This is a genomic window from Phyllobacterium sp. LjRoot231 (genome assembly GCF_964253365.1).
GTDB lineage: Bacteria > Pseudomonadota > Alphaproteobacteria > Rhizobiales > Rhizobiaceae > Phyllobacterium.
Genome location: NZ_CAXUQT020000002.1, coordinates 1 through 56619, shown reverse-complemented (window position 1 = coordinate 56619; position 56619 = coordinate 1). Strand labels below are relative to the sequence as shown.

Here is a 56619-nt window from a genome sequence, read left to right as displayed (position 1 = left end):
TGACAGGCTGGTTCAGAAGCGGCTGGTCGAACACGTCCCCAATCGCGGTTACCACGTCTTCGAGCCCGATGGTCGCCAGGCGACGGAGGTGAGCGATATTCGCGTCATCCTTGAAACGGCGGTGGCGGACAAGATCGTTGCCAATGCCTCGGAGTTGACGACGAAAAAGCTCCGCGACCTTGCGCACCGTTTTGACGATCTCATCATGAACGGAACGATGATCGAGCTCTACGAAGCCAATCTCGCCTTTCACCGCGAATTGCTGGCGCTCTGTGGCAACAGCGAACTGGTAAATCTGGTCACGGAAATCCGACAAAGGACGTCGTCTGCACCCGTGTCTCAATGGAAAACACGTGCGCGCATCGAACAATCATCGCGCGAGCACCATCAGATGATCGACGCGCTGGCGGCTGGTGATATAGAAGAACTGAAGCGCGTGACTGTGATGCATATCAGGCAGCCCTGATCGGCGACCGATTGGAGAAGCTATCGATCAAGTGCCGGAAAACGCATCGATCATGGCCTCGCAAGTTTGCTTTAACCGCTGTTGCGGCCCTTCGATACCGATGCTCTGGCCACAAACGCGTGCGCCTTCGACCAAGAGTACAAGCGCCTGAGCAAGCTGCTCATATTGTTGAATGCCAGCCCTGCGGCAAAGCTCGACCAAATGCTGCACATGGGCTTTTTTTGCGTCCATAATGACTTTTTGCGCCGGATGGCCGGCTTCTTTTAATTCAACTGCGGCATTGGCGAGATCGCAGCCTCGCAAATCATTAAAGATGCGTTGGGCAGCTTCATCGACCCAACCCCGCAACTGCTTGGCTGGATCGTCGGGATAAGCGTTCTCCAGATCGGTCCAGATACGCTCCTTTTCACTCGACACCTGTTTTAGACACTCGCAAACCAGATCGTCCTTGCAACCAAAGTGGCGATAGAGCGTCATCTTGTTGGAGCCTGCGGCCTCCGCAATAGCATCGACACCGACACCTTTAATTCCATGTTGGCGGAAAAGCTCAATAGCGCTTTTCACGATCCGCTCACGCGGACGTGTAAGAACGTTCACAGGGTTGTCAGAATAATCGGATATTTTTGGCGAAAGGGTGCTTGACATAGATGTTACCGCTTAGTAACTATTGCGACGTTACTGACCGGTAACACACATTGAATGCCGAAGTCAATTCACTCGTTCGCCACCCTGCCCGTAACCCCCAACGCCGTAATTTTGATCCAATACAGTTTTACTGGTCATCGAAAAGGAGACCAATATGTCCCAGTTCTATTCCGACCTCACACAGTCACAAGTCCTTTCGGACCCGCTGATCAACGCTGTCATGCGTGCCGATCGCGTCAGCCGAAAAGAGCTCGAGCTCCTTATGACGACAGTAGCGACCAAGAATTTCAGTCATGAGACCGTCAGTGAGTGGCGCCGTCCGTTACCGACTTTTGTCACCGCGCAGCCGCTGAAAGGCAGCACGGACCTATTGAGCAAGGTGTGTCAAGGAGCCGCCTGCTAACGAGTGATTGAGTTATGATCGAAAACTGCGGTTCTTCTCCGGAAGGACCGCAGTTTTTCGTTTAAACTAGTCTACTGGCAGCTTGCGCGCAGGCCACTGGTTTCGTGGTACCGCGTTGCCAATCGCAAAACTGAAAGAAACGACCTCCATCGCTGCGGCATCGACCTGGCATTTGAAGTCCAGATTGTACCAGTTTGATCGGCTACGAAATGCCCCCTCCCTGGAATTGAATGTGCCATTCGAGATGGTTCCGCCAGACGGGCTGTAGGCCAGCAAGTCGGTGTCCGTCCTTTGATTGCGAACCTGTTCCATGGCCTCAATGCCGCACAGCTGCGTGATTCTCCTGTTTGTCGGGAGGTTGCCGATCGCCTGTCTCACCCTCGGATCAGACAATGCATTGGGTGAAAACAGTTTCTTCGCCTGGACGAGCTTGAGCGGCTTTTGCTTGCCACTCTTCGGCTCCGTTGGCTTTTGTTCAGGTGCCTTCTCGCTTTGCGCAGCTGCTTTTGCATCCGCTGCCTGTTGCGCGATGGGGACATCGTCCTTGCGCGGTACATCGCCCGTATCCGTCACCGGAAGATCAAGCTTTGGCAGGTCCGGCTTGGCGCCGGAGGGCACCTCGTCTGCAGCCGGCTCTGTCTCTGGCTTTGCCGGAGAAGCATCCTGAGGCGTTGAATCAGCGCTTTGAGGCGCGTCCTGTTCCGCTGGAGGCAGCTGGGGCTCGATTACCTTCTGGTCGGTTTTGGCTAGAGCGGACTCGAACGCCTGCGGCGATGGCGGAGATGGCGGCGGCGCTGGTTGCGCCGCGCTCTTGGCAGGCTTGCTTTGTGTCTTCTCTGGCGGCGTGGGTGGCGGCGGAGGCACAACCTCGACCTTGATATTCTCTTCCGGTGGTTTCGGCAGCGCTTCGGACAAGCGGAACAACAGTAGAAAAACCACTGACAGATGCAAGGCAACAGACGCTAGTGCGCCCCATCCCCTCCACGGCTTCTTGTACTGTTGCATTGCTCAAACGATAACGGACCGCATATGTGAAACCTAGGCGCTTGAGCAGTTCCCAACAAGAGGGAGGTACCCAATAGTTCAACTGCCGGTGGCGACAGACGCCGGCAGTTGATCACACTTGAGCATAGGCCAGGACCTCATTGGCTCCCCGATAGATCATATCGAGCGCTACGTAGAGAATAATCGCCAGGCCGATATAGGCAATCCAACGGTAGCGCTGAAGCAACCGCGCGATGAAGCTTGCGGCAATACCCATAAGGGCGATGGACAGAATAAGGCCGAAGACGAGTACTTCCAGGTGGTCACGCGCAGCACCGGCTACCGCCAGCACATTGTCGAGCGACATCGATACGTCGGCGATGACGATCTGCCATGCCGCTTGAGCGAAGGTCTTGCGCGGAGCACTCGCGGCAACTTGCCCGTCACCATTGATATCCCCACGCAAGAGAGCCTCATTCGCTTCAGTCTCTTCGGCATGGCTGGTGCGCAGTTCTCGCCACATTTTCCAGCAAACCCAAAGCAGAAGGATACCACCCGCAAACAAGAGACCGATGATCTGCAGTAGCTGGGTGGTAGCGACGGCAAAGATGATACGAAGCACCGTGGCGGCGATTATGCCAATAAGGATGGCTTTGTTGCGCTGTTCTTTCGGCAAACCGGCGGCCGCCAGGCCGATGACGATTGCGTTGTCGCCAGCCAGGACCAGATCCATCATGATGACCTGGAGCAGGGCTGAGAATGCGCCGGCAGTAAGAAGTTCGCTCATGTGCTACCCGATTTCCATAACAGGGGGCGCCCAAATTCCGTGAAATAGCCGAATTCACAAAGCTTTTGCAATCTGCACATCCGTACCGAATGCGGATTTTACTGTGAAGAAACTACGGTTGATTGAATTCCACGAACACCAGGCCATCCAAGTTGAACACTCAGTCCGACATCACAGTTCGCGAGAACTGCCAGAGGGGCCCGGCCTGATGCGTCATTCCTATTCGAAACTCGAACGCAACTCAAGGGGACAATATCAGGATACCAAATGGCAGCTTTCAGCTGGAAATACCGCGACCTGTAAATTAGCGGGCAGGATCGCGCATTATGGGCACGATCGATTGATGCAAGCGATGTCAAATGGATAGCCACCAGGTAATTGAAAAAAGACGTAACAGCTTGCAAATCAACAATGATTATGCCTATATTGAATGAACATTCAATAAATAAGAGCAAAATCATGCACGTTCAACAGCGCGACCTAACGATTCCAAACAATTGGGACCGGCGGGGATTGCCGGCCTGGAGTTACAGTAGCCCGGCACTGCTCGAACTTGAGAAGGAACACGTTTTCCGCAGCCATTGGCAAATTGCCGGACATGTCTGTGATGTGCCGAATGCCGGCGATTACGTCGCGCTTGACGTCGTGGGGGAGCGGGCATTGATCGTGCGCGGCAAGGACGGCGAAGTTCGAGCGTTTCACAATATTTGCCGCCATCGCGGCTCGCGCGTCGTCGCCGATAATAAAGGCACATGCAACAACGCGCTCGTCTGCCCGTTCCATGGCTGGGTCTATAATCTCGATGGCACTCTGAGAGGTGCGGCGCGGCCGCGTTCTTTCCCGGAGATGGACAAAAACGAGTTCGGTCTGATGCCGCTCGAACTCGAAATCTGGATGGGTTTGATCTTCATCCGCTTTCGCAAGAGCGGGCAGCGATCGATTGCCACTCTGATGAAACCGTTCGAAGCGGAGATTACGCATTATAAAATCGCAGATATGGTGCCGGCCGGATTCTGGACACAGAAATCGCCGGTCAACTGGAAGTCGGTTCGCGATGTGGACAATGAAGGCTACCACGTGGCGATGGCACACCCTGCCCTTCAAGATCTCTATGGCTCGACCTATTACGACGAGCCCTTCGTCGACGGTGTTTCGCGGTCCTTTGCCAGCTACAATCCTCATGCAGGACGGCGCTGGAGTGTCCGCAACTATATCAAGTTGGCTCCAGAACCGACACATCTGCCTGAGAATCTCCGCAAGGCATGGATCTACTACGGCCTGTTTCCAAACGCCGTGATCTCGGTTACGCCCGAAGGCGCGCAGTACTATCAGGAGTTTCCGCTTTCCACTGGAGAAACCCTGCTGCGCGGCGCTGTCTTCCGTTACAAGGATGAAACGCGTCAGCAGAGGGCCGCGCGGTATCTCGCCTCGCGCATCGATCGTGAGACGACGTCTGAAGACGTCCAGCTGACAAAATGGTCGAACGAGTCGATGCTGTCGAAATCATTCTCGGGATTCTATCTGTCAGACCTCGAATATGGCGTGCGCTCGCATCACGATCATCTGCGCAATGTGCTGCCGGTGCTGAAGGTCGAAAAGGCACCGGACGAGAGGGACGTATCATCGCTCAACGAACAACTCAGCGCACAAAGCTGAGTCCACCCACAAAACAAGCGATTGGCCCGGCAATGATGACATTGTCGGGCCAATTGTTTTCGCCCTATTCTACTGCTTAGCCCAGCCAGACACCCTCCGAGCGAAGATCGTCCATCGTCCGTGAAATGCCTTCGCGAAGTATCCCGACCATGTCGTCGATTTGCTCACGAGTAATGACAAGCGGCGGCGACATCACGCACATGTTGATGAGCGGGCGCACCAGCAGGCCGAGTTCGTGGCAGTGCGCATCGATGCGCATTCCCACATTCGTATCGAGTTGCAACGGGTTTCTGCTATCGCGGTCGGCAACGCATTCGACGCAGGTCATTAGACCGATGCCGCGAACCTCACCGACCAACGGCAGATCCTCAAGTGTTTTCAATTGCTGCTGGAAATAGGGAGCAACCGACTGCGCATGCACAAGGATGCCTTCTTCAAGCAGATCAAGATTGGCGAGGGCCACGGCGCAGCCGACAGGATGACTGGTATAGGTCAGGCCATGCGCGTACATCGCGGTCGGGTGATTTGAACGGCGCAATTCTTCGAGAAGGCGCTCGGAAACGATCATGCCACCCAAGGGGAAATAACCGGAGGTAACCCCCTTGGCGAATGTGATGATATCCGGATCGATACCGAAGACGTCCCCGGAAGCAAAGACATGGCCGAGCCGGCCAAAGGCGGTGACCACCTCGTCGGCGATGAAAAGGATCTCATTATCACGGCAGATTTTGCGAATTCTTGGTAGGTAGTTCTCCGGTGGCAGAATGACCCCGCCCGACGCCTGAACGGGTTCGCCGATAAAGGCGCCGATCTTGTCGGCACCCACATGGCCGACGGTTTGCTCGAATTCCGCAACGAGCATGTCCGAGAATGCGGAAATACTCATGCCCTCGGGCCGGCGGAATGCGTCTGGCGAAGACAATTTGACGACGAGTTCATCGGCGCCGTCCATCCAGTCACGATCGCGCGGGCGGCCATTCAACGACGCCGACAGATAGGTCGAGCCGTGGTAGGCGCCTCCCCGCGACAGAATCAGCTTCTTATCCGGCCTGCCGCGGGCATTGTTGAAGAACTGCATGAAACGCAGCGCACTCTCAACGGCGGTCGAGCCGCCCGTGGTGAAAAAGACATGATTGAGGTCGCCGGGTGCATAAGCAGCAATGCGCTCGGCGAGCACCGCCGATGGTTCGTTCATCGTATACCAGGGTGTATTGTAGGAAAGCTGCATGGCCTGGTCGTACATGACGCGCGCCAATTCCTCACGGCGATGACCGACGTTAACGCACCACATGCCGGCCGGGCCATCAATCAGACGCTTGCCCTCCCCGTCGGTAATGTAAATGCCCTCACCGCTGCGGATAAGGGACCGTGTCTCCGCGCCAATCTCTCCGGCATTGGGCCATGGCTGCATCAGGTGCCGTTTGGCGCGATCGATCGTTTCATGGTTTGCCAGTGTTGTTGTCTCACCCGCCGCCCATATTTGTTTCACCGCCGCCATTATTCCCTCGCCTTGTTGACCGGATAACCGGATCGCAATCATATTCAATTATCAGAAATAAATGAGATTTTTCTGCTATATTGAATGTTCGTTCAATCAATATGTCAGAAATAATACTTGATTTCAATCGGCAGTTCGGCGCATGATGCAAGAAAGATGGCACATAAGGGAACGTGCCGCGCCGATCAGACGAATGGGAAAGATATGCTAGCATACCCGATGGCAAGTCACTTGCATGGGCCGTCCGAATGACGGCGCCGGCAGAGCGGATCGCCGGACCGGTACTGGTCCGAAGCCAAAAAAATCCTGTTCTGCAATCGGAGGCCGCTCGCGGTCTAAGCCTCATCAGCCCCACCTTCATCTACGCTGTAATTTTTCTGGTTGTGCCTATACTCCTGGTCATCGCGAACAGCTTCTGGACGCAAAACTACCTGACGATCGACAGGACATTCACGCTCGAAAACTACCGCGTGGCGCTGACCGACCCCATCTATCGTGATCTGCTGATGCGCTCTCTATGGATTTCCTTGCTCGTCAGTTTCTTTACAGTCGTTCTTGCCTATCCGATCGCTTTCTTCATCTCGTTCCATGGTGGCCGGCACAAAGGCCTGTGGTTGTTCCTGATCACAATCCCGTTCTGGACCAGCTATCTGCTGCGGGTGATGTCATGGAAGGTCATCCTCGGCTATAACGGCGTTCTCAATGCAACATTGATGGGCCTGGGGCTGACCAACGGACCATCGGACGCGTTCCTTTACAATACAAGCGCAGTGGTCATCACTTTGACCCACGCCTGGGCAACGTTTGCCGTTTTGCCGATCTTCGTCTCGCTGGAAAAGATTGATCGACCGCTCGTCGAGGCCGCAACCGATCTTGGCGATGGCCCGCTCAGGCGCTTCCTTAGAATTACGCTGCCGCTCTCTGCCCCGGGGATCATTTCCGCGACCTTGATCGTCATGATTCCCACCGTCGGCGATTTCGTGACACCGCGTCTCGTCGGTGGAAAGGACGGTGTCATGATCGCCAATGCCATTCAGGCTCAGTTCGGCAAAGGCGCCAACTGGCCCTTGGGCGCTGCGCTGTCGGTGACAACGATGGCCGTCGTTACAGCAATGGCAGCTGCAGTTGTGCTGATCATTCGCACGGCAGCGAGGCGGATACGATGAAAACTCTGCAGAGCATTCTTCCTAGCTGGTTGAAGACCTACGCGTTTCTCTACATCGTCTTCCTTTATTTGCCCGTGATCTTCCTGCCCATCTTTTCGATCAACACCTCGGCAACACCAAAATTTCCGCTCAGCGGCTTCACGTTCAAATGGTACGGCGACCTCACGCGCACGCCGGCACTGACAGATGCGGCATGGAATAGCCTGCTCGTCGGCGTATCGGCCTCTCTTCTAAGCACAATATTCGGCATATGCGCCGCCCGCGCCATTACACGCTATCGCTTTCCCGGCAGGCGCAGCATCAATGGTCTCCTCATGGCGCCATTAGTCTTGCCGGAAATCATCGTCGCGGTGTCCATGTTGCTGGTCATGCTGCAACTCGGTCTCAACCTGTCACTAATCACCGTCGTGTTCGGCCATGTGCTCATCTGCATTCCCTATTCGCTCAGTGTACTGACCTCGGGATTCGAGGGGTTCGACCGGAGCCTGGAAGAAGCATCCGCCGATCTCGGCGAGAGCGCTTTCGGAACGTTCTGGCGGGTGACGCTGCCCATGGTTTCGCCAGCAATCATTTCAAGCTTGCTCGTCTCCTTCACCATCTCGCTGGATGAATTCATCATGGCATTCTTCCTGACTGGCACCGACGCAACCCTGCCCGTCTACATTTGGGGCCAGTTGCGGTTTGCCGCGAAACTCCCGGGCGTCCTCGCGCTCGGAACGTTGCTCCTGGTGGGCTCCATCGTCCTATTGATGATCGCAGAAATTGTGCGCCGCCGCGCGAGCCGCCGCACCCAGAACATGGGAGACCTGATTGCCTGAACGAACGATGATCGAGATTTCGCGTGTAACGCGAAGCTATGGCGCCTTCAAAGCGCTCGACGAGACCTCGCTGACGATCCGTGAGGGCGAGTTCTTCTCGTTGCTCGGCCCTTCCGGATGTGGAAAAACCACGCTGTTGCGCATGATTGCCGGTTTCGACACGCCGACAAGCGGATCGATCTCGGTCGATGGCCAGCCGATGGACGGGATACCCGCCAACCGGCGGCCAATCAATATGGTGTTTCAGAGCTACGCAATCTTTCCGCACCTCAATGTCGAACAGAACGTCTGCTATGGGCTGAAAAGGTTGCGCCTCGGAGCTGACGAAGAGAAGCGCCGCGTCGAGGAAGCCCTATCGCAAGTATCACTGACCGGGCTCGGAAAACGCGGTGCGACCGAATTGTCCGGCGGACAGCGCCAGCGTGTAGCCCTCGCCCGCGCGCTTGTCATGCGCCCAAAGGTTCTCCTCCTCGACGAGCCGCTTTCGGCGCTCGACAAGAAATTGCGCGAACAGATGCAGGTCGAATTGCGCCGGCTGCAACAGGCCGTCGGCATCACATTCATTCTCGTCACCCATGATCAATATGAAGCCCTGGCGATGTCCGATCGCATCGCCGTGATGTTCGGTGGGAAAATCGCGCAGGTCGCATCACCCAAGGAGATTTATCAGCGGCCAGTCAATTGCCAAGTGGCTGATTTCCTCGGCGGCATGAACTTCGTCAAGGCAGAGATCGTCGAGGAGAACGGCGTCTCGATGATATTGGACACGCCAGGTTTTGGACGCGTGAAGACCGACAAGCCGGCGGCCTTTGTGCGTAACGGCAAGGGGGCAACGCTCGGCATCAGGCCGGAACGTCTGCGGGTCTTATGGGACGATGCGACGGACAAATATGAAGTTGCGGGCAAGGTTGTCGACCGGCACTATTTCGGCGAAATCACCCATCTCGTCATCGAAATCCCGGGCTTTGAAAAACCGCTCTCGGTGACGGAGACCAATAATTTTGGTGCTGACGATATCCCGGTTGGCGCTGCTATTCGTCTGGCCTACGACCCGGATGCTCTGGTGGCGCTGGCCGACTGAAGACGCTTGATGGTGGCCTGCGCTGCCAAACGCCCGGCAACGATCGCCCCTTCGATATAGCCGGGAAACGATGTCGAGAGTTCTGACGAGGCAAAGGTGATGCCCGGAAGGCCACGACGCAGGATATTTTCTGCATCGGTTGCGTGCATCACCTCGACGATATCCGAATAGCCACCGCCGCTCCATCTGTCGCCGATCCAATCTCGCAAAAGGATATCCAGCGGATCGCCAGCGTCAGGTCCAAGTGCCACCACCAGTCTCGATACCAACTCCTGCTTGAGCGCCGCCTCCCCAAGGGCCGCCCACTCAACGGCGATTGGGCCGCCAACGAACACAACAAGGGCCGGGTGCTCGTCATCATGGCTTGCATCACACGCATAGAGGCCGCGCGGATCAACCCAGATGACGCTGCCGCTCAAGCCCGAAAACCGCCAGAACGGCTTGGCATAGCGTAGAAACAACTTGACCACGGTCCCGCTCTTCCAGGCAACGAGCGCGCGGTCTGTCACGGCAGGAAGCAAGGGCTGGAAACTGATTTCGTGCGCCATCACCGGTGGCACGGCAACGATGATTTCGCTCGCCGAAAAGACCGCTGATGGAGTGCGGACCACCATACCGGACGTGGTTGTCTCGATGCTTTCGACCGGTTCGCCCACCATAACCGAACTGCCAAGTGACCGCGCAATATCTGCTGCAAGCGAATGCATGGTTTCCTTGAGGAAGTACTGAAGCTCGGAAACCCTGTTGGTGATACGCCGGTCATTGTCGATTACGTACCAAAGCGGAACAAGCTCGGCCGGCCGGCACCACAACCCCTCGATCATCGAGAGAAACCTTTGTTTGACGGCTGGATTAGCCTGTTGGCTTTCAACCCAGGACTGCACCGTCAATCCCGATACTGCCGGATCATTCGGATCGGTATTTCGCAGGCGGTGGCGTAGCGCCATTGATCCGGCCGAGATTTGCGTGGCATCGTGCCTGCCGTGCGGGGGCGGCTGAGCTACGGTATCGCCGCGACTGGGCGTATCCACGAATGTCTTGCCATGGCTCCGTGCCAAAGCCATGACTTCGGGCATGTCATCGCAGAGGAACTGGCCCCCCATATCCAGCAGTTCGCCGAGGCCATTCGTGATCGCCTCGACACGTCCTCCTACCCTGTCTCGTGCCTCGAGCAGCACAAAGTCGATGTCGGCGCGTTGCAATTCGTCCGCCGCCGAGAGACCGGTAAAGCCTGCGCCGACGATGACAACTTGAGTGTGGTTGAACTTCTCTCTCAATACCCCGCCTTGATCTTCTCGAACTCGGCAATCATTTTGGCCTTCAATTCGTTGGGCAGCGGTGACTGGAATAAGGTATTTTCGTTGGATTTGTCGTCGTTGGCATAGCCCTTTACCGCCAGCAATTTCGGATCGACCGATGCCATGCCTTTGGCATTCGCCATACCGTATCCCCAATCGTTCACCATATAGGTTGCGATAGCCGGATCATTGACGGCATTGAGGAAATCATAGGCCTTTGCTTCGGAGCCCGGCGCATCCTTGAACCGTACATAGCCGCAAACCCAGGTTGAAATGCCTTCATCGGTGTCGGGTTTTCTGGCAGCGGGCGTGCCTGCAAGAGTGAGCTGTGTCGCTGCATCGTTCCATGCCCAGGCAAGATCGACTTCACCGCCGCCCATCGCCTGGACGATCTCGGTTGTATCGGTCCAGTAGAGCCGTACGTTCTTGTGCACCTGACGAAGGAAATCCGAGGCCTGCTTGAACTGCTCATCGGTCATCTTCGTCCAGTCCTTCAATCCTATCGCGAGGCTGGCCAGAGCATAAGCATCGTCGACATTGTCGCCGATCGACACACGGTCCTTGAACTTCGGATCGGCAAATGCCTTGAGCGATTGCACATCCTTCGCATCGACCTTGTCGGTGTTGTATGTGAGCGACGTATTTCCCCAGTCCCATGGCATGAACCAAGCCTTGCCATCCGCCGTCGTTGTCAGATCCTTCATCGCCATAATACTTGGCGACAGATCATTCCATCCGGTAATCTTTGTCGTATCTAGCGGCTCTAGCAAACCGGCTTCGCGCCACTTTTTCACACTCTGTGAGCAAGGATGACCGAGATCGGCCTTGAAGCCTGAACGGACCTTTTCAAAGGCTTCGTCCTCGTCTCCGAAGAAGGCGAACGTGGGCGAACCACCGTTCTTGGCGACATAGCCGGGGTGGAATGATGGCTCTTCATAACCTGCCCAGTCAAAAATGACGAGATCCTTGTCCGCGGCGATGGCGATTGTCGCCGCTGCAGCCGAAAGCGCGGCAGCTGCTCCAAGTATCATGCCAAGATGGCGGCCCGATTTATTCATCATTCGTTCCCCTTGTTGCTAACCGTTCATGCGGTTTTCTTCGCTGGCAAATTTTCTCTTGAGAAGTGTTTTGGAAATACGGACGCCAGGTAGTCGCAGGCGGCAAAATACGCCGTTTCCCGCGTGACCTCCTCGGTTCCCATCATTAGCCGCAACCAGAGGCCCTCGAGCATGGCGCTCAGCCCAAGGGCGGTCGCCGTGGCATCGAACGTATAGGCTCCGTCGTCCTTGAGCTTCTTGCAGATGTCGATGATCACATTTTGGTATGCCTCGTCCCGTGCTCCGCACAGAGCCTGATAGGTCGGCCGCGACTTCGCCTCGCCCCAAAAGGCGCACCACGCGGCGAGCTTTCTCTTGTTGCAAATGGCGCGGTCGAAGTCGGAAGCGACAACGCTGGCAAGTTGTCGGGCAGGATCGTCGCCGCCTTTCGCCAACGCATTACGCCAATGAACCGAATATTCTTCCGACATATATTGCAGCGTTGCGACGAGCAGCTTTTCCTTGCTCTCGAAATGAAAATTGACGATGCCCCGAGAGAGGCCAGCGCCATCCGCCACATCGGCCATGGTGGTCTCGGAGTAGCCGCGCTTGGCGAGCGAATCGATCGTCGCCTCGATGAGCTGAAGCTGCCGCGTTTCCTTCGAAGCCTTGCGACCGCGTTTTTCCGCGTCCTTCTCCTTAAGTGGTGTGACTTTCATGCTTGACCTCTTTTGCATTTTGCAGGGCTGCAACTCCCGCCCGGCATCTTCATGCCGATGAGTGAAGTGAAAGCCGTCATTGTCAAGCTCGGTCTGCATCGTTTCCAAGGCCGGATGCTCTCTGTTTCCGTCGAGGGCGTAATGTCCACAGTCTTCCCAAACAATAACGCACGTCGCTCAAAACGCAATAATATTTGTTGAACATTCATTCAATATCCGCTGGACAAGTCGTTATTTCTCGTGTGAATTATGGAGCAAGAACAAGGTGGAACGGGTAGCGAATGAAACGTTGGGACGCCATAGTCATCGGGGCGGGACATAATGGACTGGTCAATGCGTGCTATCTTCAGCGCGCCGGACTTGACGTGCTCGTGCTGGAGAAGAACGACTGGATTGGCGGTGCAGCCACCAGCAGATCGCTGACCCCCGGCTTCCTCTATTCGAACTGTTCGTATGTGTGCTCGCTGTTCCGGCCGGAGATCATGCGCGATCTGGAGCTGCCGCGCTTTGGTTTGCAGGTCATTTCGTATGAAGGCGGCGCCGTCTTCACCCAGGACGGCGACTATCTTGCCAATTATCGCGATCATCACTCGCATCGACGGGAATTCGCGCGCTTCTCGCCGCGCGATGCCGAAGCATATGATCGATATGCGCGCGACGTGACGAGGCAGTGCCGGTTCATACAGCCGTTGCTCATGCGCACCGCCGCGGATCCAACGAGCTTCCGGCCACGTGATATCTCGGAACTGATGTATCTCGGCAAGAAATTTGCCGGGCTCGGCGCCACGGAGATGGCAGACACCTTGCGCTTCTGGACGATGTCGATTTCGGATTTTCTCGATGAATATTTCGAAACCGACGTGATCAAGGCGAACTTCGCGCTGTCGGGCATCATCGGCACGGCGCTCGGGCCAATGTCACCCGGCACAGCATATGTGCTTTTGCATCACTACATGGGCGAGGTTGACGGGTCTGTTGGTGCGTGGGGTTACGCCCGCGGCGGCATGGGCGCGGTCACCAAGGCTCTCGCAGCCTCGTTCGAAGCTTCCGGCGGAACGATCCGCACCGGCGTCGAGGTTGATCACGTTCTCGTCAAAAACGGGTCCGCCAAGGGTGTTGTGCTCGTCGACGGTGAAGAAATACCTGGCAAGGTGGTCATCTCCAACGCCGACGTCAAAAGAACATTCCTGAAATTAGTAGAGGAAAAGGAACTGCCCGATATCTTCCTGCGGCGCGTCAAGAATTTCAAGATGCGCGGTTCATCGGGAAAGGTGAATATCGCGCTCGATGCCATGCCGGAATTTCCCGCTTTGCCGAAGGATTCCCCGGTCTACCGCGGCGACATGCATTTCACCGACAGCGTGGAGCGTATGGAGCGCGGGTACGACGACTGGAAAGCCGGACGCTGGTCAGCGGATCCTTTCCTCGACATGGTTATTCCAACGACGCTCGATCCGACAATGGCGCCGCCCGGGAAGCACTTTATGAGCTGCTTCGTGCAATATTGCCCGCCCAAGGTTGAAGGCCGCGAATGGACAGACGCCGACCGCGACGCATTCGGCGAAACCGTGGTATCACAGATCGCCGATTATTCGCCGGGTTTCCGCGACCGTATCGTCCATATGGAGGTCCGCACACCGCGCGAACTGGAGGCGGAAGTCGGCCTGACGGAAGGAAATATCTTCCAGGGCGAGTTGACCTTCGATCAGTTGCTGTTCAACCGCCCTGTCCCCGGATACGCACAATACCGTTCGCCGGTCGGTGGGCTATACATGTGCGGATCGTCGACCCATCCCGGCGGCGGCGTCATGGGTGCGCCCGGACGCAATGCCGCGGCTGAAATCCTGCGCGATCTCTCGCGCAGCACCAAACATATGAGCCCGGCCCATGATGTCATTTGATACGATCGTCATTGGCGGCGGCCACAACGGCCTGGTTGCGGCAGCAACGCTCGGTAAAACCGGGCGAAAAGTTCTGGTCCTTGAGGCCGACAGCCAGACTGGCGGCGCGGCGCGCACCGAGGAGTTCGCGCCGGGTTTCCGGGTGTCATCGGTTGCCCACCTGATCAACAGGCTGCACCCCGAAGTCGTCAAGACGCTGGAGCTGGAAAGACACGGCCTGAAGTTCGATCCAGCCAGTTTCATGCCGAGCACAGCGCTCTCCACAAAAGGCACACCGCTCACGCTTATCGGGGCCTACGGGGAAAGTCTGGTCGGCGCTTCCTCGCTGGAACAGTCCGCATGGAACGATTTACGCGCCCAGCTTTTCCGCTACGCCGGGATTCTTAAACCCCTGTTGGCTCGCCGGCCGCCTGATCTTGGCGGCATGTCGTTTGCAGAGACCGCGACATTGGCCATGACCGGCATCTCCTTACGCCGGCTCGGCAAGGAGGACATGCGTGACTTTCTGCGCATGCTGCTGATGAATGTTGCCGATGTCCTGGACGAACATCTCGTTGATGACCGATTGAAGGGCCTCCTGGCTTTTGACGCCACCCTCGGCAGCCATCTCGGGCCACGGTCGCCCACATCGCTGCTCGGGCTTTACTACCGGCTTGCGGGCGAAATCAACGGCCAGCCCGGTGCGCAGATGTACCCCGTCGGCGGAACGGGTGCTGTGGTCAACGCGATCCAGGGCGCTGCGGAGAAAGCCGGCGTCACCATCCGCTCGAATGTTCCTGTCGCCAGGATCCTTGTGGAGAATGGCCGGGCAGTCGGTGCCGTGCTGGAAGATGGCGAGGAAGTCCGGGCGAAAACCGTTGTATCGGCCATCAGCCCCCGCGCGACGTTCCTTGATTTAATAGGAACGCGTGAGATTGATACGGGTTTTGTCCGGCGCGTCAGCAATATCCGCGTCAACGGCGACGCGGCCAAACTGCATCTGGCGCTGGACGGGCTGCCGCAATTTCTCGGCCTGGGTGCGGCCGGACACCACGGGCGGCTGGTCATTGCGCCGTCGGTGAACCATGTCGAACGCTCCTTCAATCCGTCGAAGTATGGCGAATTCTCACCGGACCCGGTCATGGAAATTACTCTACCGAGCCTGATAGATCCATCATTCGCGCCTGACGGCGCCTGCACTCTCTCCGCTGTCGTCCAATATGCGCCCTATGCATTGAAAGAAGGCTGGAGCAGCGGCAAACCGAAATTTTTGAAGGCGATTCTCGCGCAGCTGGAGACCTATGCCCCAGGTATCGGCAAGTCGATCCGCCACGCCGAGCTTCTCACACCACTCGACATCGAACAGCGCTACCGCATGCCAGGCGGGCATTGGCACCATGGTGAGCTGCAGGCCGATCAGATGCTGATGTCGCGTCCCGTCTTCGGCGCAGAAGGTTACGATACACCGATCGACGGACTCTACCTCGCAAGTTCGGGCTCACATCCGGGCGGCGGTGTGTCGGGCGTTCCCGGGTTGAATGCGGCACGCCGTATAATTGCGATGAAAGGATGAGAGCATGAAGCACTGCGACCCAAAGAAGCTACTTCCGGCTCGTGCCGCTTTGCAGAGCCACTTCCGCACGCCTCTGGTTGCATCGCCATTTCAGCCGCGCATCGATGCCTTGGTGCGAACCGAAGAATGGTACGATTGGGCCGGCTACAAGGCCCCGCTGTCGCTTTGGGACGAGGAGCTCGAATATTTCGCAATTCGCAGCCAGTCCGCGCTCTTCGATATCTCTCCGATGGTGAAATATCGCATCGAAGGAACCGACGCAGAAGCATTCCTCAACCGGGTTACGCTTCGCGACGTCAGGAAACTGAAGCCCGGCAGAGTGCACTATACCGCCTGGTGCAACGACGAGGGACATGTGCTCGATGACGGAACTCTTTTCCGGCTGGCGAAAGACAGGTTCCGGCTGTGCTGCCAGGAGCGACATTTGCCATGGCTGCTCGACAGCGCCATCGGGTTCGATGTTAGCGTCGCCGAAGAAACTGAAGCCATCGCTGGTCTGGCTTTGCAGGGCCCCACATCCTTCGCCGTTCTGCGCGATGCCGGATTCGAAGGGATTGAAGGACTGAAAGTCTTCGATCTCGCTGATTTCCCGCACGAAAGCGGTATGGTCACCATTTCTCGCACGGGATTTACCGGCGATCTTGGCTATGAACTCTTCATCGACGGGAAACACGCGCTTAGCCTGTGGGATCGCCTTTGGCAGGCGGGAGAACGGCGCGGCTTACGCGCGATAGGCTATGCTGCGCTCAATCGCGCGCGGCTTGAGGCAGGACTGATCGTTGCCAATGCGGATTTCGTTACAGCCGAGCACGCTATTCGCGCTGACCGGGTGCGGATGCCGGATGAGATCGGCCTCGGCTTTTTGATTGATGTTGAAAAGCCTCATTTCAACGGACGCCGGGCAATCCAGCAAGCCCGAGCCAAAGGCACCATGCGGCATATTCTGGTGGGGCTTGAAATCGAAGGCAATATCCCCGCGGAGCACGCCATTGTCTACCATCAGGGCAAGCGCGAAATAGGGTTGGTCAGTGCCGCCATATGGTCGCCGATGGCCAAGCGGAACATCGCGCTCGCCAGTCTGGAAAGGCCCTACGGCGACACGATCACCGGCGATCTCTGGGTCGAGATTTACGCCATGCGCGAGCTTCGCTATCAGAAACTGATGAAGCGCGCCAAGGTCGTGCCAAGGCCTTTCATCAAGCTTGACCGGCGGACGGCCAATCCTCCTGCGGATTTCTGACATGTCCAGACCCGACGAGGATGAAGCCGAACAATGGGTTTTGATCAACACCCCGCTGGGACAGGAATGGTCAGGCCGAACCCGATACGCCGCAGCTATGTATTTCAACAGGCAGGGCGAGATGAGCGCCGAGACATTGGAAATCTATCGCATCTGTTCGCGGCTGGATTGGGAAGACCCGCTTGCCATTCTCAGGTCCCAGCATATCGGCAGCGAATGGCTGGCAAGGATCAACGGTTATCAACATGGGGAACAACAATGAATATCAAAAGCATTCTACTCGGCTCCGCTGCAGCTCTCATTGCAGTGTCAGGGGCACGCGCTGCGGATGCAGTCGTTGTTGCTGAACCGGAGCCCGTCGAATATGTGCGCATATGCGATGCTTATGGCGCTGGCTTCTTCTACATTCCGGGGACTGAGACCTGCCTGAAGATCGGCGGCTATGTTCGCTACGATGCTGCTGCGGGCGACAATCCATATGACGGTACGAATGTCGGCGCCAAGGGCAACGAGACCTGGTACAAGCTCACCCGTGCGGAGGTTCGCTTCGACGCCCGCTCCGAAACCGAACTTGGCACGCTACGCTCCTATGCCGAGACCCGCCTTGAATATGAGAATGGCGCCTCGACCGGCGGTACACTCTCGCAAGCCTGGATCGAACTCGGCGGTTTCCGCATTGGTACTGCCGACGAACTCTTTGGGTCGTTTGTCGGCTATGCCGGCAATATCCTCAACGACGACGTGATCAATTATCAGTCCGGCCAGAGCAATCAGGTCAGCTACACTTTCACAGGCGGCAATGGTTTCTCGGCCATGATCGGCGCGGAACAGGGCCAGGATGACGTCACCGGTCTCGGTGGGCAGTATGTCATCGAAGACTACATGCCTCACGTTCTTGCGGGGGCGAAATTTGAAAAGGATTGGGGCGGTATCTCCGGCGTCGCCGGCTACGACTCCAATATTGAGGAATTCGCCGGCAAGCTTCGCCTGGACGTCAAGATCAGCGAGAATTTCTCAGCCTTCATCATGGGAGGCTATCAGTCCGGTTATGACAATAACTTCGATCTGGCCACTGGTGAAGTCGACCAGTTCAACCGTAACTGGTTCGGTACCTGGGAAGGTGACTGGGCTGCATGGGGTGGATTCACCGCAAAGGTCGCCGAAAAGGCAACTCTCAACGGCCAGGCTGCATGGGAAGATGAAGGGACTTACGCCTTTGCCCTCAATGTGGAATACGAACTGGTTCCTGGTTTCGTAATCACGCCGGAGCTCAATTACACCAAGTTCGATGGGGCTCGGGAGGCTTTCTCGATTGCTTATGGCGGTGACGATGATGCGTTCGGCGGCACGATCCGCTTTCAGCGTAACTTCTAAGGACACTGACACGGCTTGAGATCAAGCCGTGTTCGCAGGCAGTATTTCGCGTTGGTGCGATGAGCGACTTTTCGTCTACTGGACCGGTCCGGATGATGCCGATAGGTTCTGCCCGCAATTGAGAGGGAAGCACATGACTGATATTTGGTTTCGTACGGGTGAAGCAACGGTTCTGGCTGCAGAGGGTCAGGTGACCGACGCCATGCCGGAGGTTGTGATCGGCTCGGTCAGGGGTCCGGTCGGGCAGGCATTTGCCTCGATGATGGGACAGGTCAAGGGTCACACACGCATGTTCGTGGTGCGGGACCTCAATCAGGCCGTGCGCCCAGCCACGATGATGACCACCAAGGTCACCATCAAGAACATGGCATATGCCGAGCTGCTGGGCGGTGTCGTGCAGGCGGCGATGGGCGATGCGATCGTCGACTGCCTGGTGGAGGATATTCTGCCGCGGGACCAGGCAGACGAACTCTGCATGATCATCACAGTCTGGCTCGATCCGCGTTGCGTCGACGATGAGAATCTCGACCGCAAGGATCTCTACCGCACCAATTACGAAGCCACGAAGCTTGCTATTTCTCGCGCCATGACTGGCAAGCCGACCGTTGACGAATTGATCGCCAACCGCAAGACCGTCAAGCACTACGCTTTGGATGGCGTGATCGATTATTGAGCCGATGATTCTCGTGGCGGGCAAACCTTGCAAGGTCTGCCCGCCAGAGTGGGGCTAGTAGGTCACCGTAACCACGATCGTATCGCTGTATGTTCCCGGGGTCGGCGTGTTCTGCGGCGGTACCCGTGCGTAGACCGGCAGGTTCTGGGTAATGCCCGACCCCGTGCCACCAAACGTATTCGTGCCGGAAGTGTCTCCCCACGGCAGGGTGCGCGCGGTGTCTCGGTAGAGACCATACGTAATGAATTCGGCGCCTTTGGTCATCCGTCTAGCTGTCGGTCCAGCATTGGCACCTCCCGGACCGAGCGCCACCACATAGGGCGTGCCAGGTGAACAGTTGACGGAGACCTGACCGTCCTGATCCAGATTGAAGCTCAGCACGCCACGATTGCCGAAGTCGATATTCTGCGCCGATACGAGGCAGTCTTTCGCGGTTTGCAGGCTGACGGTGAAGTTTGTGGTTCCGGATATCCCCGACGGATTGGCGCAGCCTGCCCCATCGTCGAACCGGTATCGAAATGTCGTTTGGGCTCCGGAAAATGTCGACGAATAACTTCCGACAGGCACCGTCGTCTGGTTCGGCAGGATCTGCCCGTACATTGATACCGTCGTTGAACCGGTTCCCAGAACGGCAGGTATGTCGACAAAGAACTCTGGAGGTCGCGTCGAAAAGGCCCAGGTCCATGAACCCCAGACCGTTTGCCGGGCCGAATCCTGGTAAAGTTGATAGCTGAGCGAAGCCGGGCCCGTCATCAACCGCGCCGCAGAGGTCGCGCCGCCGCTGCCCGCATTGAGATTGGGACAAATCAGGACGCGGCGGAACAGACCGATGAGTGCGGAACAGTTTGCGGTAAGGCTCGTCGTTCCATTGATTGCGGCGCCAGATAATGGGCTTCCGGAGAATACCATGTTGGACGTGCTGAATGTGCACGTCTGCGCGAAGGCTGCTGCTGGCAGCAAGTTCAGGCAGGTCAGAAGGAGCAACAGGTGGAGCGAACGGGTCATTGGCACACCACGTTCTTGATTTTGACCTGTGTTCCCTCCTGCGCATGATATGGAAACTGCGCCCGGCAATTCTTGCCATCAAGAAGATCCACAATGATGCTATTCTGCGTGCCAAGTGCCGGAATATAGGCCTCGCCGTCATATCCGATCACAAACTCCTCCCCCTCCCGCGCGCCCTCCACATGGCCACGCAAGCCGGGCTGCAACGCAGAGCCATTGGCGTCCACGATGCCTACAAGCGCTGAAGCGGTGGTTTTCTTCACATCGAAATTGATCACGACACCGCTGCGGTCCGCCGGCACCACCACATCGCGCGTTGCACCAATGCTTGCGTCGACCGGCAGGTTTTTCGGATCGATGGCGACCGTGTTCGGCTCATAGGATTTGAGGTTGGGCACGAGAATGCGGCCGCTTCGGTTCGTACGGCCTACAGGACGGTTCTCGAATGAAACATCGACATCCGGCGCCCCGACATCGACCACCGCAAAGGCGTCATCGATGCGATTGGTAGCAAAGACGCCGCCGGACGCAACCGCGATCGCACCATCCACCTGCGCATTGGCGCGGACCGTGTCGTCGAATTGCTGTACACTGCCTTCGACACGAGCATAGCGCCCACGATAGCTGGCCGCAGCGGAACGGTCCGGCTTGTCGCCTTCGCTGGTCCTCAGGCGCCAACCATAACTTCCCTCTTCCTGCCGTTCCGATTTGGCGACGTCGACGAAACCTGCCGGACCGTCGGAGGTCTGTTCGTAGCCTGTGGAGACATTGACGTCGTTGTCGAACGGTATGGTGAGGCCGGCAAACACACCAAAGCTGTTGCTGTCCTCGAGATCGGTGAAAGCGGTCGCATAAAAGGAACTGCTCCTGAACACCGACTGGTTGAAGGAAGCGCCGACGATCTTGCTATTGCCGCCGCTATCGAGATCAAGCTGCGTGTATGAAAAGTTGAGATTGCTGCGATCGAAGGGCCCCGGCGTGGACACGGTGACTTGTAACAGCGAGCGGGGCACACGCGGACTGAACACGGTGACGCCGCTCGGATCGAACACCGGATCGAGTTGGTCATCGGCAGAGACAGAGGCGATGTCATCGTAGTTGCCGAATGCATGCTGCAGCCGGGCAAAGAGGGTGTAGTTCTTGTTGGTCAGCTCCACGGTTCCATTGAGGATCATGCCAGCGTCGCCATCATGGCTGCTGCCAGCGGCAGCAACCGAAGCCACACCGTAGGCGCCAACGGGAAAAGCCACGCCGATGCCGCCGTTGAGGAGATCGATGCCACCTTCGAAATGCCCTTCGAGTGTCAGCCAGTTTGTAAGTCCATAGCGGAAAGTGGCGACACCCATCAAATCACTGTCGTAATCATTGGACTTGGTTCCGTAGTTGCGGCGCGGAAACCCCATTTCGGCGGAAAAGTCGGCCAGGCCCTTCTGCAGAAGCAGGCTCGATGAATAGAACGGCAGGGTTGTGCGCGTCTCGCGTCCAAGCGTATCCCGCAGAACGATCTGCGCCTCGCCCTGCCCGGAAAACACAGGAAAGTTCGTTACCTCGAATGGTCCGGAGGGCACCGCCCCGCTATAGGTCCTGACATTCTGCGTATAGACTTCGAGCGTCGAAGGCACGGCTGCGGTCCCTGAAAGGATGGGCACCGGTAGCGTGACAAGATCAGGCCGCAAAGAGAAATTGCGTTGCACCTGCATCCCGCCGAGAAAGACCGGGCGCGTCCATGGCAGGCCACCGGAAACAAAGTCACCGGCGCGGTAGGTGATCAGCCGCTCGGGATCGGAATAACTCCAGGTGGTGTTGAGCCGTTTCACCCCTTCAAGTTCACCCTCCGACATATTCGCTGTAAACGATTGATTGAGCGTGCCGTAGGGACTGAAGAACCGCGTATCGAACCCGCCAGAAATACCCTGAAAGGGTTGGACATTGCCATCCATCAGATCGTCGGTGCTCGCGAAGAGCGAATAATTCAGTACCGCGCCAAAACTCGACTGAGGTTTTTGCGCTCCCTCTTGTGCCTCGGCCTTTGGATTTACGTCGATGACCTTCGCCGCGCGGGTGCTGTCGTCGGTCGTCACGTAAAGCCGCTGTGTGGCGGCATCCACCCTGTACTCAACATTCGGTAGACGATCGAGCCGAATGGATCCGTCGGCCTCGCGCGCATGGCCGTCAGGTTTCAGCCCGACTTCGCGCAACTCCTCCGGCCTGACCGACAATCCACCGTCAGTCATTTGTTTGAAATTACCGATCATTCCGGTCGAGGTATCGTTGATGAAAACCTCCAGATAGAGATCCCGGGGCTCCGCTCCCTGCGATACTGTCTGGTCTGAGGCTGGAACAGCCTGTTCCTGGCCCCGACCAATCGATAAAAACCATGGGCTCATGCAGAGGATTGCGAGCGATCTAGCGACCGCTGATCGCAACATCGGCATCAAGCGGCCCGAAATCGCTTTGAGCCTTGAGGGCTGCCGGGCCCGGCGAAACCGATTTCCCCGGTCCGATAGGCCATTGCATGCTCGATTCTCCAAGCACATAACCCACCAGGCCCTTGCGATTGCCGAGGACACGCCCAGCCTGGCTCAGTTGCACATCAGCAAGCCTGAGCCTTGTATCCCCCGCATTGTGCGCGGTCAGCATCAAGGTGCCTTTCGACCTGACGATGCCCCAAGCGACTTTTGGCGGCGACGCATCCTCTTGCTTAAAAAAAACCGGGATCGAATAGCGCACGACAAGGGCAACGGTTCCGGCTCTCTTGCGAGAGGGATCCGGCAATTCGTCGACGAGGACGCGGTAGCTCTCCTCGCCGGCAACCGGCGTTTTCGTGACCCTCACAACGCGCACCGCATATTCCTTGGCACCAGCCAGTGTGGTCGATGGCGGGCTGACCACGACATCGTTCGTCGGCTCGAGTTGTTCGACGCCATCCACCTGCGTCCAGCGAAAGACGCGGATTTGCACGTTGATCGGACGCTTGGCTTCGTTTGTCAGCGTCAAAACTCCAGCGCTGCCGGGGGCTATCATTTCGAGACTGGTTGGCGATACCCGTAATGAAGCGCTTTGGGCAATGCCGGAAAAAAATATGACGAGGCCCATCGCACCAATGCCATAGAGCATGGTTCGCATTTTGTTCTCCTAAAATATTATCCTCAATAGGTAACGGTTACTGCAACTGTATCGCTATAGGCGCCCGCACCCGGCGTTGTCTGAGGCGGAACGCGCCCGTAGACCGTGATCGGCTGCGCCGCGCCATTTCCCGTGCCCGATACCGTATCGGTCAAGATGGTGGTTCCCCAGACATTCGTATGGTTGACGTCCCGGTAGAGATTGTAACTAACAGTCGCCGCGGCCGGACCGGTCATCAGCCGGGTAGTGAGCGAAGCGCCTGTTCCCGTGCCAAGTCCTATACCGACATTGTACGGTGTGCCGGTCGTGCACTGCACGCTGATGGTGCTGGTCGAATCGACATTGGCGTCGATGACGCCATGCGATCCGAAATCCAGATCGGATGCAGAAACCAGCTTACATTCGGTTGTTATGGTGATCCTGACAGCAAAGCTCCCCGTTGCTGTGGCGGCCAGGCCCGGACCAGTTCCGGTATCGGGCTTGCCGTAGCCGCTCAGGCGCGTCAAGCGGACGCGACCGTTACCATTGCCTCGCGGTCCCAAGCCAAGCTCAATGCTGCGCTCGATATAATTGGTGGCAACGTCGGAGCTGTCAGCCTTGATACGGGTGATGAAGCGTCCATTGAGCGGTTTTTTGCAGACGAGGCACCTTGGGACCATATCGTTGTCTCCGCTGCGCAGACGCCGTCGGGACCAGTGCGAGCCCTTAGCCTAGCAGATGCGAAGACCGCAATGGAGAGCAAGTTCTGGGGCGCTTACCGTGTCGCCCGTGCTGCCAGGATCAAAGATGAAGGCTCACTCACTTTCGTCTCGGGTTTTCTCAGTGTCAGACCGTCAACAAGTTCGGTGCTCCAGGGCGCGATCAATGCTGCGCTCGAAGCCCTTGCCCGTGGATTGGCCCTTGAGCTCGCACCGATACGCGTCAATGCCGTCTCCCCAGGTTTGATTGAAACACCACTGTGGTCGAAAATGCCTGAGGACAAGCGCGACGCCATGTTCGCCAGCGCCGCCGAGCGCCTTCCTGTTCGCCGCATCGGTCAGCCGGAAGACATAGCCAATGCAGTACTGTTTCTTGCTACAACACCTTTTGCCACTGGCTCAACCGTGCGCGTCGATGGCGGAGGGGCGATCGCATGAGCATTCCCATACTTGACCATGTGACCCTGCGAACCCATGATCTCGAAGGCACGCGCGTTTTCTTCGAAGCCGTTCTGGATCTTAAAACAGGGTATCGCCCGGCTTTTTCGTTTCCCGGTTACTGGCTCTACGCTGGCGACGCGCCAATCGTGCATCTCATTCCGGGCGATGGTGGTCCGGTCGACGGGACCGGGGAGGCGATCGATCACATTGCCTTTCGTCTTGCCGATTATGATGCGATGCTTCGCAAACTCGATGATCTCCGGATTGTCTATTCCCGTATGAATCTGCCGGAACTCGGCGAACGTCGTCTCTTCATTCGTACACCCGCAGGCGTTCTCCTTGAACTGGTGTTCCGCGAAGCAGCGGCAAGTAGGCCATCAACATTGGAGAAGAAGATATGAAAATTGATCTGACAGGCAAGACCGCGATCGTGACCGGTTCCACGAACGGTATAGGATTCGCTATAGCGAGGGGTCTGGTTGAGTCCGGGGCCTCGACAGTCCTTAATGGCCGTACACAGGATGCCGTCGATAAGGCTATCGCCCGGTTGCAAGCGGATGTTCCCGGCACGCAGGTGCGCGGCGTTGCGGCAGATCTTGGTACTGCCGAGGGTTGCGCCAGGTTGGTTGCAGCCGAGCCAACCACAGATATCCTCGTCAACAATGTCGGCATTTTCGGCCCTCAGGATTTCTTTGAAACACCGGACGAGGAATGGGAGCGCTTCTTTGCAGTGAACATCATGTCCGGGGTGCGCCTGTCGCGCGCGTATCTTCCCGGCATGGCCAAGCGCAATTGGGGGCGCGTTATCTTTCTCTCGTCTGAATCCGGGCTCAATATCCCGGCGGAGATGATCCACTACGGCGTTACCAAGACGGCCGATCTTGCTCTATCGCGCGGCCTTGCCAAGCGGATGACAGGTACCAATGTTACAGTGAACGCGATCCTGCCCGGACCGACCCTTTCAGAGGGTGTGCGTGAGATGCTACGCGGGGATCAGGAGAAAACAGGCAAGCCTATGGAAGAAGTCGCTGCCGATTTTGTAACCACACACCGGCCGAGTTCAATCATACGTCGTGCAGCGACCGTCGACGAAGTCGCGAACCTCGTTGTGTATGTGGCTTCCCCTCTCTCCTCAGCAACAACCGGTGCCGCGCTCAGGGTCGACGGGGGTGTCGTCGATACGATCGCCTGAGCGGCAACAGCTAGACGGCTTGCTTCAACGCGGGACGTGAGGACGCCGGGAACTGGCCCGCAAGGCGCGTGACCAGATATTCCGGGTCTTTCCCACGCCAAGAAAACGCCCTCATCCCACGTCCACCGCCACGGCATTCCCCCACGTAGACGCCTTCCAAACTGGCAATCCCGCACCGGTGCACCGGATAACCCGTTCCATCAAAAATCGGCAGTTCGACAAACGACCAATCCGAGCGGAAGCCGGTGCTCCATTGACCAATGATGGACCCGCTCGGGGCTGATCAACCATATGCGCACATCGGGTATCGGCGTCGCCCGCTGAAGTTGGTGCCAATTAAAACCCGAACGATTTCTGCGCTGGTTGCGGTGGTTCGAAATGAACACCCTCCAGCTCGAGCATGCGCGCCTTCGCGACGGAGCCTCCAGGAGCGGAAAAACCACCGACTTTGCCCCCGGCTGCCAATACGCGGTGGCAAGGAATAATCAACGGCACCGGGTTCCTGGCCATGGCCTGGCCGACATCGCGCGCGGCTTCCGGTCCGGCGCCAAGTTGCTTGGCCAACGCACCGTAGGTGGTCGTATGGCCCCAACCCAACTGTCGTGCCGCAGCATATATCTGCTCGAAAAATCCGTCCTGCTCGCCCAAGTCGAGCTTGAAGCCGAAGAAATCAATCTCTTCGCCCTCGAAATAGCGCTTTGCCGCAGCCACAGCTTGAAGCACTTGCTGAGAGGGTTGGCCAGATTCGGCGCCGGGTATCCTGCGAAGAAGCAACCGTTCTGTCGCGTCAGCACTTTTTGTCGGTAATTGAAAGCGTGTGATCCCGATATCGCTCCAGGCGATACCGCAGAAGCCACCCGCGGTTTCGAAGATAAGATAATGATGCACTGTCTGGCCCATCGCACGGCCCTCGCGTTTCGATTTGCCATAAAAATCGTGCAATCGGCGCGCGAATTCAACCCGATTCCTGCTTCATGCGAACGCCGAGCAAAAATTTCGGCGGTTTCAGCGTCAAATTGTACGACCTAGTCCCTGGACAGAGGTGGTATATTCGAAAAGAGCGGACCAAGTCCCTCTGCCATCGTCAGATGCGTGATAACGGCATCGCGCAGTCGGTGATATGGCAAGTTTGCCAACATCGCCGTCTGCACTGCAGCCATAACCTCTCCAGCCTCGGAACCAATCATGGTGAAGCCGAGAATGCGATCATCGCTCGCGCTTACGAGAACCTTCATGAAGCCCTGTGTTTCGCCGGTCGCCTCCGTTCGCAGCACCGCGCTCATCGGCAGTCTCGCGATACGTGCTTCGATGCCCTGGCGTTGCGCCTCACCTTCGCTTAGGCCGACGCGAGCGAGTGGCGGATCTGTGAACATGACGTAGGGCACCAACCTGTCATCCGTCCTGCGATTCCCGCCAGCCATGTTGTCTCTGACGATCCTGAAATCATCGACGGAAACGTGCGTGAATTGCGGGCTGCCTGCACACTCGCCAATCGCCCATATACCGGGCACTGTCGTTTCCAACCGTGTATCGACGCGGACGAAGCTGCGAGCGTCGAGCTCGATACCTGCCAATTCCAGACCGATGTCAGCGGTGTTCGGGACACGCCCGACTGCAACGAGAAGATCACTGCATTCGATCTTCCTCTCTCCAAAAGCCGTACGGACATTAACGGTCACCTCATCGCCGGAAAGGCCGTGAACACTGACAGGCTGTGCGTCCAACAGAACGTCAACGCTTTCATCGGTCAAGATGCGATACATTCCTTCGGCGACGTCGGGATCCTCCCTGCCCATGAGCTGGGGGGCCCGGCTCGATGATCGTCACGCGACTGCCGAAGCGCCGGTAAGCCTGCGCCATTTCGATCCCGACATAGCCACCGCCGAGCACAATCAGATGGGCAGGCAGGTAGTCGAGTTCCAGCGCCTCGATGTGCGTGAGAGCCCGGACAGTCCCAAGCCCCGGAATGCTCGGGATAGCGGCGTGCGATCCCACATTGATCACCATCTCTCTGCCGGTAACCCGCCGAGTTCCGCCATGGTTCAGCGTCACTTCGATCGTCTTCGCAGCCACGAAACGTCCGCTTCCCATGATCAGCTCGGCACCGCTTTTCTTGTAGGTGTTGAGGTGGAAGGCGATCTCGCGGTCGATCATGTCCTGTTTGCGCGCGCGGACCTTCGTCATGTCCGTCTTGACCGGACCAGTTACCGTGCCGAAGTGCGCGGCGTTCCGGGCGAGATGCGCGATTCTTGCGCTCCAGAGCTCATTTTTGCTGGGAAGGCAGGCCACTGCAGGACACGATCCGCCCACCCATCGGCGTTCAACGACCGCAACCTTTTGTCCGGAACGGGCGAGGTGCCAGGCGAGCAGCTTGCCACCTTGGCCGCTTCCGAGAATCACTGTGTCGAAATGTTCAGCTTGCGACATGAATTTTCTCTCGTGTTTGTTCGGGATGCTGCGGGAAGCTCGATCGGCTAGCCGCTGTTATCTGTTGTAAGGATCAACCATTGGCAGTCATCGAACGCGCGACTTCGGCGGCACTGATGCCCTCCAATGCGAGTCCATAGCCAATCCCCTCGTCGACGATGCGGCGCAACTTCTGGGTCAGTGCGATGCGGGTATAGCGACTTGTGAGCGGCGGCAGCTTTGCGAGCCCTTCCGCAATCTCGTGGGCGCGAACAAGCAGCTTGTCAGCCGGCACGACTTCGTTGACAGCGCCCCATTCCTTGGCCGTCTCAGCATCAAGCTCCTGGCGGGTGAGGATAAAATAACGGCCACGTATGCTGCCAATCACTTCCGGCCAGAGCAGGTTGACGCCGTCTCCGGGCACGATGCCAAAGTCGAAATGCGGCTTGTCCTGGAAAACCGTCGAGGGCGTCGCGAGTACGATGTCGGCGAGCAGAACATATTCTGAGTGCAGCCTCACCGGGCCGTTCAGCGCGGCGATCAACGGCACTTCAATGTCGAGAATGTTCATGAGGACCTTTTTGCCCTCGCGGTAGATCTTGTCATAGCCTTGGGGGGTGAAGAAGTCGAAACCCTCAGGGCTGATAGACTCCATGAACGCCTCGCCGCTGCCGGTCAGGATTACCACCCGGTTGTCCGGGTCGGAGCCGATCGCGTGAAAGAGATCAACAATTTGCTCGTGGGTGTGCCCGTTGAACACGAGCGTGCCGCCGTCGGTGTGCAGTGCCACTTCCAGGACGCCGCTATCAGAGCGGGTCAGGTGGGCGTTGGGGAAGCTGTCGCGGTAGGCGGTGAATCTGGTCATTGTGAAATCCCGTCACGACGTTGTTCGATGAAGACAAATTTATCGTGAAAGGAATCGCTGAGTAGCAGCGTCGAAAGACTAGGGTTTATTCCTGTGAGGAATGAACCAGATCCGCCAGCGCGAGTTGTATCTCGACAAAATTGGCGAAGGCGCGTGCCTTGGCGCTTGCGACCCGGCCCGTCGGGAACACGGCCCACAGGTCGATCGGCGTTATGGTCCAGTCACTCAGAACTTCCGTCACTGCGCCCGAGACCAGTTCCGGAGCAAACATCCATTCTGATGCGACCGTGACACCCACGCCTGCAAGAACCGCCGCTCGGACTCCCTCGGCAGCAGTCACCCTGACTCCCCCCTTTACGGTTACGGAGACTTCCGTGGAGTCCTTCCGAAACATCCACACGTCACGTCCTGGGCCCTTGCCGTGAATGACGCTTTCATGCGCCATCAGTTCGGCGGGTATCCTGGGCTCGCCAGCTTTTCCGAAATAGGATGGCGCACCGATGACGACGCGGCGCGCCTGACCAATTCTGCGCGCTGTCACGGTCGAATCTGCCAGATCGCCCATTCGCAGGCAAACATCAATTCCTTCTTCTATGAGATCGATGTGTCGATCGTCGAGAATGAGCTCCATATCGAGATGGGGATGTTCGGCGAGGAACTTCGGCAAATGCGGGATGACATGCAGGCTGGCGAACGTTGTCGCCGCGCCGACGCGCAGTCGGCCGGAGAGACTTGACCCAGCCCCGCGTGCAGCCAGGTCAGCCTCATCGGCTTCCTCTATGGAACGCTTGGCTCTCTGGTAGAAGTTTTCTCCTGCCTCAGTCGGCATCAGCCCACGTGTAGAGCGAAGCAGCAATTTCACCCCGAGCCGCCCTTCGAGCAGCGCAACTGTCTTGGAAATCGCTGGCTGGCCAACGCGGAACTGGCGCGCGGCTTCCGAAAAGGAGCCCGTCTCCACGACTCTTACAAAGGTTTCCATTGCAGCCAGTCTGTCCATACCCCTGCTCCTTCAAATGAGACATATCACCCGGCACAGCTTCCTGCCAACGCACAGTCAAACAAGAAAGCGCCATTCCCGACCGGAATGAAGATTATGTGTTCAGACTCAATACCCCGTGGATCGGCAAAGCACGCCGCTTGAATCCTCCCGAGAAGCAGCCCGCTTCAGACTACAAACGAAACGGCAGCCCCTGTGGATATCGGTTCGGTGCGACATTTTGCACACATATTATACAGTATGGATTGTTGCCTAATCTTTAAGCTGTGCTATTTTAATGTGTATCGGGTTCTTCTCCTCCCAGAAACCCGGGCACCAAATGCAACCTCTCCCTGTTGCATTTATAATCAAGGACCGCTGCATCTCCTCCGCAGCGGTCCTTTCCATAATCTCCAGTCTTTCGAACGAATTCCTGACAATCAGACCGTCACCACGATCTTTCCAAACTGCTGATTGGATTCCAGATAGTGGTGCGCCTCAACGATTTGTTCGAAGGAGAAAACCTTATCGATGATCGGTTTCAGAACGCCCGATGCGAGGCCATCCAGGATGAAGCGTTTGGCACGATCAAGTTGCTTCCGGTCGCGGACCACATCCTTGTATTGGTAACCATGCAGCGTCAGATTCTTGGTGAACAGTGGAAATAGCGGCAAGGAAGTCGGATCGGGGCTGAGCGCCCCATATTCGATCACGATACCGTTCTGCGCCATGGCGCCAGCGACTTGCTCCAGCATCGGTCCTGCGACAGGATCGAAGGCGATGCGAGCGCCAGTGCCCTCGGTGATCGCAGCCACCCGCGCTGCAAGGTCTTCCTCCCGCGTGACGACAACGTGGGCAGCGCCGGCGTCGAGCAACGCTGCCTTCTTGGCACTGGTCCGGGTTGTGGCGATAGGTATCGCGCCTACCGCCCGGGCGATCTGGATCGCCGCCAGCCCGACGCTGCTGGACGCCGCGGTAATGAGGACGAAGTCGCCCCTGGCCAGTTTGGCGATCTCGATGAGAGCACCGTAGGCCGTCACATATTGCATCCATATCCCTGCACTCTCGACCCACGTCAGCGACGCAGGATGCTTGACCGCCACTTCGGCTGGAAAGGTCGCGACTTCGCCATAGGAGCCCCATCGGGTGATGGAGAGCGGCGGAATGACGCTGACCGCATCACCGGGAGCAAAATCCGCCACACCCGCACCGACTGCCGTCACCACGCCAGCGCCTTCATAGCCGAGCCGGGCGGGAAACTCCGGCGCCTCGACATAGGGGCCGGATCGAAACATGGATTCGGCACGGTTTAGGCCGAACGCCTTGATCTCAACGGCGATTTCACCCGGTCCCGGTGGGGGAACTTCGACCTCCTCGATTCTAAGCACTTCCGGACCACCTAGTTCGTGGAAACGTACGATACGTGACATGAGCCCAATCTCCTGTTGACGATGGCGCTTGGCCGACATCCTCTATATGATTGGTTTCTGGATCAGGATAAATAAGGCTCTTATGACAACTGTCGAAAGCTTTAGTTTCTAATCATGGATCGATTGACCAGCATGTCAGTGTTCGTCAAGGCCGCGGAGGCTGGATCTTTCGCGGCAGCTGCGCCCGCGCTTGGCCTCTCTTCGCCGATGATCGGCAAGCATGTGCGCTTTCTCGAAGAGCGGATCGGCGCGCGGCTTCTCAACAGGACGACCCGGCGGCAAAGCCTGACCGAAGTAGGCCGTGCGTTTTACGAACGCTGCAAACTTGTGCTTGCCGAAGCCGAGGCCGCCGAGGCGCTCGCCCAGGATTTGCAATCGGTTCCGCGCGGCCGTTTGCGCGTCAACGCACCCGTGACCTTTGGTTCCTACAGCCTTGTGCCGATGCTCACGCGATATATGCGTCAATATCCGGAGGTGACAGTTGACCTCACCCTATCCGACCGCATCGTCGACCTGATCGACGATGGCTACGACGCGGTGATCCGAATCTCGCCGCTGACCGATTCCACATTGATCGCACGGTCGCTTGCGCCCTATCGGCTGCTCGCGTGTGCGTCGCCGGCCTATCTTGCTGAACGCGGCGCCCCGGCGGCGCCGGCGGACTTGATCGGCCACGAATGTCTCGGCTTCGCCTATTGGGCGCGGCCGCCGCTCGATGAATGGGATTTCACCAATGCTGAGGGTGTCCATAAGGTCAAGGTGCACAGCCGCTTCCTCGTCAACAACGGCCAGGCGCTGCGCGAGGCGGCGCTGGATGGCTTTGGCATCATCCTGCAAGCAGCAGACATGTTGAGGGACGACCTTGTCTCCGGGCGGCTCGTGCGGGTGTTACCAAACTATGAGACGCCATCCCGGCCGATGCACATCCTTTTTGCGCCTGATCGCCGTCCGACACCGAAATTGCGCAGCTTCGTAGATTTCGTCGCGGCAACCTTCGGCTGAGTGCCGACGCTGAAATCGGAACAGGCTCCTGCTGTTCTCAAACCAAGCCGAATGTCAGGTGCCAAGCGATACCGGCCAGGGATGAAGCGAGCAGTGTCTGTATCATCCCGATTCTGAAGCGGAAAATGGCGATGACCGCAGCAAGCGTCAACAATGCCGGTGCAACGTTGATTGAAGAGAGAACGGGAATATCCAGTACGATCCCGTAAGCCTGCCAGCGCACGACCTCACCGAAAATGACGTGAAGCGCGAACCATACGGCAAGGTTCATGATCACCCCGACGACGGCCGCAGTGATCGCCGACATTGCCCCGGTCAACGCACTGCTGTTCCGGAGACCCTCGATGAAAGGCGCGCCGAGGAATATCCAGAGGAAACACGGCACGAAAGTCACCCACGTCGTCAGGATGGAAGCCAGGGTGGCAGCCGTCAGTGGCGACTGCGTCCCAGGATCGCGATATGCACCCATAAAACCAACGAACTGCACCACCTGGATCAATGGCCCCGGTGTCGTTTCTGCCATGCCGAGCCCATCCAGCATTTCACCGGGCCGCAGCCATCCATAATTCTGGACTGCTTCCTGCGCCACATAGGACAGGACGGCATAGGCGCCGCCAAACGTCACCATCGCCATCCTGCTAAAGAAAACGCCGATCTGGCTGAAGACGTTTTCTGATCCGAAAACCAGGACAATGACTATGACAGGTGCGAGCCACAAGAACAGGAAGGCCGCTGATATCTTCAGCGACCAGGCGAGGTTCGGCCGTGCATGGGCAGGCGTTTCTTCACCGAGCGCCGAATCCCGATCGGCCAGTCCCGGACCCGAACTTCCATGGCCGCCCCCCACTTGAAACAGCGGCGAGCCAGCCCGTCCACCAATGTAGCCAATGATCGCTGCTGTCAGGATGATCAAGGGAAATGGGACATGGAAGGCGAAGATTGCAAGGAATGCTGCCACGGCGATCAGCACCATCACCCTGTTCTTCAGCGCCCTTTTGCCGATCCTGACGACCGCCTGCAGAACGACGGCGAGAACGGCGGCCTTCAGACCGAAGAACAGACCCTCAACTATTCCGACATTTCCGAAGATGACATAGATGTAGCTAAGGGCAAGGATCGACAGAAAGCCCGGAAGAACAAACAGAATCCCGGCGACGAGGCCGCCTTTTGTCTTGTGCAGGAGCCAGCCGATATAGATGGCGAGTTGCTGGGCCTCGGGGCCCGGCAAGAGCATGCAGTAATTCAGTGCATGCAAAAATCTGCTCTCGCCAATCCACCGTTTCTCGTCGACCAGAATGCGGTGCATGACCGCGATCTGTCCGGCAGGACCGCCGAAGCTCAGCGAGGCGATGCGGAGCCACACCCGGACAGCGTCACCGAAGGAAATGCCGTGGCCTTCACGGGTCTCCGGTGGCATCCCGATTTCATTGCTCGTGATATCGGACATGTTCACGCTCCCGGCTTTCGATTGGGCCAGTTGTGCGTCTCATCCGTGGCATCACGGCACCACCGGTAGAAGGCGTCATATAGCGTCATGCCGGCTTCGAGTTGTTCGAGGTCGTCTGAAAAGATGCGCGAGAGGCCAAGCGATGCCGCCAACAATCCCGGGGCTTCGGGAGCAAGGTCCGGGCGAGCCGTGTCGGCTCCACGAACGATAGCGGCGAGCCTCGATAATGGTTCGGATATCAGGCCAAACTCTTCGATCATCACGTCGAAGGTGCAGAGCTCATCGCGATGGCTCCAGAACACGTTTTCGATATCGAATGGTGCTGCGTTGAAGCGGTCTGCGACAGCTTCAACCTCGGCAGGTGTCACGAACAGGAAGACCGCATCCGGATCGATAAAACGGCGGATCAGCCATGGACAGGCAATCCGGTCGATCTTCGGACGCGCACGCGTCACCCAAACCGTGCGTCCTTTTTGATCGGGAGGCGGCAGGAGTGAAACTGGAACTGCTGGAAGTCCCGCGCCTGTCCAGGCTTCGTAACCTCCGTTCAACACTTCAGCCGGCACACCATTGTGACGTAAAAGGGCTGCCGTCCCCTCGCTGAGTTTCTTGCCCTGCTGGCAGATTATGACGGCCCGCTTGCCATCAAGTTCATGAGCCCAGAATCCCACGTCCTTGTGGGACCGCCGGCGTGAGCCAGGAATCAGTCGCGGATCCAATGCAAAATCCTCATCAATGCGGACATCGATGAGAACAGGACTGGTGGCCGTTCCAACCAGCCGTGCTAATTTGTCGTGAGTAATAGTCGTCGTCGAAGACATGTCGCGTCCCTCCGGTGAAGTCGGTTTGTTGGACGCGATACTTGGGCTGTCGCCTCGTGGGGAGATCGCAATCCCCATAAGTGTTAGATTGGCACGAACGCAAATTATGTCAAGCGATCACTCGGCGACCCGAAGTGGCGCGAATTCCAGCAGCTGTCGCACTACGCTTCATAAAACTATACTATGCGGCCTTTGGCTCGACTTCGACCGTCACGTGCGAAAGATCGTGGATATGGGAAAGTTTTTCCCGATAGGACGAAGGCGCTTTTGGATGTTCACTGACGAGCGATACGATAGCCCCGTGATGACCAGGGCCAAGTTGCCAGACATGCAGGTCGGTGATGAGGTCACCTTCGATTTCGATGGCCGAGCGAATTTCTTCGGGCAGATCTTCATCTGACGGAACATAATCCAGCAGAACCGCGCCTGCATCACGAACAAGACCCCAAGACCATCTGGCAATGACAAGCGCGCCGACGATACCCATGGCGGGATCGAGCCACAACCACCCGTAGACGCTTCCGGCAAGAAGAGCGGCTATGGCGAGGACAGACGTTAATGCATCGGCAAGAACATGCAGGTAGGCCGCGCGCAGATTGTTGTCGTGGCCATGGGCATGGTGCTCATCGTGACCATCATGATGATGGCCATGGTGCGAGTGATCATCCCGCAGAAGCCACGCGCACACCAGATTGACAGCCAGACCAATCACGGCGACCGCAATTGCCTGCGGAAAGCTGATCGGAACCGGGTTGGCAAGACGAAGGAAACTCTCCCAACCGATCAGAAGGGCGATCAGTGCAAGCACGACTGCGCTGGCGAATGCGGCAAGATCGCCGAACTTTCCGGTTCCGAACGTGAAGCGAGGGTTGCGGGCATTCTTGCGGGCGTAGAGGTAGGCCAGTGCCGCGATCAGCATGGCGGCCGCGTGCGTGGACATATGCCAGCCATCAGCGACCAGTGCCATTGAACCGAACACGGTTCCTGCTGCGATCTCGGCCACCATCATCGTCCCCGTCAATGCGATGACGAACCAGGTGCGGCGCTCGTTGCGCGCATGGTTGTCTCCGAGAAAGACATGATCGTGAGCGCCCGCTTCGGGATGCATCCAGTGGTCATGGTTCATTTGAGATATTTCCTTACAACATCAATGAGTTCGGCCGCTCCCTGCGCACGATCGCTATCCTCATCGTTGTCAGGATCAACGACGTGTATGCGGATGTGATCCTCGATGAGTTCGCCCATCAGCCCGTTCACGGCGCCACGCACGGAAGCGACAAGATTGAGGATATCACCGCATGGCACTTCGGCATCCAGGGCGCGCTCCACCGCCTCCATTTGTCCTTTGAGGCGACGAATTCGTCCCAGCAACTTGGCTTTCTCTTTTGTAGTGTGCGACATAATATAACCCCCTACCCTATATTTCGTACCAGTTCAAGCCGAATCATCTCCAGACAAGAAACACCTAAACAAGGTGCGGGGCTGGAAATGGAACAATTTGTCCTATTAGAGCGTTTGCTTTATGCACAATATGTTGATATCAACGTATTAGACGAGACCCTGCATAACGGCGTCCACGTGCCAGATGCTTGGGGCCGCCGACATCGTACGCAAGCCAATACAACCACTAGAGGACGCGGTCATGAATACCACTGACTCACTTACACCCACGGCGGAACTGGTAGAGCGGAACGGGGTTCGCTTTCCAAACGAAAGCAACGAATATCGGCAGGCGCGCGATGCACTCCTGGCGGAAGAAATTGAACTCAGGCGCCACATCGAGCGCGTCGCCGCACAGCGCCGGGCACTGCCACCCGGCGGTGAAGTGACCAGGAACTACCGGTTCGAGAGCGAGGATGGCCCTGTAAGTTTTGCCGACCTGTTCAACGGCAAACAGACACTCGCGGCCTATAGCTACATGTTTGGGCCCGAGCGTAAAAGACCGTGCCCGATGTGCACCTCGCTGCTCAGCGCTTGGGATGGCGAGGCTCGTGACGTCGAACAGCGCATCGCCCTGGCCGTGATCGCGCGCTCGCCGATCGAGCGGCTTGTCGCGTTCAAAAAGGAACGCGGCTGGCACGGTCTCAAGCTTTATTCGGACATGAGCGGCGATTACACCCGCGACTACGTGAGCGCAGAGGACGCCGACGTTCCAGCCTTCAACGTCTTCACTCGCCGCGATGGCACTATCCGCCATTTCTGGAGCGGTGAAATGGGGATGGCGACCGCCGATCCGGGACAAGACCCGCGTGGTGCGCCCGATCTTATGCCGCTCTGGACAATTCTCGATTCCACACCTGAGGGCCGCGGCTCAGACTGGTATCCGAAGCTGGAATACGGAGCCGCAGGCTGACGAGATCGCAGCGTCAAACAATCAGGACAATACCGGTGATCGCAAGCGCCGCGATCCAGACAAGGTCAAAATTGATCCATCCGCGGCGTAAAAAGGAAAGGCCAAGCCATTCATAGACCGAAATCGCAATAGCCAGGATCACCGCAAGCATGGCGGCCATGTGCATGCTGATAGCTGCCAGGGCTATCGGCAGTGAACCCGCTGCCGTCAGGTCCTTTGCCGGGCTGGCCGAGAGGCATAGTGGAATGACCACCGGCACGAGCATGAGGCCTGCCCCATGGGCAGTCGCCATCAGGAATGACCACAGCCCAAGCCCCATCATGCCCGTGGTCATGCCGACCCGCACGCGATGACGATGGCCATATGCGGCATAGTGAATAGCCCAGCCTAGCAGCACTGTTCCAGCGGTGACTTCCAGCACGCGCTGATCGACTATGAGACCCAGCAACACCGCTGCCAGCGCGACAACACCAATCGAAACCATGTGTCCTATTGCGATGGGGATCACAGACAGAACTACGGCTCTTCGGCTTTTCCTGTGCAGACCGAGCGCGACCGCAAAAAGCCAGCCCATAGCGGGGTTGAGGCCGTGAAAGATGCCAAGGCCAGCAAGCACCAGCCACGGTGACACGGCTACCATTTTTTACACGACTATTCGTTTTACGGGTGCCGGCCTCATCAAGGATAGCAGTAGGAATCGGACGAACAATCGCCTCCCTCCAGTCGCACCTGATGCGGACGATGACCTTTCGGCCAGTCAACGAAGAAATTTTCGTCGAATGTGATCCCGCCGTTCTCCCCAACGTCAAGCTTCACCATCCAGCCGTCGATGCCCTCGGGATAGAATTGCGGATCGATGGCGCCGTAGAGCGAGTTGGTAAAGTAAACCCGCTTTCCATCCCTGCTGATCTCGACCATTTGCGGGCCACCGTTGAGCGCGCCGTTCGCTGCTTTGGCATGGGTTGCCCGCGACACGATACCGCCAATCCGAACCCGGCCTGTCTCTTTTGGGCTGAACGGGTCTGACACGTCGTACTGGATCATGTCGCCTGTGCCCCAGCAGGATACGTAGAGGAAGCGGTCATCCATCGACAGATCGATATCGGTCACGAGCGGCGCCACCGCCTTGAAGCCCTGCAGCACAGGTGGCAACAGGGCAGGATCGGCAGGTTCTGCCGGAATCTCGATCACCTTTTTAACGGCCCATTTGTTGCCCTCGCGGTACCAGGTCCAGATCGATGCCGAGAGGTCCTTCAGGCTGATGACGCAGCCAACGAAGCCATAGGCCTTGGTCGGATCATGTGCCGGGCGCAATTCGAACACGAGCTGGTGCTCTTCGCCGAAGTCGATCTCCTGCAGGTGTTTACGTTTGTGAAGATCCCAGAAATGCAACCTGCGGCCATATTTGCTGCCCAGCAGGATCTCTGGAACGAGCCCGTCCTCGAATGTATCAGGGGTTCCCCATTCACTCGTCACCATCGTGTCGTGTCCGAGGTGCCACCAGAAATCATAGGCGAGCTTCTGGGGACCCCGGTCCATCTCCCACTGACCGAGGACATTGAAGCTTTCAGGATCGAGCAGGAATATGCCGCCGGGAGCCTTGCCCTCGGCGTTTCCGAGTGCGTTCACATAGATCCCTTCGGGACCGCAGTGTATGGTGTGCAACCGTGAATAGCCCGCCTTCTCGGCAATCTCTTCCGGCTCGATGACCTTGACGATTTTCGGATTTCTGGGGTCCGGCTTGGTGTCAATAATGTGCAGCCTTGATGACCGCAGGCCCGGTACGACGAGATAACGTCGTTCCATATGAGGGTGCGGCGCGTTGGGACAAAGGCACGACGAGCAGGCGTTCCAGCCGAAATGATGCAGCTCGTCGCCAGCATTCGGCATGTCGACCTGGCCGACAATCCGGGAATAGGAAGAAGACCTGGGGTCTACGTCGACGACGGCTATTGCATCGGGTTTCTTGCGGTCTGGATCGAAGGCGGCCACGTAGGCCAGCTTTTCTTCAGGTGCCTTTGCGGCCATTCTCGGCGAGGGATAGAAGGAAGGATCGGGTTGCCAGGTTGCCATGATGGAACTCTCCTCTTGTTCAAAACGGAGTCTTGCGCAGCGGTTCCTAAAATGAGTGTGACGGGCGATCTTCGCACTTGGGAGAAGCGGTGTCCAATCAAGTCATTTGATGACAGATGCCGTTCTGACTTGTTTTTGCCTCAGAAGTCGACGCGGGGGGTGTCCGGCATGGGATTTTCAAAAAGCATCCAGAACGAAACGCCGTAAGCGTGCTCATACCAGGCTTCGAAGCGTCCAAGCGCATCATCGATACCTGACGTTTCATCGGGCGTCTCCGCGCCGCCCGATGCACGATGAAGCGCAATGACTACGGGCGCGAAACGCGCAAGCGTTGCGTCTCTCGTTTCGCTGTCTGACGACCAGCCAAGTCTCACCCGTATCAGTGCAAGCGCGCGGGCGACCGCGATTTCCTCACCACTTTGCTCCGCCAGATCGCTACTGTCATCCACTTGCGGCCTTGCAGCCTCGGCAACTGACCGCATCAGATTCATCCGGCGAAAGGCGAAGGCACGTTCGCGTTCGAGTGTCGTTATCCGGGTTGCCGCTTCCAGCCGATAAGCGACCTCTGCCGATTGCGCCGTTTCAGCGGCTTGCTGCAGTCGCTCGATATAGGTGGTTGCCGTCGTCATCGGGAGCTTTCGGAGTTGCCTGAGGATGGCGGAAGAGAGTGGGAGTCGAACCCACCAAAGACCGTCTCTCGGCCCCTCCCGGATTTGAAGTCCGGACGCCCCACCGGGGACGATTCTCCTCCAGAAACAACATTTTCGCCGGTTGCACCTTCTGTCATACCGGCAAAAAGATCCAGACGGTTCCGGTTAACGCGGCGGAGATCACCACGGCGCAATGTGATGCTATGGTGATCGAAGAAATCAAGGATCTGGATTGCAACCTTGCGGCCATTTTCAACGCGGTCACGAAATTGCGCGGCCGTGAACCAGCCTTCATCGGCAGCTAAGCTAACCTCGGCGACGATCGCAACCATTTCTGCGACCGTGCCTCGCAGGAAGAAATGGTCGTGTGCGACCTCGTGTACCTTGCCCATGCGGCTGCCCAGCTTCAGTAGCCGGCGCACCTGCGGCTCCGGCACCGCGAACAACTCGGCAATGTCGCGGACGCGCGGCGGGCGGAACCGCTCGGCCCCGCCTAGTAATGGCTCAATCGCATTCCACAGCCGCTCGTCAGCCGGGGCCATCGTCACTTCATGACCGGCAAGCCGGACCCAGGCTCCTTCAAGCGCGATCTCACCGCTACGGGCAAGACTTTGCAGGGCTGCACGGAACGCAGGTACTGGCAGGCGCGGATCGAGCTGCGTCCGCAACCGCTCAATGCCGATTCCCAACAAATCCGGATTGTCAGCATGGAAAGTTTCGAGCCGGTCCAGAAGGTCTCGCTGGAATTTCTGCCAGTGCCCAAACGACACGGCGAGAACCGAAGCATCAAAGGGCAACCGCACGGCGCCCGATAATTCCGCCAATGCGCTGACATCCGCCGCCGCCATCGCCCTGTCGCGGGCGAAGGCCGTAACGTCCAGATAAAATGGCGGTACTGCCAGCAATGCTTCCATCGTCCGATCCGGCTCGATCAATTCTTGCGCATCGAGCTGTGCCCTTCGTTCCGGAGTGCGGCGTTTGCGGGCCGGAGCACGCAAATCGAGGAAGCGGCCGCCGCCGATCGTGCGCCGGGCCGACGTGTCGCGGATGACATAACGATCGCCAACCGCTGCAGCGATGGGCTGATCAAGCACAAGCTGTACGCGGGTGCGTGTTCCAGGCCCGATGGGCTCATCGGCCAGCAAGACGATGCGAGCGCCTACCTCAGTCGAGGCATGATGGAGCCGTACCGGGAACCAGTGACCGATCGGCTTGCGTTCGGAGCCAAGCACACGCAATGTCGCATCAATCCGGCTCGTCGGCGCGTGAAGGCTGCTGTCGAGCACCATATCTCCACGATTGATGGCTGACTTCGTTATGTCTGCACCGGCGAGATTGAGAGCACAGCGATCGCCGGCGCGGCCAACTTCACTCGGCTGGTTCTGTGCATGGATTGAACGGATGCGGGCAGAAAGGCCCGACGGGCTCACGGTCACATGCTCATCGACAGATATCATCCCGGAAAGTACAGTTCCGGTTACGATCGTGCCCGCCCCTTGTATTGTGAATGAACGATCTACTGCCAGCCGGAAGCACCCCGTCGCCTGGCGCCGGGCGAATTTGCGGGCAGCGCCAGTGATCTCATCCCGTAACACACCGATCCCTTGACCTGAAACCGTTGAAACCGCGATTATCGGCGCATCGTAAAGCGCCGTGCCAGCAAGTTCGTTTCGTATTGCGGTTTCGACCTCGATGAGCCGTTCTTCCTGCACGAGATCCGCCTTGGTGAGCGCGACGACGCCGCGTTCGATACCGAGAAGGTCGATGATGGCGAGGTGCTCGTGCGTCTGTGGCATTACTCCGTCATCGGCGGCAACGACCAGCAGGGCAAAATCGATGCCGCTGGCCCCGGCAAGCATGGTGTGGATGAACTTCTCGTGTCCCGGCACATCCACAAAGCCAAGTATCTCTGCCCCTTCTACGGGCATATAGGCAAAGCCGAGATCGATCGAAATGCCGCGGGCCTTTTCCTCTTTCAGCCGGTCCGTGTCGACATTGGTCAGTGCCTTGACCAGCGATGTCTTGCCATGATCGATATGCCCTGCGGTTCCGATGATCATGGGGCCCCTTCCTCGATGAGCGCTGGCATTGCAGCACGGCGCTCGGCTTGGGCGAGTTGATCCGCATCGAGCGGGGCACGCACGACATCGAAAAAGGGCGCGGCCAGCCTGCTGCCGCCTTGGCGCGCTCTCAATAACCAAACGAATGCCTCGACAGGATCGCGGGCGACACCGTTTCCCAGATGATATGCGGCGCCAAGCATTGCTTGCCCGTCGGCATCGCCGGCGTTTGCACCACGCTGCCACCAGCGAACCGCCTCCACCGGATCACGCGGGACCCCGATGGCGTTGTGATAAAGCATTCCCAGCCGCGTCATCGAGGCTGCAGAGCCGTTTTGGGCAGCAGCAAGCGCCCAACGACGTGCTTCCGCAGGATCTGGTTCGGCGACTTCACCTTCCAGCAGCATCCAGCTCAACATGTCCTGAGCTTCGCCGTCGCCTTGTTCTGCCGCCTTGCGGTAAAGCGCCGCTGCCCGTTCACGGTCTGGCTTGATCCCCTCGCCTTTGAAGAGGAGGGTTGCGAGGTTGCGCTGCCCTACCGGGTCACCGGCTTCCGACGACAAAGTCAGCCAGTCATGGGCAAGTTTAGCATCTTTGGTAACGCCCAACCCTCCGGCAAAACACGCGCCGATATTATTTTGAGCTCGGGCATTTCCGGCTCGCGCCAAAGGTTCCCATATGGCGAGCGCCGTTGCGTAATCGCCTTTGCTGGCTGCCACTAGTGCGATCGCCATCTTGTCCTCGGGCGATGCGTCAGTCTCGGACTGTTTTCGCGAGAACCGGCTAAGAAGGCTCATCGTCAGAGCCCCCTTTGAACAGCGGATGGACACCGGCAAAATTGGCCACAAAACCTGCCTCGTCCTCAAGGCAGCGAAGGTCCAGCACCAGAGATCCGCGCTCGACACGGCCGATGACCGGCATCGGAAGTCGTCTGAGTGCCGCTGCCAACTCGGCCAGCACGCGGCCGCTGCTCTCGATAGGCGTCAGGGACAAGCCAGCGCTTGGTATCGTGGAAAGCGGCAGGGCCCCGGAGCCGATCTGACTTTCGCACGCAATAACGGAAACTCTGAAAGCGCCTTTCAGCGCACGTTCCACGACCGGGGCCAATCGTTGCGCCTGCGCGTCGATGTCGGCCTGCGAGCGGGTAAGCAGTCGCAGAGTGGGCAGGCGCTCGCTCAGGCGATCCGGATCGCGATAGAGCTGCAATGTCGCTATCAGCGCCGCGAGGCGGATTTTGTCGACACGCAGCGCCCGTTTCATCGGGTTCTTGTTGATCGTCTCAACGAGCGTCTTGCGGCCCACGATGAAACCGGCTTGCGGCCCGCCCAGGAGTTTGTCGCCGGAAAAGGTCACGATGCCGGCACCCTCTTTGATCGCTTCGCGCACAGTCGGCTCGTGCGCAAGCCCGAAACGGGTGAGATCCGTCAGGGTGCCGGAACCGAGGTCATTGACCAGAGGCACACCCTTGCCGCGAGCGATGCCGGCCAATTCACGTGCGCCCACTTCCTTGGTAAAGCCCTCAATGCGGTAGTTGGAAGTATGGACTTTCAATATCAGGCCTGTATCGGGGCCGATGGCATCGTGATAGTCCCGGGCATGGGTGCGGTTCGTGGTGCCGACCTCGACAAGGCGAGCACCGGCGCGCGCCATAATATCCGGCATACGGAAAGCCCCGCCAATTTCGATCAACTCACCGCGTGAGACGATGGCTTCCTTGCCCGACGCCAGACTGTTGAGCACGAGAAGGACCGCCGCAGCGTTGTTGTTGACGATAGTCGCATCTTCCGCCCCGGTGAGTTCGCAAATGAGCGTGCGCAGATGGTCATCGCGTTCGCCACGCTTGCCGCTCTCAAGATCGAACTCGAGAGCAACGGCCTCCCGCATGGCCGCCGTTGCAGCCTCGATCGCTGCTTGCGCAAGCAAAGCGCGGCCGAGATTGGTATGCAGCACGGTGCCGGTCAGATTGAAGAGAGGCCGGAGCGTCGACTGGTCATCCGCATCAAGTCTGGCAAGAGCGGCAGCCATGATGTTTTCCGGAGCGGGAACATTGCGGCCTTCACGGACCTCGTTACGTAAATCAGCCACTGTTGCCCGCAACGCTTCAGTGACGGCCGGACGTCCAAATCGCTCGACTGCAGCGCCCGCTGATGCCGACGTCAAAAGCTGATCCACCGAAGGAATGCGGCGTAAACTGGCGTTGCTATCCATTTCTGCCTCCTTAAAAACCGGCAAGCAGCGGAGAAAACCCGCCTCGATGATAGGGCCCTTTGCGCATCAGAAGGTCGAGGCTCAGGCTTGCTACGTCATCGGCAACGGGATCGGCCGCAGGCTCCTTGTTCTGGTACAAGATCTTCGACCAGCCGTGGCATTCGTCGCAGGTCTCGGCTTTGATGACCCCGCCATGGCCGTCGATCTCCTGATAACCGATCCCCTTGGTGGAACCGCAAAGTACGCATTTGACACGGACATAGTGCCAGAGCGTGCCACACAGGGAACATGAGCAAAACCGCGCGCCGTGCGAACCGGGCCAGCCGACGACCATCGACGACGCCGGCACGCCGCCGCAGACAGGACAAACGCCATCCGCCACCGGTGCCAGCGCCGCCACATCGAGAACAGATGCGAGCCGGGCGAAGTACACCTGAAGCGCTGCCCACACAAAAACATGCTCGGCAATCGCATCTCCGGGCAATGTGTTGGAGAACACGGCCTGCGCCATGGTGAAGCGTTCGGCACGATCGGCTGCAGTCACGCTTGCAAGCGCTGCTGCGGCAGCAACCGGTTTCTCGATTGCGACCGCGGCGGCGAACAGGCGATCGAATACCGTGCTGGCCGACTCGTTACGCTCTATCAGGCTTCGGTCGAGCGGCGGCATCTCGAACTCGCGTGCACGCGCGACAGTCTCTGCATCGGGACTTTCCGGCAGAGGCAGATCCGACTGGATATCGTTTTGGGCTCGCGCAAGTTCCGCAAGGAAATTCAGATAAGGAGCGAGGTTGCTGGTTTCAGCCAATTGGCGCAGGCGTGCCGATCTGGCAGAAAAAAGCGAGGCGGGATCTGGAAGACGCGCAAAGGGCGGTGACGAAATATTTCCGATCGCTGTTGGATCCGGTACGATCGCGCTTTTGCGACTCATCACACTCCCTCACGAACCCGCCGGGCCACGTGGACCGATGCTTAACGCCCTGTTATTCGGCGGGCGTTCTCCCCGATTTACCTTTCGACGCTTTTGCGACCAGCTCGCGCAACCATTTGCGATGATGCCGCCACGCCCAGCCGCCGGTCACGGAACCGCGGGTCATTGCCCTTATTGTACCGCGTACCCAGATCGCTGCATAGACATGGATGATCCAGACACTGATTGCAAAAATAGCGGCAATCGAGTGCACGAGAACCGCCCATCGCTTCTGCTCGATCGTGGTGAACACGGAAAAATACTGATCCCAGATTATCAGGCCTGTTGTTATGAGAATGATGATCAGAGCCGACATCGACCAGAATACAAATTTCTGCCCGGCATTGTATTTACCGACATCCGGCAAGCGTTCTTCGTGTCCCGTCAGCACATCCCGAATGCGCGCGAGCCAGGTGCCATCCTCCCGCTTCCAGAGATTGGCCTTCCAGAAGCGGAGAAACAGACCGAAAAAGCTGAAAAACAGGAGAACACCAATCCACGGATGAATGATCCGTGTCAACGGGCCACCACCAAACAGCCCCGTCAGGAAAAACAGGCGCGGATGGAACAAGGCCAAGCCGGACAGTGCCAGGAGCACGAGGCTTGCCGCAGTGATCCAATGATTGACGCGTGCGCCCGCCGTGTAGCGATCGACCGTAACAGGTTTGCCGGGATGAACTCCGTCGCCTTTCTCCACGTCGTAATCCGTGTTCATGGCCGCGGCTCCTCTTCGGTCAGCTTTTCGGCAGCCTCTTCGTCCTCTTCGGAAACGCGGTTCGGTCCCGTAACCAGATAATGCATGAACCCGGCCGCAGCAGCAAAGCCGATCACCGCGAGCCCGGCATATTTCGTGACACCCTTCCAGGCCTCGACGATCGGGCTGATGCGCGGATTGTTCGGCAAGCCGGCATAAATCTCCGGCTTGTCCGCATGATGCAGCACATACATGACGTGCGTGCCGCTAACACCCGGCGGATCGTAAAGCCCCGCATTGGCGAAACCGCGCGATTTCAAATCCGTGATACGTCCTGCCGCGTGCTGCTTCATCTCCTCCTTGGTGCCGAAAACTATCGCTTGCGTCGGGCAGGCCTTTGCACAGGCGGGCCCCTGCCCGACGGCCAAACGGTCGGAGCAGAGCGTGCATTTATAGGCGGTATGATCGACCTCGGAGATGCGCGGAATATTGAACGGGCATCCCTTGATGCAATAGCCGCAGCCGATGCAGTTCTCGTGGACGAAATCGACAATACCGTTCGAATATTGCACGATGGCGCCAGGCGCCGGGCAAGCCTTGAGGCAGCCTGGATCCTCGCAATGCATGCAGCCATCCTTGCGAATGAGCCACTCCAGATTATTTGTCTCCGGATTCTCCCATTCGGTGAAGCGCATCAGCGTGAACATGTCCGGCGTCAGGTCATGCGGGTTTTCATAGACGCCCGTGTTGACGCCGATCTCTGGGTGTGTGTCATTCCACTCGATACAGGCCGACTGGCAGGCCTTGCAGCCGATGCACTTGGAGACGTCGATGAGCTTTGCCACCTCGGTCTGCCGTTGTGCGGGCGGCGTCACGGTTGACGCCGACCGGCGGATCAGGTCCTGAACGCCAAATTTCGGAGGTTCAGGCTGGGTGGTGGGGTTTGGAACAGGCGGGAACATGGCAGCCGTCTCCTATGCCACCGGCCCGGCGATGGGCTCGATATTGACCAGGAACGCCTTGTATTCAGGCGTCTCGATATTGGCGTCACCGACAAAAGGCGTGAGCGAATTCGGGCCAAAACCTTTCTTCGCTACCCCGGTGAAACCCCAGTGCAACGGAATGCCCACCACATGAACCGGCTTGCCGTCGCAGATCAAAGGTTTGATCCGCTTCGTCACAACCGCCTTGGCTCTGATCGATCCGCGCTTGGACCACACTCGCACCCACCCGCCCTTGACGATGCCTTTCTCCTTGGCGAGTTCCTCCGATATCTCGACGAAGAATTCCGGCTGCAGGACAGCATTCACCCAGACATGCTTGGTCCAATAGTGGAAGTGTTCGGTGAGACGGTAGGATGTTGCCGCATAAGGAAATTCCTGCGAAGCAGGTTCGGCAAATTGCGCGAAATCGCCCTTGAACACCCGCGCCGCCGGATTGCCGCGAACCTTCGGGGCGATGAGGTTTGTGACCGGCGACTCAAACGGTTCGTAGTGAGCCGGGAACGGTCCGTCGCGCATCATGCCGCGAACGAAGAGGCGCGACACGCCCTCCGCGTTCATGATGAATGGGCCGACGTCCTGCGGCTTGGCCGTCGGCGCGATATCCGGCACGTCGTAGCCTGACCATTTCTGCCCGTCCCACTCGATCAGCTTGCGGCTTGGATCCCAAGCCTTACCGTTCAGGTCCGCTGAAGCCCGATTGTACAGGATGCGGCGGTTGACCGGCCATGAGAACGCCCACTTGGAATAAGCGCCGGTCTCGTCGGGGTCCGACGTATCGCGCCGGGCCATGTTGTTGCCGTTCTCGTTGAAACAGCCAGAATAAATCCAGCATCCGCTCGACGTGGAGCCATCGTCGCGCAACGCGGCGAAACTCGGCAACCGCTTGCCCGCTTCAACCACCACCTTGGTCGGATCGGTCGGGTCATAGAGCGTGGCATACGCCTTGCCATTGATTTCCTTGGCCAGCTCTTCCGCAGTCGGCTCGCCCGGATCGGCATAGGACCAGTCAAGATTGATGATCGGATCGGAGAACGCTCCACCCTCCTTGCGGTAAAGGTCCCTCAGACGCGTATAGATCTGCGCCATGATCCAGTTATCCGTCTTCGCTTCACCGGGAGGCGTACCGCCAGGCCAATGCCACTGCAGCCAGCGCCCGGAATTGGTGAGCGAGCCCTCATCTTCAGCGAAGCAGGTGGAGGGCAGTTGGAAGACCTCCGTCTGGATCTGCGAAGAATCAACGTCGTTGAACTCGCCGTGATTTTCCCAGAACCGGGATGTTTCCGTGTCCAACGGATCCATTGTGACGAGGAACTTGAGTTTCGACAGGGATGCGGTCAGCTTCGTTCTGTTCGGGGCTGCGAGCAGCGGATTGAACCCCTGACAGATGTATCCCGTCATCTTGCCTTGGTTCATGAGCTCGAAGGCGCGCAGCACATCGTAACCCGGCACATCGAGCTTGGGCAGCCAGTCATAGGCAAAATGATTTTCCGGTGTCGCCGCCGGACCCCACATTGCCTTCAGGAAACTGACAAAGAACTTCCTGTAGTTCTGCCAGTAGCTCATCTGGTTGGGCCGGAGTGGCTTGAAGCCGCGTGTCGACATGTAGCTGTCGAAATCCACCTCTTTCTCCGTCGGCAGTGTCATATAGCCAGGTAAGAGGTTCGACATCAGGCCAACGTCCGTGAGGCCTTGAATGTTGGAGTGACCGCGCAGTGCGTTCATGCCGCCGCCACGCACACCGATATTGCCCAGGATAAGCTGCAACATCGCCATCGAGCGGATGTTTTGCGAGCCTTTCGAATGCTGTGTCCAGCCAAGTGCATACATGGACGTCATCGTCTTGGTCGGAGTTGAGCATTCCGAGATCATCTCGGCCACTTTCAGGAACTTCTCCTTGGGCGTACCGCAGATGCGCTCAACCATTTCCGGCGTGTAGACAGAGACGTGTGCTTTCAACAGGTTCCACACACAACGCGGATGCGTCAGCGTGTCATCCACCTGGGCGTACCCGTCATCGCCGATTACATATTCCCAGCTCGACTTGTCATAGTCGCGCTTCGTCTCATTGTAACCGGTGAATAAGCCGTCCTTGTACTCGAAGCCGTCCTTTACGATGTAGGCGGCGTTGGTGAATGCCTTGACATACTCCCACTGCACCTTGTCGTTCTGGATGCAGTAATTCATCACGCCAAGCAGGAAGGCGATGTCCGACCCCTGACGGATCGGCGCATAGACATCGGCAACCGATGCCGAGCGCGTGAAGCGCGGATCAACGACAATCAGCCTCGCACCACGGTTGGCCTTGGCCTCCGTGACCCATTTGAACCCGCAAGGGTGCGCTTCAGCGGCATTGCCTCCCATAATGACAACAAGATCCGTGTTCTTGATGTCAGTCCAGGAGTTGGTCATTGCACCACGGCCAAATGTTGGGCCCAAACTGGACACCGTTGGGCCGTGTCAGACACGTGCCTGGTTATCGAATACCAGCATTCCGGCGCTGCGCACGACTTTATAGGTCACAAACGCCGTTTCATTCGTAGTTGCGGAGGCGGCGAGGAAACCGGTCGTCGTCCACCGGTTTACTGTCACGCCGTCATTGTTCTTCTGGACGAAATTGCCGTCGCGATCGTCCTTCATCAACCGGGCAATGCGATCAAGCGCGTCATTCCAGGAGATACGCTCGAACTTGTCCGAGCCGGGCTTGCGGACCATCGGATATTTCAGGCGCGTCTCGGCCTTGACGAAATCGAGCAGCGCCGCACCCTTCGGGCAAAGCGTTCCGCGATTTGTCGGATGGTCGGTATCGCCCTCGATATGGATGATTTCGGCCTGTTCGCCCTTTTTCAGATCACCCTTCGAATACATGATGATGCCGCATGCAACGGAGCAATAGGGACAGGTATTTCGGGTTTCGGTGGTATTCACAAGTTTGAAAGCGCGGATCGCTTCGGCGTGTACCGCCTCGACTTCGCCAAAGCCAAGGGCTCCAAGCGCCGTGCCCGCAACACCCGCGCCGGCCGCCGCAAGAAACTGGCGCCGCGAGAGTTCCATGTTCATAGCATGTTACCTCCCTTCAAGCCGGCTCTGCCAACACAGCATGCCGGAGGTTCAGATACGTACTCTACAATTCGAGACGCAAACTGTCGGCAATTCCAACCAAATCCTACCTGACCAAGTGTTATTGTCAAATCAAGAAGAAGCGATAAAATACGAATGTAAAATAGATAGCCGCGACCGTTATGCCGCGGCGTACGAATGGTCTTTGCGAAACCCATCCAGTCGCGAGAAATCACGATCTTATCTGACCGCCTTTGCAAACATCGTTCGCAAATAGTCGTGGGAAGCGCATCATGGATGATCGAACTTCATCGTCGCCGATACGTCTGACGTCGCTTGCCCATGGCGGCGGCTGTGGCTGCAAGCTGGCACCTTCCGTTTTGCAGCAATTGCTTGCCGATCAACCCGCCGCCGAACCGTTTGCCCGGCTGCTCGTCGGAACCGAAACGGGTGACGATGCCGCTGTCTGGCAGCTCGATGAGGAAACCTGCGTGATCGCGACAACGGACTTCTTCATGCCGATGGTCGACGATCCGTTCGACTTCGGCCGGATCGCGGCAACCAATGCGATCTCCGACGTCTATGCAATGGGCGGAAAACCGATCATGGCACTCGCCATTCTCGGCATGCCGATCGACAAGATGCCGGCTGAAATGGTGCGCGAGATACTGAAGGGCGGAAGCGCCATCTGTGCAGAGGCCGGCATCCCCGTTGCCGGTGGTCATTCGATCGATTCTCCAGAGCCGATCTACGGTCTTGCGGTAATAGGCACCTGCCCTGTTGCCAGTCTGAGGCGCAATAGCGGCGCCAAGCCCGGTGACACGCTGATTCTGACCAAGGCGCTCGGTGTCGGAATTTACTCGGCGGCATTCAAGAAAGGCATGTTGCCGGCTGCTGATTACGCCGAGCTCGTTGCATCGACGACGCTTCTCAATCGCATCGGCAGCGAACTCGCCAAGAATGCGGATGTGCATGCCATTACGGACGTCACCGGCTTCGGCATTCTCGGCCACGCCCTGGAGATGGCACGGGGTTCGAACGTCCGGATATCGCTGCGCGCTGGCGATATTGCTCTTTTTGCCCACGGCGCCGAACTCGCACAGCAAGGATTCGTTACCGGGGCATCCCATCGCAATTGGACAAGCTACGGTGCAGACGTCGCCTTACCCGACGATTTTCCGGCGTGGCGACGCCACCTGCTCACCGATCCCCAGACCTCTGGCGGACTTCTTGTTTCATGCGGCGCGGAGCGGGCGGCGGGCCTGCTCCAAAAAATCGCCGCCGCGGGCTATCCCGCAGCCCGGATCATCGGTTCGGTGGAGGCAGGAAGGCCCGGATTGCGCATCTTTGCCTGATTGTATCTCCAGAGCAATTTCTACGCCTTTGCGACATCGCCCCGAGAGACAAGGATGGTGGAGAAGTCAGCATTGTTGTAGAATAAGTCATGGGCCTGATGAGAAAATTCATCGGAGATTGGTTCGGACATAGTCGTGCCGCCCTTTCCGTTGCCGTAGTGTTACTCGGTACCTTTTTACCCGTATTGCCGAACGATGCGCAGACCGGACGTACCGCGCTGGTACTGCAACTCGAAGGGATCGTTGGCCCAGCCTTATCCGACTATATATTGCGTGGCCTGCGAACGGCGGCAGACCGCAATGCGTCTCTCGTTATTCTGCAAATGGACACGCCCGGCGGCCTGGACACGTCGATGCGCGACATCATTCGTGGCATCCTCGGCTCGCCGATCCCCGTAGCCACTTATGTCAGTCCAAGCGGCGCACGCGCAGCCAGCGCCGGCACCTACATTCTCTACGCCAGTCACATCGCGGCGATGGCGCCCGGGACCAATCTAGGCGCCGCGACGCCCATCCAGATCGGCGATTTGCCATTTCCAGGAGGCGGCGAGGAAAAGAAGGACAAGGATCAGGACACCAAGACAAAAAAGGATGGGGATGACGCGGTCACTCCCCCTACACCGCACAGTCCGATGGAAGCGAAAGCGATCAACGACGCGACTGCCTATATCCACTCGCTGGCTGAATTGCGCGGCCGGAACATCGACTGGGCTGAAAAAGCGGTGCGTGAGGCGGCAAGCCTTTCTTCCAGCGCGGCGCTCAAAGAACATGTGATCGATATCCTCGCAACGAGTGTGGATGATCTTCTCGCCCAAGCCAATGGCCGCATCGTCAGTGCGGGAGGAAAAGAAATTACGCTCGATACCAGAGGTCTTACTCTTGAGCATATCAAACCGGACTGGCGCACCCAACTGCTGATGGTGATCACGAACCCGAATGTCGCGCTGATCCTGCTGATGATCGGCATCTATGGACTTATCTTCGAATTCATGGCTCCGGGTTCGTTTTTTCCGGGAACCATTGGCGCGATTTGCCTTCTCGTCGGTCTATACGCACTCGCTGTGCTTCCCGTGAATTTTGCCGGCCTTGGCCTCATTATCCTTGGCCTTGCGCTGATGGCGTCCGAAGCTTTCGTGACGTCTTTCGGCGTTCTGGGCATTGGCGGCGCCATAGCTTTCATATCCGGCGCCACGATATTGATCGATACCGACATTCCAGCCTTCCGTATTTCCTGGCCGCTGACCGCTGGCGTCGCCCTAACCAGTCTGGCGCTTTCCCTGATCATAATCCGACTGGTCTTTTCCTCGCACAATCGCCCGGTGGTGACGGGCAGCGAGGAGATGGTGAGGGCCTATGGCGAAGTCCTGGACTGGCGTGGGCGCCGGGGGCATGTCCTCGCCCATGGTGAACGGTGGACGGCAATATCCGAGACGCCGCTTAAAAAGGGACAGCAGGTCCGTGTAGCCGGCATCGAGGGCATTGTCCTCAAGGTCGAACCCGATCAGCCGGAGAGTAGTTAGTGGAGGATCTTCCAATGCTTATCACTATTTTCATTCCGATCATCGTCATCCTTCTGATGCTCTTGGCTGCCGCGATCAAGATATTGCGGGAATATCAGCGCGGCGTGGTGTTTACGCTCGGCCGCTTCACCGGCGTTAAAGGACCGGGCCTGATCATCCTTATCCCCTTTGTCCAGCAAATGCTGCGTGTCGATCTGCGGACAGTAGTGCACGATGTGCCAAGCCAGGATGTAATCTCGAAAGACAATGTCTCGGTGCGTGTCAATGCGGTTCTCTATTTCCGCGTCATAGACCCCGAGCGGGCGATGATCCAGGTCGAGGACTTCCTGATGGCAACGAGCCAGCTTGCCCAGACGACGTTGCGTTCTGTGCTGGGCAAGCACGATCTCGACGAGATGCTGGCGGAGCGCGACAAGCTTAACAATGATATTCAGGAAATTCTTGACGCACAGACCGACGCCTGGGGTATCAAGGTCGCAAATGTCGAGATCAAACATGTCGATCTCAACGAAACCATGGTGCGCGCCATTGCCCGGCAGGCCGAGGCCGAACGTGAACGGCGCGCCAAAGTCATCAACGCCGAAGGTGAGCAACAGGCTGCTCAGAAGTTGCTGGAGGCCGCCCACATCCTGGGCCAACGGCCGGAAGCGATGCAACTGCGTTACCTCAGCACGCTGAATGTGATCGCCAATGAGAAAAACTCAACGATTGTGTTTCCCTTCCCGATGGAACTTGGCGAGTTCTTCAAGGCGGCGGCAACCAAATCCAAATAGCAGTGTTATACTTCCAGGCCCACGACCAGTTAGCATCAACGGTTATAGCCTCGGGCGGCGGGTTTCGATCGTGAGGTGAGAAGTCCAAATGCCCCTCAATCCAACCTGGGACGATATTGTTGTCCGGTTACTGCTGACCGTTGTCGCCGGCGCAATAATAGGGCTCGATCGAGAAGCAAGCGGGCACGCCGCCGGCTTTCGCACGACCATCCTCGTAGGTCTAGCCGCTTGCACCGCCATGATTCAAGCCAATCTGCTTTTATCGACAGTCGGCAAATCGCCTGATTCTTTCGGCAATATGGACGTCCTGCGGTTTCCACTCGGAATTCTGACAGGTGTCGGTTTTATCGGTGGCGGAGCCATATTCAAGCGCGGTGATCTCGTCACGGGAGTGACAACAGCGGCAACGCTCTGGGTCATGACTGCAATAGGACTTGCTTTCGGCGGCGGTCAAATTGCTCTGGCAAGCATAGTGACAGCAATGGCGTTTCTGACCCTGTGGGCCTTGAAATGGCTGGACGCACATATCCCCCGGGAGCACCGGGCGATTCTGTCTATCATCAGCACGCCAAATGACCCTCCCTCTGATCTTGAAAGCCGTATTCGCCCCCTCGGCTACCGCGCGCGTTTCGTGAAAAAGGCTCAAGGAGCAGAAAACAACCATTTCATTGTTTCCTATGAGATTCGTTGGCGGCGGCCGAAAATAGCCGATCCGCCCACCGATCTCCTTGAATTTTTGGAGAATAATTATTCGGTCGATATGTTTGATACGATCAGGGAGTCCGATCCGTAGGAGACGCATTGCTCACCGAAAAAGCCCGGGGGGCTGGAGCGGATCCTTGCCGATGCCGGCCTTAAAAAGGACGGCGAGCTTGCGACCCGCCGTCAAGTTGGTGAGCCCTGAATATTGGTGGCATAGCTGCATCGAAGGCTCAGCTGACCTCGAAATCAGCGACCCCAAAACTAATGAATTCCAAGTTGGTTCCGCGCCTGTCTGCCACTGGACCAAATAAAAGGCCTGAATATCGCCGCCGCAGGTCGAACACGCCGTTCGAACCACCTTGTGTTGAAGATCGCGCAAACTCTTCGTTGATGTACCGGAAGTTTCACGCAGCGCGAGAGCTGGATGTTCGGGGACATCCATGCAGATACCATGCGAAGAGCTGCAGGTACCGCCGCAAACAACTTCAAGCCGCCGCAAAACCTGGACCTATTCGCCAGTATTCTAAATTCTGCCGGACTGAACGAGGGTAGAAGAATGAATAGCTCATGCAAGTTGAACCGCTCTAACTGCTGGCGGCGATTTCAGTCCCATTGTCACGCGTCACCGCCGTGCGGCTTGTCTCGCCAGCTTGCCCTGTCACACTCCTCTTTTTCGGCGTCAACGAAACGCAAGCTTGTTCGCGCGACCGACGGCAAATTCACAAAGGAGTGATAACGATTGAGACATCATCAAATTGACGGAAATTGTTTATTATGATAATTAATTGTGCTCAATGTATAAGAGAAAAGGGAGAGTTGAAATGCGCAAATTATTCACGGGATTAATGGCAGCCGCCGCCATCTTGGTGTCGAGCACCCTTGCCTTAGCAGCAGATTCCAAACCGACAGTCGTTCTGGTTCACGGGGCGTTTGCTGACGCTTCCAGCTGGAACGGCGTTATTGGCCGATTGGAGAGAGATGGCTACCCAGTCGTGGCGGTTGCCAATCCCCTGCGGAGCGTCAAATCGGATGCCGACTATGTAAAGCGAATCGTTACAGGGCTGAAGACACCCGTCGTGCTTGTCGGCCATTCATATGGCGGCTCGGTCATCAGCGAAGCCGCTGCCTCGGCAACCAATGTACGTTCACTTGTTTACGTCGCAGCCTTCGCGCCTGAGATCGGCGAAACTGCTGTCAGTCTTTCCGGCAAGTTCCCTGGCAGCACACTTGCTCCAACACTTGCCGCTCCTGTCGAGTTAGAGAACGGGACAAAGGATCTCTATATCCAGCAGGACAAGTTCCACGACCAGTTTGCCGCGGACGTTTCTGAAAGCGATTCAAAGCTCATGGCCGCGACGCAGCGCCCGGTAACAGAAGCTGCACTCACGGAGGCGGCGACAGCCGCCGCGTGGAAAGATCTTCCCGCTTGGTTTGTCTATGGAGACGCGGACAAGAATATTCCGCCAGAGGCCCTCGGCTGGATGGCTGAGCGCGCTCATTCGAAGGGCACGGTTGTCGTAAAAGGCGCTTCCCATGTCGTGATGGTTTCGCACTCTGACACGGTCGCCAAGGTGATTGAGGAAGCAGCATTAGCCCGCTAGCCAGTCCGCTGCTGCAACAGAAGCAACCGTTAGGCAATTTACTTTCGAGGAGGAGCGAGGGGCAGCACGCCAGCGATGTCTCGGAAAGGCACGCCCTCTTCGGCAACCCCGCGATCGCCATCGCCATGGACCGACGGGTGAAGGCACACCACCGAAACGCACGCCCCGCGCGCCCACCGTAGCTGCCACTTCTTCCGAGGCGAGGCGAGGACTCGCGCGGCGCCGGAAGGGGGCGCAGTGTCTCCGGGCCAGCGTTCCGACCGAATGACGCGAGCGCAGAACTTTGGCAAGATGGTCAAGCTCCTTCGCAGTGGTATAAAAAGACCTTGTCCTGACGCCGTGTTGAACCTCTCGCGAATATCCATAACACAAACGTTCTTCAAGCGGCTTGATGCACCCCTGTGACACCGAACGGGATTGAACTTTGGACACGCAATCACAGTCTGCCAGAACCTGCATTCACTAGCCGAACCATTGGCGCTTTCGCGCCATTACTGTCGCTGCTCAACACCCCGCGCGGCGCACGGGGTCTATTTGCAAGTTCAGCAATACAGAATGGTAGTATTTGATCGCCATCCTCTTGCAATATTTGCTTTGGCCGTCATTGAGCAGTCCTTTGCCTGTCAGGTCATTGAGTAGTATTATTTGACACGGGCGCATAAGCCCGTGCTTTCGGGAGGAGCAAATGACCAAATCAAGGATCCAAACATGGGATAAGACTTCGCGCCGCAAGTTCCTGAGCGGGGCGGCGGTGGCAGGGGCAGCGATTGTTGCTGCACCGAGCGTCGTCAAGGCACAAGGGCCTGTCAGCATGCGCTGGCAAAGCACATGGCCCTCCAAGGATATCTTTCACGAGTTCGCGCTCGATTTCGCCAAGAAGATCAACGACATGACG

53 protein-coding genes, 1 tRNA gene and 1 pseudogene (1 of these 55 only partly in view) are annotated in these 56619 nt (G+C 57.7%); 23 read left to right on the top strand and 32 right to left on the bottom strand.

Going from position 1 to position 56619, the window contains the following annotated elements; genetic code table 11:
* On the top strand, window positions 1-466 hold the 3' portion of the coding sequence (locus ACSQ3H_RS23890; protein ID WP_436119608.1) for a GntR family transcriptional regulator. 167 nt of this gene lie to the left of the window's left edge; the window shows 466 of its 633 coding nt (coding positions 168-633); its start codon lies off the left edge, out of view; the stop codon is at window positions 464-466.
* A 27-nt stretch (window positions 467-493) separates the two neighbouring features.
* On the opposite strand, the gene ACSQ3H_RS23885 is transcribed toward ACSQ3H_RS23890, so the two are convergent.
* On the bottom strand, window positions 494-1111 hold the full coding sequence (locus tag ACSQ3H_RS23885; RefSeq protein ID WP_436119607.1) for a TetR/AcrR family transcriptional regulator: 618 nt from the start codon (window positions 1109-1111) through the stop codon (window positions 494-496).
* Between the two features lie 154 nt (window positions 1112-1265).
* Between ACSQ3H_RS23885 and ACSQ3H_RS23880 the strand changes: the two genes are divergently transcribed.
* On the top strand, window positions 1266-1514 hold the full coding sequence (locus ACSQ3H_RS23880) for a hypothetical protein (RefSeq protein ID WP_436119606.1): 249 nt from the start codon (window positions 1266-1268) through the stop codon (window positions 1512-1514).
* A gap of 66 nt (window positions 1515-1580) precedes the next feature.
* On the opposite strand, the gene ACSQ3H_RS23875 is transcribed toward ACSQ3H_RS23880, so the two are convergent.
* Together ACSQ3H_RS23875 and ACSQ3H_RS23870 are read right to left on the bottom strand one after the other, a co-directional pair.
* On the bottom strand, window positions 1581-2519 hold the full coding sequence (locus ACSQ3H_RS23875) for a DUF930 domain-containing protein (protein WP_436119605.1): 939 nt from the start codon (window positions 2517-2519) through the stop codon (window positions 1581-1583).
* A gap of 112 nt (window positions 2520-2631) precedes the next feature.
* On the bottom strand, window positions 2632-3285 hold the full coding sequence (locus ACSQ3H_RS23870) for a TerC family protein (RefSeq protein WP_436119604.1): 654 nt from the start codon (window positions 3283-3285) through the stop codon (window positions 2632-2634).
* 459 nt (window positions 3286-3744) lie between these two features.
* Between ACSQ3H_RS23870 and ACSQ3H_RS23865 the strand changes: the two genes are divergently transcribed.
* Complete coding sequence (locus ACSQ3H_RS23865; RefSeq protein ID WP_436119603.1) at window positions 3745-4941, top strand: aromatic ring-hydroxylating oxygenase subunit alpha; 1197 nt, start codon at window positions 3745-3747, stop codon at window positions 4939-4941.
* Between the two features lie 76 nt (window positions 4942-5017).
* Here ACSQ3H_RS23865 and ACSQ3H_RS23860 read toward each other — a convergent pair whose 3' ends face one another.
* Window positions 5018-6439, bottom strand: coding sequence for an aminotransferase (locus ACSQ3H_RS23860; RefSeq protein ID WP_436119602.1), 1422 nt, complete (start codon window positions 6437-6439; stop codon window positions 5018-5020).
* Window positions 6440-6687: 248 nt separating this feature from the next.
* Here ACSQ3H_RS23860 and ACSQ3H_RS23855 point away from each other — a divergent pair, with 248 nt between their 5' ends.
* Genes ACSQ3H_RS23855 through ACSQ3H_RS23845 form a run of 3 tightly spaced genes read left to right on the top strand, consistent with a single transcriptional unit; the run spans window position 6688 to window position 9504 of the window.
* Complete coding sequence (locus ACSQ3H_RS23855) at window positions 6688-7605, top strand: ABC transporter permease (protein WP_436119601.1); 918 nt, start codon at window positions 6688-6690, stop codon at window positions 7603-7605.
* Entirely contained in the window at window positions 7602-8423 is an 822-nt protein-coding gene (locus ACSQ3H_RS23850; RefSeq protein WP_436119600.1) for an ABC transporter permease, read from the top strand. Before ACSQ3H_RS23855 ends, ACSQ3H_RS23850 begins: the two co-directional genes overlap by 4 nt.
* A gap of 7 nt (window positions 8424-8430) precedes the next feature.
* Window positions 8431-9504 carry an ABC transporter ATP-binding protein gene (locus tag ACSQ3H_RS23845; protein ID WP_436119990.1) on the top strand — a complete coding sequence of 358 codons (1074 nt, stop codon included), beginning with the start codon at window positions 8431-8433 and terminating at the stop codon, window positions 9502-9504.
* On the opposite strand, the gene ACSQ3H_RS23840 is transcribed toward ACSQ3H_RS23845, so the two are convergent.
* Genes ACSQ3H_RS23840 through ACSQ3H_RS23830 form a run of 3 tightly spaced genes read right to left on the bottom strand, consistent with a single transcriptional unit; the run spans window position 9468 to window position 12558 of the window.
* Entirely contained in the window at window positions 9468-10781 is a 1314-nt protein-coding gene (locus tag ACSQ3H_RS23840; protein WP_436119599.1) for a flavin monoamine oxidase family protein, read from the bottom strand. The two genes, ACSQ3H_RS23845 and ACSQ3H_RS23840, sit on opposite strands and share 37 nt — an antisense overlap.
* Window positions 10778-11860, bottom strand: a complete 1083-nt coding sequence (locus ACSQ3H_RS23835) for an ABC transporter substrate-binding protein (RefSeq protein ID WP_436119989.1) — start codon at window positions 11858-11860, stop codon at window positions 10778-10780. Before ACSQ3H_RS23835 ends, ACSQ3H_RS23840 begins: the two co-directional genes overlap by 4 nt.
* 26 nt (window positions 11861-11886) lie before the next feature.
* Entirely contained in the window at window positions 11887-12558 is a 672-nt protein-coding gene (locus tag ACSQ3H_RS23830) for a TetR family transcriptional regulator C-terminal domain-containing protein (protein WP_436119598.1), read from the bottom strand.
* A gap of 281 nt (window positions 12559-12839) precedes the next feature.
* Between ACSQ3H_RS23830 and ACSQ3H_RS23825 the strand changes: the two genes are divergently transcribed.
* From ACSQ3H_RS23825 to fae, 6 genes are all read left to right on the top strand, one after another.
* Window positions 12840-14459 carry a phytoene desaturase family protein gene (locus ACSQ3H_RS23825; RefSeq protein WP_436119597.1) on the top strand — a complete coding sequence of 540 codons (1620 nt, stop codon included), beginning with the start codon at window positions 12840-12842 and terminating at the stop codon, window positions 14457-14459.
* Window positions 14446-16011, top strand: a complete 1566-nt coding sequence (locus ACSQ3H_RS23820; protein WP_436119596.1) for a phytoene desaturase family protein — start codon at window positions 14446-14448, stop codon at window positions 16009-16011. The genes ACSQ3H_RS23825 and ACSQ3H_RS23820 overlap by 14 nt, the downstream gene beginning before the upstream one ends.
* Window positions 16012-16015: 4 nt before the next feature.
* A complete protein-coding gene (locus tag ACSQ3H_RS23815; protein ID WP_436119595.1) occupies window positions 16016-17251 on the top strand; it encodes an aminomethyltransferase family protein in 1236 nt (411 codons plus the stop codon).
* A 1-nt stretch (window position 17252) separates the two neighbouring features.
* Window positions 17253-17513: a hypothetical protein gene (locus tag ACSQ3H_RS23810; RefSeq protein ID WP_436119594.1), complete on the top strand. Its 261-nt coding sequence runs from the start codon at window positions 17253-17255 to the stop codon at window positions 17511-17513.
* Complete coding sequence (locus ACSQ3H_RS23805) at window positions 17510-18625, top strand: porin (RefSeq protein ID WP_436119593.1); 1116 nt, start codon at window positions 17510-17512, stop codon at window positions 18623-18625. The genes ACSQ3H_RS23810 and ACSQ3H_RS23805 overlap by 4 nt, the downstream gene beginning before the upstream one ends.
* A gap of 133 nt (window positions 18626-18758) precedes the next feature.
* Entirely contained in the window at window positions 18759-19298 is a 540-nt protein-coding gene (gene fae, locus ACSQ3H_RS23800) for a formaldehyde-activating enzyme (RefSeq protein WP_436119592.1), read from the top strand.
* Between the two features lie 54 nt (window positions 19299-19352).
* Here the strand turns inward: fae and ACSQ3H_RS23795 are convergent, their stop codons facing one another.
* From ACSQ3H_RS23795 to ACSQ3H_RS23780, 4 genes are read right to left on the bottom strand one after another with little or no spacing between them, the layout of a single operon-like run.
* Entirely contained in the window at window positions 19353-20303 is a 951-nt protein-coding gene (locus ACSQ3H_RS23795) for a Csu type fimbrial protein (RefSeq protein WP_436119591.1), read from the bottom strand.
* Window positions 20300-22690: a fimbria/pilus outer membrane usher protein gene (locus ACSQ3H_RS23790; protein WP_436119590.1), complete on the bottom strand. Its 2391-nt coding sequence runs from the start codon at window positions 22688-22690 to the stop codon at window positions 20300-20302. The genes ACSQ3H_RS23795 and ACSQ3H_RS23790 overlap by 4 nt, the downstream gene beginning before the upstream one ends.
* A 19-nt stretch (window positions 22691-22709) precedes the next feature.
* Window positions 22710-23429, bottom strand: coding sequence for a fimbrial biogenesis chaperone (locus tag ACSQ3H_RS23785; protein WP_436119589.1), 720 nt, complete (start codon window positions 23427-23429; stop codon window positions 22710-22712).
* 23 nt (window positions 23430-23452) lie between these two features.
* Entirely contained in the window at window positions 23453-23935 is a 483-nt protein-coding gene (locus tag ACSQ3H_RS23780; protein WP_436119588.1) for a Csu type fimbrial protein, read from the bottom strand.
* Here ACSQ3H_RS23780 and ACSQ3H_RS23775 point away from each other — a divergent pair.
* Genes ACSQ3H_RS23775 through ACSQ3H_RS23765 form a run of 3 tightly spaced genes read left to right on the top strand, consistent with a single transcriptional unit; the run spans window position 23903 to window position 25760 of the window.
* Window positions 23903-24565: an SDR family oxidoreductase gene (locus tag ACSQ3H_RS23775; protein WP_436119988.1), complete on the top strand. Its 663-nt coding sequence runs from the start codon at window positions 23903-23905 to the stop codon at window positions 24563-24565. The genes ACSQ3H_RS23780 and ACSQ3H_RS23775 overlap by 33 nt on opposite strands.
* Entirely contained in the window at window positions 24562-24969 is a 408-nt protein-coding gene (locus ACSQ3H_RS23770; RefSeq protein WP_436119587.1) for a VOC family protein, read from the top strand. Before ACSQ3H_RS23775 ends, ACSQ3H_RS23770 begins: the two co-directional genes overlap by 4 nt.
* Window positions 24966-25760 carry an SDR family NAD(P)-dependent oxidoreductase gene (locus ACSQ3H_RS23765; protein ID WP_436119586.1) on the top strand — a complete coding sequence of 265 codons (795 nt, stop codon included), beginning with the start codon at window positions 24966-24968 and terminating at the stop codon, window positions 25758-25760. Before ACSQ3H_RS23770 ends, ACSQ3H_RS23765 begins: the two co-directional genes overlap by 4 nt.
* A 336-nt stretch (window positions 25761-26096) precedes the next feature.
* Here ACSQ3H_RS23765 and ACSQ3H_RS23760 read toward each other — a convergent pair whose 3' ends face one another.
* The 6 genes from ACSQ3H_RS23760 to ACSQ3H_RS23735 form a co-directional block, all read right to left on the bottom strand.
* Window positions 26097-26660, bottom strand: a complete 564-nt coding sequence (locus tag ACSQ3H_RS23760; protein ID WP_436119585.1) for a methylated-DNA--[protein]-cysteine S-methyltransferase — start codon at window positions 26658-26660, stop codon at window positions 26097-26099.
* Window positions 26661-26785: 125 nt separating this feature from the next.
* Window positions 26786-27511 (bottom strand): FAD-dependent oxidoreductase, encoded by a 726-nt coding sequence (locus tag ACSQ3H_RS23755; RefSeq protein WP_436119584.1) that lies wholly within the window; start codon window positions 27509-27511, stop codon window positions 26786-26788.
* Window positions 27501-28187, bottom strand: coding sequence for an FAD-dependent oxidoreductase (locus ACSQ3H_RS23750; RefSeq protein WP_436119583.1), 687 nt, complete (start codon window positions 28185-28187; stop codon window positions 27501-27503). Before ACSQ3H_RS23750 ends, ACSQ3H_RS23755 begins: the two co-directional genes overlap by 11 nt.
* A 73-nt stretch (window positions 28188-28260) precedes the next feature.
* Window positions 28261-29031: an enoyl-CoA hydratase/isomerase family protein gene (locus ACSQ3H_RS23745; RefSeq protein ID WP_436119582.1), complete on the bottom strand. Its 771-nt coding sequence runs from the start codon at window positions 29029-29031 to the stop codon at window positions 28261-28263.
* An 85-nt stretch (window positions 29032-29116) separates the two neighbouring features.
* Entirely contained in the window at window positions 29117-30028 is a 912-nt protein-coding gene (locus tag ACSQ3H_RS23740) for a LysR substrate-binding domain-containing protein (RefSeq protein WP_436119581.1), read from the bottom strand.
* A gap of 419 nt (window positions 30029-30447) precedes the next feature.
* On the bottom strand, window positions 30448-31437 hold the full coding sequence (locus tag ACSQ3H_RS23735; RefSeq protein WP_436119580.1) for a zinc-dependent alcohol dehydrogenase family protein: 990 nt from the start codon (window positions 31435-31437) through the stop codon (window positions 30448-30450).
* A 114-nt stretch (window positions 31438-31551) separates the two neighbouring features.
* Between ACSQ3H_RS23735 and ACSQ3H_RS23730 the strand changes: the two genes are divergently transcribed.
* Window positions 31552-32439, top strand: a complete 888-nt coding sequence (locus ACSQ3H_RS23730) for a LysR substrate-binding domain-containing protein (RefSeq protein ID WP_436119579.1) — start codon at window positions 31552-31554, stop codon at window positions 32437-32439.
* A gap of 37 nt (window positions 32440-32476) precedes the next feature.
* Here the strand turns inward: ACSQ3H_RS23730 and chrA are convergent, their stop codons facing one another.
* From chrA to ACSQ3H_RS23710, 4 genes are all read right to left on the bottom strand, one after another.
* Complete coding sequence (chrA, locus tag ACSQ3H_RS23725) at window positions 32477-33886, bottom strand: chromate efflux transporter (protein ID WP_436119578.1); 1410 nt, start codon at window positions 33884-33886, stop codon at window positions 32477-32479.
* A gap of 2 nt (window positions 33887-33888) precedes the next feature.
* The gene (locus tag ACSQ3H_RS23720; protein ID WP_436119577.1) at window positions 33889-34707 is read right to left on the bottom strand and encodes a chromate resistance protein ChrB domain-containing protein; all 819 of its coding nucleotides are present in this window, start codon (window positions 34705-34707) and stop codon (window positions 33889-33891) included.
* A 181-nt stretch (window positions 34708-34888) separates the two neighbouring features.
* Window positions 34889-35833 (bottom strand): CDF family Co(II)/Ni(II) efflux transporter DmeF, encoded by a 945-nt coding sequence (dmeF, locus tag ACSQ3H_RS23715; protein ID WP_436119576.1) that lies wholly within the window; start codon window positions 35831-35833, stop codon window positions 34889-34891.
* Window positions 35830-36108: a metal/formaldehyde-sensitive transcriptional repressor gene (locus ACSQ3H_RS23710; protein ID WP_436119575.1), complete on the bottom strand. Its 279-nt coding sequence runs from the start codon at window positions 36106-36108 to the stop codon at window positions 35830-35832. The genes dmeF and ACSQ3H_RS23710 overlap by 4 nt, the downstream gene beginning before the upstream one ends.
* Before the next feature lie 241 nt (window positions 36109-36349).
* Here ACSQ3H_RS23710 and ACSQ3H_RS23705 point away from each other — a divergent pair, with 241 nt between their 5' ends.
* Complete coding sequence (locus ACSQ3H_RS23705; protein ID WP_436119574.1) at window positions 36350-37060, top strand: DUF899 family protein; 711 nt, start codon at window positions 36350-36352, stop codon at window positions 37058-37060.
* Window positions 37061-37073: 13 nt separating this feature from the next.
* Here the strand turns inward: ACSQ3H_RS23705 and ACSQ3H_RS23700 are convergent, their stop codons facing one another.
* From ACSQ3H_RS23700 to fdnG, 11 genes and pseudogenes are all read right to left on the bottom strand, one after another.
* On the bottom strand, window positions 37074-37700 hold the full coding sequence (locus ACSQ3H_RS23700; RefSeq protein WP_436119573.1) for a hypothetical protein: 627 nt from the start codon (window positions 37698-37700) through the stop codon (window positions 37074-37076).
* Between the two features lie 38 nt (window positions 37701-37738).
* Window positions 37739-39133: a selenium-binding family protein gene (locus ACSQ3H_RS23695; protein WP_436119572.1), complete on the bottom strand. Its 1395-nt coding sequence runs from the start codon at window positions 39131-39133 to the stop codon at window positions 37739-37741.
* 140 nt (window positions 39134-39273) lie between these two features.
* On the bottom strand, window positions 39274-39762 hold the full coding sequence (locus tag ACSQ3H_RS23690; RefSeq protein WP_436119571.1) for a hypothetical protein: 489 nt from the start codon (window positions 39760-39762) through the stop codon (window positions 39274-39276).
* A gap of 26 nt (window positions 39763-39788) precedes the next feature.
* Window positions 39789-39884: transfer RNA gene (locus ACSQ3H_RS23685), tRNA-Sec, on the bottom strand.
* Window positions 39885-39965: 81 nt separating this feature from the next.
* Window positions 39966-41843, bottom strand: a pseudogene (gene selB, locus ACSQ3H_RS23680) (selenocysteine-specific translation elongation factor); the annotation flags it as partial.
* Window positions 41840-42640 carry a tetratricopeptide repeat protein gene (locus ACSQ3H_RS23675; RefSeq protein WP_436119570.1) on the bottom strand — a complete coding sequence of 267 codons (801 nt, stop codon included), beginning with the start codon at window positions 42638-42640 and terminating at the stop codon, window positions 41840-41842. The pseudogene selB and the gene ACSQ3H_RS23675, both read right to left, overlap by 4 nt.
* Window positions 42627-44051 (bottom strand): L-seryl-tRNA(Sec) selenium transferase, encoded by a 1425-nt coding sequence (gene selA / locus ACSQ3H_RS23670; protein ID WP_436119569.1) that lies wholly within the window; start codon window positions 44049-44051, stop codon window positions 42627-42629. The genes ACSQ3H_RS23675 and selA overlap by 14 nt, the downstream gene beginning before the upstream one ends.
* A 10-nt stretch (window positions 44052-44061) precedes the next feature.
* Window positions 44062-44979, bottom strand: a complete 918-nt coding sequence (fdhE, locus tag ACSQ3H_RS23665) for a formate dehydrogenase accessory protein FdhE (protein WP_436119568.1) — start codon at window positions 44977-44979, stop codon at window positions 44062-44064.
* A gap of 52 nt (window positions 44980-45031) precedes the next feature.
* Window positions 45032-45733, bottom strand: a complete 702-nt coding sequence (locus ACSQ3H_RS23660; RefSeq protein WP_436119567.1) for a formate dehydrogenase subunit gamma — start codon at window positions 45731-45733, stop codon at window positions 45032-45034.
* Window positions 45730-46674: a formate dehydrogenase subunit beta gene (fdxH, locus tag ACSQ3H_RS23655; protein WP_436119566.1), complete on the bottom strand. Its 945-nt coding sequence runs from the start codon at window positions 46672-46674 to the stop codon at window positions 45730-45732. The genes ACSQ3H_RS23660 and fdxH overlap by 4 nt, the downstream gene beginning before the upstream one ends.
* A 12-nt stretch (window positions 46675-46686) precedes the next feature.
* Window positions 46687-49773 carry a formate dehydrogenase-N subunit alpha gene (gene fdnG / locus ACSQ3H_RS23650; RefSeq protein WP_436119565.1) on the bottom strand — a complete coding sequence of 1029 codons (3087 nt, stop codon included), beginning with the start codon at window positions 49771-49773 and terminating at the stop codon, window positions 46687-46689.
* Window positions 49774-50066: 293 nt separating this feature from the next.
* On the opposite strand from fdnG, the gene selD reads away from it, so the two are divergent.
* The 6 genes from selD to ACSQ3H_RS23620 form a co-directional block, all read left to right on the top strand.
* Complete coding sequence (selD, locus tag ACSQ3H_RS23645; protein WP_436119564.1) at window positions 50067-51128, top strand: selenide, water dikinase SelD; 1062 nt, start codon at window positions 50067-50069, stop codon at window positions 51126-51128.
* An 89-nt stretch (window positions 51129-51217) separates the two neighbouring features.
* Window positions 51218-52648, top strand: coding sequence for an NfeD family protein (locus ACSQ3H_RS23640; protein ID WP_436119563.1), 1431 nt, complete (start codon window positions 51218-51220; stop codon window positions 52646-52648).
* A 14-nt stretch (window positions 52649-52662) separates the two neighbouring features.
* A complete protein-coding gene (locus tag ACSQ3H_RS23635) occupies window positions 52663-53421 on the top strand; it encodes a slipin family protein (protein WP_436119562.1) in 759 nt (252 codons plus the stop codon).
* Window positions 53422-53509: 88 nt separating this feature from the next.
* A complete protein-coding gene (locus ACSQ3H_RS23630; RefSeq protein ID WP_436119561.1) occupies window positions 53510-54214 on the top strand; it encodes an MgtC/SapB family protein in 705 nt (234 codons plus the stop codon).
* 730 nt (window positions 54215-54944) lie between these two features.
* Window positions 54945-55724, top strand: coding sequence for an alpha/beta fold hydrolase (locus tag ACSQ3H_RS23625; RefSeq protein WP_436119560.1), 780 nt, complete (start codon window positions 54945-54947; stop codon window positions 55722-55724).
* Between the two features lie 685 nt (window positions 55725-56409).
* Window positions 56410-56619 (top strand): twin-arginine translocation signal domain-containing protein (locus tag ACSQ3H_RS23620; protein ID WP_436119559.1); only part of this gene is annotated, 210 nt, incomplete at its 3' end.

Excerpts from the sequence above, each read along its gene's own strand:
- fdxH (WP_436119566.1), bottom strand. The coding sequence starts at position 46,674 with ATGTTCCCGCCTGTTCCAAACCCCACCACCCAGCCTGAACCTCCGAAA.
- fdhE (WP_436119568.1), bottom strand. The coding sequence starts at position 44,979 with ATGAGTCGCAAAAGCGCGATCGTACCGGATCCAACAGCGATCGGAAAT.
- ACSQ3H_RS23885 (WP_436119607.1), bottom strand. The coding sequence starts at position 1,111 with ATGTCAAGCACCCTTTCGCCAAAAATATCCGATTATTCTGACAACCCT.
- ACSQ3H_RS23830 (WP_436119598.1), bottom strand. The coding sequence starts at position 12,558 with ATGAAAGTCACACCACTTAAGGAGAAGGACGCGGAAAAACGCGGTCGC.
- ACSQ3H_RS23635 (WP_436119562.1), top strand. The coding sequence starts at position 52,663 with ATGCTTATCACTATTTTCATTCCGATCATCGTCATCCTTCTGATGCTC.
- ACSQ3H_RS23810 (WP_436119594.1), top strand. The coding sequence starts at position 17,253 with ATGTCCAGACCCGACGAGGATGAAGCCGAACAATGGGTTTTGATCAAC.
- ACSQ3H_RS23865 (WP_436119603.1), top strand. The coding sequence starts at position 3,745 with ATGCACGTTCAACAGCGCGACCTAACGATTCCAAACAATTGGGACCGG.
- ACSQ3H_RS23745 (WP_436119582.1), bottom strand. The coding sequence starts at position 29,031 with ATGACCAGATTCACCGCCTACCGCGACAGCTTCCCCAACGCCCACCTG.
- ACSQ3H_RS23825 (WP_436119597.1), top strand. The coding sequence starts at position 12,840 with ATGAAACGTTGGGACGCCATAGTCATCGGGGCGGGACATAATGGACTG.
- ACSQ3H_RS23845 (WP_436119990.1), top strand. The coding sequence starts at position 8,431 with ATGATCGAGATTTCGCGTGTAACGCGAAGCTATGGCGCCTTCAAAGCG.
- ACSQ3H_RS23765 (WP_436119586.1), top strand. The coding sequence starts at position 24,966 with ATGAAAATTGATCTGACAGGCAAGACCGCGATCGTGACCGGTTCCACG.
- ACSQ3H_RS23815 (WP_436119595.1), top strand. The coding sequence starts at position 16,016 with ATGAAGCACTGCGACCCAAAGAAGCTACTTCCGGCTCGTGCCGCTTTG.
- ACSQ3H_RS23675 (WP_436119570.1), bottom strand. The coding sequence starts at position 42,640 with ATGAGCCTTCTTAGCCGGTTCTCGCGAAAACAGTCCGAGACTGACGCA.
- ACSQ3H_RS23735 (WP_436119580.1), bottom strand. The coding sequence starts at position 31,437 with ATGTCACGTATCGTACGTTTCCACGAACTAGGTGGTCCGGAAGTGCTT.
- ACSQ3H_RS23690 (WP_436119571.1), bottom strand. The coding sequence starts at position 39,762 with ATGACGACGGCAACCACCTATATCGAGCGACTGCAGCAAGCCGCTGAA.
- ACSQ3H_RS23750 (WP_436119583.1), bottom strand. The coding sequence starts at position 28,187 with ATGTCGCAAGCTGAACATTTCGACACAGTGATTCTCGGAAGCGGCCAA.
- ACSQ3H_RS23835 (WP_436119989.1), bottom strand. The coding sequence starts at position 11,860 with ATGAATAAATCGGGCCGCCATCTTGGCATGATACTTGGAGCAGCTGCC.
- ACSQ3H_RS23790 (WP_436119590.1), bottom strand. The coding sequence starts at position 22,690 with ATGAGCCCATGGTTTTTATCGATTGGTCGGGGCCAGGAACAGGCTGTT.
- ACSQ3H_RS23720 (WP_436119577.1), bottom strand. The coding sequence starts at position 34,707 with ATGTCTTCGACGACGACTATTACTCACGACAAATTAGCACGGCTGGTT.
- ACSQ3H_RS23630 (WP_436119561.1), top strand. The coding sequence starts at position 53,510 with ATGCCCCTCAATCCAACCTGGGACGATATTGTTGTCCGGTTACTGCTG.
- selD (WP_436119564.1), top strand. The coding sequence starts at position 50,067 with ATGGATGATCGAACTTCATCGTCGCCGATACGTCTGACGTCGCTTGCC.
- ACSQ3H_RS23705 (WP_436119574.1), top strand. The coding sequence starts at position 36,350 with ATGAATACCACTGACTCACTTACACCCACGGCGGAACTGGTAGAGCGG.
- ACSQ3H_RS23805 (WP_436119593.1), top strand. The coding sequence starts at position 17,510 with ATGAATATCAAAAGCATTCTACTCGGCTCCGCTGCAGCTCTCATTGCA.
- ACSQ3H_RS23880 (WP_436119606.1), top strand. The coding sequence starts at position 1,266 with ATGTCCCAGTTCTATTCCGACCTCACACAGTCACAAGTCCTTTCGGAC.
- ACSQ3H_RS23730 (WP_436119579.1), top strand. The coding sequence starts at position 31,552 with ATGGATCGATTGACCAGCATGTCAGTGTTCGTCAAGGCCGCGGAGGCT.
- chrA (WP_436119578.1), bottom strand. The coding sequence starts at position 33,886 with ATGTCCGATATCACGAGCAATGAAATCGGGATGCCACCGGAGACCCGT.
- dmeF (WP_436119576.1), bottom strand. The coding sequence starts at position 35,833 with ATGAACCATGACCACTGGATGCATCCCGAAGCGGGCGCTCACGATCAT.
- ACSQ3H_RS23695 (WP_436119572.1), bottom strand. The coding sequence starts at position 39,133 with ATGGCAACCTGGCAACCCGATCCTTCCTTCTATCCCTCGCCGAGAATG.
- ACSQ3H_RS23700 (WP_436119573.1), bottom strand. The coding sequence starts at position 37,700 with ATGGTAGCCGTGTCACCGTGGCTGGTGCTTGCTGGCCTTGGCATCTTT.
- ACSQ3H_RS23875 (WP_436119605.1), bottom strand. The coding sequence starts at position 2,519 with ATGCAACAGTACAAGAAGCCGTGGAGGGGATGGGGCGCACTAGCGTCT.
- ACSQ3H_RS23785 (WP_436119589.1), bottom strand. The coding sequence starts at position 23,429 with ATGCGAACCATGCTCTATGGCATTGGTGCGATGGGCCTCGTCATATTT.
- selA (WP_436119569.1), bottom strand. The coding sequence starts at position 44,051 with ATGGATAGCAACGCCAGTTTACGCCGCATTCCTTCGGTGGATCAGCTT.
- fae (WP_436119592.1), top strand. The coding sequence starts at position 18,759 with ATGACTGATATTTGGTTTCGTACGGGTGAAGCAACGGTTCTGGCTGCA.
- ACSQ3H_RS23770 (WP_436119587.1), top strand. The coding sequence starts at position 24,562 with ATGAGCATTCCCATACTTGACCATGTGACCCTGCGAACCCATGATCTC.
- ACSQ3H_RS23860 (WP_436119602.1), bottom strand. The coding sequence starts at position 6,439 with ATGGCGGCGGTGAAACAAATATGGGCGGCGGGTGAGACAACAACACTG.
- ACSQ3H_RS23820 (WP_436119596.1), top strand. The coding sequence starts at position 14,446 with ATGATGTCATTTGATACGATCGTCATTGGCGGCGGCCACAACGGCCTG.
- ACSQ3H_RS23855 (WP_436119601.1), top strand. The coding sequence starts at position 6,688 with ATGACGGCGCCGGCAGAGCGGATCGCCGGACCGGTACTGGTCCGAAGC.
- ACSQ3H_RS23850 (WP_436119600.1), top strand. The coding sequence starts at position 7,602 with ATGAAAACTCTGCAGAGCATTCTTCCTAGCTGGTTGAAGACCTACGCG.
- ACSQ3H_RS23640 (WP_436119563.1), top strand. The coding sequence starts at position 51,218 with ATGGGCCTGATGAGAAAATTCATCGGAGATTGGTTCGGACATAGTCGT.
- ACSQ3H_RS23795 (WP_436119591.1), bottom strand. The coding sequence starts at position 20,303 with ATGACCCGTTCGCTCCACCTGTTGCTCCTTCTGACCTGCCTGAACTTG.
- ACSQ3H_RS23760 (WP_436119585.1), bottom strand. The coding sequence starts at position 26,660 with ATGGGCCAGACAGTGCATCATTATCTTATCTTCGAAACCGCGGGTGGC.
- ACSQ3H_RS23710 (WP_436119575.1), bottom strand. The coding sequence starts at position 36,108 with ATGTCGCACACTACAAAAGAGAAAGCCAAGTTGCTGGGACGAATTCGT.
- ACSQ3H_RS23740 (WP_436119581.1), bottom strand. The coding sequence starts at position 30,028 with ATGGACAGACTGGCTGCAATGGAAACCTTTGTAAGAGTCGTGGAGACG.
- ACSQ3H_RS23870 (WP_436119604.1), bottom strand. The coding sequence starts at position 3,285 with ATGAGCGAACTTCTTACTGCCGGCGCATTCTCAGCCCTGCTCCAGGTC.
- ACSQ3H_RS23625 (WP_436119560.1), top strand. The coding sequence starts at position 54,945 with ATGCGCAAATTATTCACGGGATTAATGGCAGCCGCCGCCATCTTGGTG.
- ACSQ3H_RS23660 (WP_436119567.1), bottom strand. The coding sequence starts at position 45,733 with ATGAACACGGATTACGACGTGGAGAAAGGCGACGGAGTTCATCCCGGC.